Below are 57,671 nucleotides of genomic sequence, written 5' to 3' on the forward strand. Positions count from 1 at the left end.
ATTTCGAAGACGTCTAAACTCCTTCTTGGAAATCCCCCCTTTCCAGGCTGTAAAAGACAGGTTATCCTCTTCTTCTCCCTCATTTACCACATGTATAGTTACTTCGGCCGACAAACCGGAAACGGCAAGTAGATGCTCCGTATTATCCGATAAAATCCGTGCGTCTGTTATTCCGGTTTCGACAATCTCGGCTATATTAACACGAAATTCCCCGATTCCGTTTCCTTTGAAAACTTCCTCATTATTCATTCTGATGCTGTATGTTGCCATAGAACTGGATGATACAGACAGAAAAATAGGATTACGCGTAAAAGCATTTCCCGTAGGATATATGTTCACCTTTAAAGCTTCGTCGCTGGCACTCATTGTATTGCTATTTTGGTTACGATAAAACTGCCTGTTAACTCATGCTGCATCTCCAGAGAGGATATAAAGCGGTCCCTGGCAGCCGAAGGATTTACCATAAACTTATAAAAGTCCGTAAGCCGGCCCGTATGGTTCTCCTTCCAGAAATTATAAAGCTCCGTTACCTGGGTGGTGCACGGGGCAAGTACGATGTTATTCTGCTTTTCCATGGTGCAAAAGTTGGATTTATCAAAGGAAGAATAAAGGACGGGATTAACCGGAATAGACAATAGAAACAAAAGTATCTGTATATTCAAATTCGGATTCATACGTAACATCCCGATATGTACCGGGAGTAAAACTTCCAGGCTCGTAGTAGATACTTATTATTGCTGTCGCTTTACATTTATAGTTCCTTTGTAATGTAATTCCCGCTTCCTGGGGATAGTTTTCAACCAAGTATTTATCATCATTACGAGTTGTATATCCGTCAAGCGAGTAAGTTATTGATTTCATTTCGTTCACAGCGGTCGGCCTTTTGTTCCATTCATCCCTCGCCTGTTGTAAAATCCTGTTCCTTTCATTTTCTTTGGCAGTTTCTATATTTGAACTTATAAATTCCCACGTAAAAAGCCTGGAACCAAAAACGGGTGTTTCCTGTTCCTTATCCAAATCGTACGGACCAATCAACCGGAGTGTTCTTAATGTCAGATCAACGGGTACAATCTTATTTGCCGGAAGAGAATAAGAAAGCCCGTCAAAAAGTAAATATTGTCCTCGAAGTATTACCGGTGTTAAGATATCCATACCCGTAAGCCGGTGAACCGGTAACAAAACGTTTGCCTCTATCTTATTGAATGAATGTCTTAATATAGCGTCGTATTTCTTCCAGAAGTTAAAAAACAGGCCATTATCATATTGAAAAAATAGCGACATTGTATGCTTGCTTCCGTCTCTTAATATAACCTCTTCGGCGTCAGAGGTGTAAGGTAACACAGAACCGAAAGGATATTTACTATTTTGGGAAGACGTAAACGCAAACACGAAGGATAACGGTGTTTCCACCTTCTCCGAGTCTTCATCGTTATTATTAGAGGAAGTTTTAAGATACGTGTAACGGTGCACGTAATCAGCAAGATATTGAGGGGAAAGAATATCATTCGGGGCAAAATCCATTGGAACGCATTCGTCGTCGCTGGTTAATTCGTTATCTTCGATATTGTCGGTTTTCCGATCCCAGGAAAAGAAACTCGATGAAGAATAAGTAAGGCGGTTATTATCTTCATCCCATTTAAACCACCGTCCTGTTGTTTCCTCATAATTTAGATGTATCACCCTTTTAGATACATCAACTTTAGTTAACCTTGCGACTTTCTGATCTTTCAAGTAATCTTCAAGTCTTTCAACAGAGGGGGCCGCACCGGTAAAGGAAGTTCTGGCCGATAACTTCATTTGCCGGGCCGTTTCGTAAGTTATTAAAGGTTCGTCCGTCAGGCTACGGGACAAATCAATGTCCGGAACATCATCCACAATATCCCGGATCAGTCTTAACGTGGCTGTTTTCGTATCGGAAGAAACATTATAAACCAGTCCGAAACGCACATGCAAGGCGTTTAAAAAGTCCTCTACTGTGCAATCCGGCATCAAATCAGCGTAAGAAAGCTTTCCTTTAACACAACAGTCGGCCGCATTATTCAATATTACCAGGTTAGAAAGTTCCTTGTTCGTCTTAAAAGGATTTTCGGTTATAGTATATCCAAATTCGGAAAAAACAAGTTCCAGCACACGCCATACATATAAAAAGGCCGTTACGCCGTAACCTTCCGGAAGTGTTACGGCAGTCGGAGTACCATTTACTAAAAAAGTTTCTGTTCTTGCTTGATAACGTAAACGATAAACTTTACTTCCTTCTGATACAGGTGTGATATAGTTCAAGTATTTAGGGTAAAACTGATTATCTTTCGAATCGTTACCGGTCATAATCTGAAATACGGCATAATCAGTCTGATAACCTCCTAAAACCTGTTGCAAATGTGCGCAAAGAGAATTAACGCTGCTATACTCCTTCACCGGTAATGTAATAGCATTTAATTTTTTTGCTTTCCATGCGCTGTAGGCTTCCGAATTGTCAAAGCCGATGTTAAGGGTAATACCTTCTTTTTTACCGGCGGAAACAATATTTATCTTTCCAGTACGTTTATATGCTCCGTCCAATATCGTACATGCCTGATCTTCATTCATCGGCTTTATACCCATGTCGAGACGGTGAGCAAAACCGGTTATTTTAGCATTGTTGCCGGTACATGGAACCGTAACCGGTACGGTTTGCGATCCCCGGTCGTTCATGACAGGGGATTTTTCATCAATCTGTACGGTAAAGTCACCCCCTAAATCCAGATAACCTTTGTTCGTCTTTATCTTTAGCATAATGATTACTTATTTTCCGCGTGTAAAGGTGTCGCGGGCGTTATCTATAGTTTCTTTGGCCTTCTCCAAATCCTGGTAAACGATATAGGCCTTTATCAATTTGATAGCCTCACAGGAGGCGCGAAGCTCCTTTGCCGCTTCCAGGAACTCCCGGTAGGAAGAATCCCCTGCATAAGAGGTAACGTAACCGCCTTCCGCATATTCACCCGGATTCTGTGGCAACGGGTTCGCATTGGTACGCTGCCGCCTGATCGCTTCGATAGTGCTAACAGCGTCGATTACTTTAGGATTATTCATTTCCGGCTGTGGTACCACATATTCTCCCTTATGAACAACGCCGGCCACTTCATAACGCCCACCGGGACCAGTGTAACCACCTTCCGAATATCCACCACCGGAAGAACCGGAAACAACACGTTCAGCCGTGGCGGTCTTGCTGCCGGTAGTGTTTTTCAGGGACATGTTTTTAATTCTGTCCCGTTCTGCTTTGGCCGATGCAAGCTGGGCCACACCGGTAGCCGCAAGCATTGCTGCAGCAACGGTTCCGGCGATCGGTCCTAAGTCCGCGTACGCCTTCATAATCGAAACGGCTGTATCTGCTATGATCTGGGAACACTTGATAGCAAAATTTACATCCGCATACTTCTTTTGAATCTCCAGTTTCTTATTTTCCTTCTCTTCTTCCAGGGCGGCAGTATCTTCACCGTTGTTCTCGGCTTCCTGTATGAGAACATCGTATTTTGCTTCCACCTGGTCGATTTCGGCTTGTTGAATGGCTTCCACCATGGAAGAGGAAAGACCGGAATAATAGTCAAAGTATTTTTTAGCGTTATTCATCTGCATTTGCAGCTTTTTACGCTGGTATGTCTTTTCATCTATTAATTCCTGATCGTGCAGATTCTTTAACAGGGCCAGTTCATTCTGGTATTCCTGTGCCCATGATACGCCGATCTGGGATTGAATCTGGTATAAACTATTCTGGTACTCAAATTCAAGCTGGCTAATTTCCTGTTGTTTCTGCTTCTCCAAACCAACGGTAGAAATCCCCGCCTGTCTCGCTATCTCAATTATGGCATTATAAGTCGTTTCTACATCCTGAACCTGTTTCCGGTGTGCTTCCTGCATACCGGTTATTCCTACCGGAACGGAAGTTATTTCACGTACTTTTTGAGCAATGGCCGCCCGATCACGCAATAACTTCATTTCAGACTCACGCACGGCGTCGGCCGCTTCCGTCGCTGTTTCTATACGTTTCTGTTTACCGGTAATTTCCAAAGCGGCAATATCATTCTGGTAAGTACGGTTTATCTCCAGAAGTTCTGCGGCGTGCTCCGCTTCAACTTCCAGCATATAGGCGTCGGCGGCTTCCTGCGTGATACTTTGGTTTAATACCGCTTTTTCCATGGTGTCCTTCTGGACATTGTAATAGGCGGTTTCAATCTTTAACCGTTCGTCCCGTTTCTCCTGTACCAGTTTTATACGGGCGTCCTCCTGCTTGCCGGTTTCCGTAAAAATGGCCGTCTGTGCTTCTGTTTCGAGCTTGTGGATTTCATCGAGTAATTTCTTTTTATTAGCCGGCGTTTTTGCTTCCAGCTTCTGGAGTGCGTCGATACGTTCCCGGTAATAGCGAAGGTTTTCCGCCGTCCCTTCGAGAATATACTGGGCTTCCGTCTTATTTTCCTTCTCCCGGTTCTGTTTGATTAGAAGCATACGTTTTTCGTGCTCGATCTCCAGAGGTTTTAACGTGGCGTCCGTTTCCGTATTTTTATACTCCCCGGCTTCCGCCTTCTTTTTGACCTTCCCCAGTTCGTTTAAACGTTTTATTTCGGTGTCGATACGTTCTATTTCCTTGTTTTTCTTGGCGATATTCGCTTCGCTATCTTCCGCCCACTGTTCCTGAACCTTTTTCTTTTCGGCCTCCAGTTTCTTTATGAGGGATGTTTCAGTATTTATATTTTCTTTATTGGTTCCGGTTAATGAAGTGGCCGTCGCCTCTGTTTTTAAGATATCATTATTGATCTGGGCGATTGCTGATTCTATACCGGCCAAATCCTTCTGTGTTGTCTGTAGGGCTTTCAACTGGTTAGCCTCTTTTTCCGTACCAAATAAACGGCTTATTTTAGCGGTAAGACTGTTCCGGTTATATCCTGACAATGTATTTTGCTGGCGGGTGTCCCAGTAAGCGTCGCTTTGCTCTGATTCCTGGCTTTCAAGATTCCTTTTTTTCTTGTACAATTCTTCCAGTTCCTCCTGGTAAGCTTTCAACTTGATTTGTTTTTCCAAGGAAACTAAATATTGATCTATAGCCTCCTTGTTGTTGTTTATGAGCCTGCCTTCTTCATTCAATTCCGCATTATAATCCGGTATCAGTTCTTTTAATTCAGCGAGCCTTTGTTTACGGGTGTAGTTGGAAAGGTTCTCGTCATTAATAGCAGCTACAAGAGTTTTTATTTTTGCTTCCTGGCTGGCATATTCTTCATTCACTTTCTTTACGACTTCCTGGTGGGCCTTCATCGCCGCCGAAGCCTGTTCCGTCTTCTTTGCAAGCTGGTAGATAGCAACACCGGCTGCCACGAGTAACGCGAGCAGGGCCGTATATGGATTCTTCAAAAGTTCGATCCTCATTAACCGAAGGGCGGCGGTACATCTTTTAATATTCAGGTGCAGCAATGCCTGGGCCGCCGCATAAGCCAGAGTAGCCGCCCGGCTGATATAAAGCTGTACGGCGTGCGCTTTCTCTGCAACGACCGAAGCAAGGGTCGCCGTTTTAAAACGGGCGTGCCACATGGTAGCGATTTTCAGTCCTCCATAGTAAGAAACCAAATAAGCGGTAACGGTATAAGTGACAACACCCCATTTATTAAACATGTCGATCATACCACCCACACCTTCCACCATAAGCGTAACAAGGTCTATTAAATCCCGGAGAATACCCTTTGATTCATAGAAACGTAAAACTACCCCTTCAATAGTTGAACTTAGCCGGTTTAATGCACCCTGAACGTTATCACCCATTTCTTCGGACATAGCATTAAAGGCGTCTTCCGCACCTGTTACCGCGTCGCAAAGTGCCAGCACGGTATCGGTACCGTTAAGGAAAGTGTTAAACGCTGCAACGGAACGTTTATCGGTCAGTTCAAGGGCCTTGTTCAAGTCTATTCCTTCGCTGTTTAGTTTTTTAAGTCCCTTTACCAGATCATCCAGGTTATTAACCGGACCACCGAGAGCAAGCGCGAGTTTGCCGCTACTGTCAGCCAGATTAAGCAAAATATTACGTGTTGCCGTCGCTGCCGATGAAGCGTCGAAACCGCTGTTTGCCAAAGCTCCCAAAAGGGCGGTCGTTTCCTCGATCGTGAATCCGAAAGAATTAGCTACCGGACCGACGGTAGACATTGCACTATTCAGGTATTCAAAACTTAAGGCCGAGGACGTTGTACCTATTGCCATGGTAGAAAGTGCCCGTTCCGTATCTTCCGCATCAAGATTGAAAATACGCAATGTTGCACCGGCAAGCGTAGCAGCCGAGGCAAGATCCGTGTCCACCGCCTTAGCGAATTTCAGTACGGAAGGCGTCATCGCTTTAATATCCTCTTTGAAAAATCCCAGCTTGGCAAGCTCTATCTGAAGTTCCGTTACCTGTGCGGCCGTATAAGAAGTAGTAGCACCCAGCCGGCGCGCTTCATCCGTTAAATCTTTAATACTCTTTTTCGTAGTTCCCAGGATAGCGGCCAAAGTACTGTTTTTCTTCTCAAACTCTATAATAGTACTGATCGCATCCCTTAGCCCGCCGACAATCTGCCCGGTTATCATTGCGCCGATAGTGACAAACACACCGGCCAGAACCGTTTTTATCTTATTCAGGGAAAGAAGGGAACTTCCGAAACCTTCCGCCTTTTTCGTGGCCTGCCCGTATGCTTTTTCAACTTCTTTCAGTTCCTTCTCCAGGGCGGCATATTTTTCCGGCTGCAAAGACTTCACCGTATCGCGAAGCTCTTTCCGCAAGGCGTTTGCCTTCCTTGCCAGCTGGTTGGCACTCATGGTGGTTTTATCCAGCCGTTTCTCACATTCGGCAATCTTCTTGTTATTCTCGCCGAGCGTCTTATTATTTTCTTTCAGTTGTTCATTCAGCTTTTTCCACTGTTTACCACCAGCTTTCCCTGTGGCGATTAAATCGGTCATAGCCTTTTTTATTTCCTTATTGCTATCCCGGAGCTCTTTGTTCTTTTCTGAAAGATTATGTATTTCCTTCTGCGCATCGGAGGCGTTCAGGGTTAACACCCATTCGATATAGTCAGGTTTTAATTTTGCCATAAGAGTAAATTTTATAAGGCAAAATTATCCTGGTGCAAAATGGCGGAAAAGGACATAAAAAAAGCCCGTAGAACCATTCTACAGGCTTATTATACTAAGAAGAACGTATTTTATCTCTTAAATGTAAAATCCGAAGGATCAAAATATCCTTTATCCTTAATTGTTGCCCGATCAATCATCCGGCAAACGTACCAGGTTAGAGGAACCGATATAAAAGGTGTCACGGTAAAGGATAGAAAGGTAAAAGCAAGCCACCCGGATAAAGTAGCCGGTTTATGCTTACATCCTACGAAAAAAGCTATTACCAGGAAAAAGCCGATGAGAAATAAAATATCTTCGTATGTCATACAATCATCGTTAGTTCTTTACCGATATCTTTAATAGTATTTACTATTAGGGCCTCCCGTTCTTGTGAGGGCTTTTTTATTCCACTTATATATTGAGACATAAGGCTTTGACTTATTCCCATACGTCGAGCCACCGCAGAAGCATTTAGTTCCGGGTGAGAAATAAAAATCCGATATAAGAAAGTTTCTTCTTTCTTATCTTGAATAGCTAAACAATCATTCATAGGGTCTAAAATTATGCAGCTATACCAATTTCATATAAAAACTCCGGTGCAAGGTCGGCACCGTTGGCCCATTCAATAGTAGCACGGGTTAAACCATATTGAACAAATTTTTCCTTATCCAATAACTCCCCGAAAACCTCACCTGTAAGATAAGGTTCCAAATTTACGATCTTTTTACTCCCGTCGCTGAAAGTAACAAGAAGCTCGTAATTCCTAATATAATCCACATCTATAACTCGTAACATAAGCGTTTATTTTAATGGTTCAATTTTATCTATTTTTTCCCCTTTTTGGGCCTTTTCCCAAAGAGAAAGTATTTCTGCTTCGTGCAAGTTAATCCACTCATTTACTTTTGCGATAACTTTAGCTGGAGCCTGACCGTCTACAATCCGATCCAATACGCTAATAGAACATTCATAATCACCATAAGTAAAATGAATATGTGGCGGATTATGATCTTTCCAATAGAGGAATATAATAATACCGAAGAATCTACAAATTTCAGGCATAAACTTTGTTTTATTGGTTACTGAAACAAAGATAGGTAATAAAATCATTACCTACAAATATTTAGGTATTAATTTTATTACCTATTTTAGCGAACTGGCAAACATTTCTTTTACCCTTTCCCTTACATAATCCTGATATTCATATTTAATCTTCCCGAGTGTGTCATGATACAGAATCCCGTATATCTGCCGGTTATAAATCTGGTAATTACCGTGTTTCTTCATATCCAGGAAGCGGGTATATAATGGAAGGTTAGAACGTGCGATTACTCCTTCGCCGTCTGGAACGACCGAATAATTCGGGTTCTGTAGTGCGGCCATTAATGCACCGGATCGCCCTTGTATGATCTCTCCGGTTCCCTGTACTTTCTTACGTTCACTGCCTTTCTGGTATATCCGCTTGGTAGCGATATCCAGTTGGGCTTGAAATATGTCCTGTATTCCACGCCCGATCCGGTCGGTAAAAAAATCCGTTTTAAAATTCTCGGCCATTCAGTTATTCATTTTTTGAGAATCCGGAAATAATGTGCCTTTTCCCGGATTCATCCTTAACAGTTTCATTTTTCTTGTTTGAGGCATATTTATATTTCCAATAGGTACACAACGCATCATTTACACCTATTGTAATAATACCTACTATGACAGTTAACCAGAACCACGCAAAAGCATCCATTAGAATCTTGTTTTAAATGAGAAAGCCAGGCTCCACCCCGCAAACGTCCGGTAAAAGCCGGATTCCGGAAGAGTGGAAAGGCTGGTTAAATCCAGTTCCTTAGTGACAGGGCAACCGGTGGCAGAATCTTCTATCAGCATTTGTTTGATACGCTCCATAACCGGCTGCACCTCTTCGATAGTCTCATAAGCCCCTTTTCGTTGGGGATCGTACTTGCTCATAAGGAAAATAACACATAAATTATTTTCCCTCACATTGTCAGCCGAAAGGCTGGCACCCGTTCCCGACGGAATCAGAATAAAGAGCACCGGACATTCTTCTTTTGATAGTCCTTGTATCGTCTTACTCATTTCCTCGTCAATGGTAACGGGTAGCACCTTCTTTATTTCAGGAACACGTTTTTGCACGCCTTCCCAGTATTCACGGTAAACCTTTATATCTATCATATCGTCAATCCCTGATAACGTTTCGCCTCCCATTCACGGCGGGTAACAAGCCCCGGAAGAATCTTACCGCCCCCGTATATCCACTTTTTGAACTCTGCCGGTATGGATGAATCATACGCATCCGCTCTGATCTTCTTATAAAGCGTTGAATTCTTGAATTTTCCGATACCTACATTAAAGCAAAAACTTACTACCGCGTCAAACTGGTACTGTCCCAAATGAAGGGGAAGCGCGTTCACCTGGTTTTCTACTGCTCTGATATCCGATTCAAAGAAAGCGTCGGCTTGGGGCTCGGTAATAACATCACCCGGTTTTACGCCAGCCGTGTGACCGTAACCGATCGTACATACTCCCGCGGCACATACATATGCTTTCAGGCGCAACCCCTCGAATTTCTTGATCTTGTTTTTTGTTCCTGTTGTCGTTCTCATTTCTTGTTACGTTTTTGGTGTAAATACTCAAACTTACATTTATACAGATAAAGCAATACATCCCAAAAGGGTGTATCGTCCACCTCCTTCTTATTGCCGAACACGCCGGAAGCCGCTACCTCAAAGACTATCCCGGTCCATCCGGTTTTATCGTCTGCCTTCCGGTCCTCGGATGCCAGCTTCTGAAACAATATCCGAAAGTCGATAGCTTCACCACCGATATAAACCGGTCCGGAAAGAACCATTTCCCAAACAGCGGAAAAGAAGTTTACCGCATGAATGGCAAGCAAGGAAGGAACGGCCGGCATCTTCTCCGGGTCCTTGTACCGGTAAAGCTTTAATGTGATATCCTGGAAGATTTCATTTATAGCCGGTTCGTCTTTTTCTGCCGCCTGCTTGCTTTGCTGCAACAAATCCAGGCAATCACAAAAGTTACCGAAAGTAAGACCGTTCAGCATGTCACCGACACCATGCCAGCCCCCGAAATCCTGCATCAGGTTACGCCCAGTTTTCAGAATGGGCGTAACGATCCGCTCGCCCTCCTTACCGGTTGTATAAGAGAAAAAGCCGTCCAGCTTTTCCAGTTGACCGTCCAGCTCTCGGATGATCTCACGCCGGTACATGGTGTAATCCGCTTTCATGCCCAGAAGGAAAGAAAGCCATTTTACGCGGAACTGTCCGGGGCTGATCGTACCGCGGTTCATCAGTACCGACAATATAAGAAACTGCCGGTACTGCTCACTGCTGACTTCATCCAGGCAGGAAGGAACCTCCGCCGTCTTACTATTATATGTAAACTTCTCCATATCCGGACATTAAAAGGTTATTCCTTTGGATTGTACGGTAACACCCGGTATATAGTAATCCACCGTTTCCGACTGCGCATCCAGTTCCCTGATGATATCCTGCAATACATCCAGGTAAGCCGCCGCGTCCTGCTCCAGACTGTTAGCAACCGATTGCCGGGCCTCTTTTTCCGCCCGCAATTTATCTCGTACGGTTGTGCTCTGCTGTACCTGTACGATTCCACTTGGCAGAACTTCCACCGGTAAACGTTCAACGGCCTTTTTTATGGTGAGAAGTGCAAGCGGGCGGCGTACATACTCCAGCAATTTCTCCGTTAAAACGGTATCGCCTTCAATCAGTTTATTATAACGGTTCCGGGTGATAACAGGTATTATCTGCCCGTCCTGGACTTCCCGGATCATAGGAATAAGTACCAGGAAAAGCCGGTGACTGCCGATATTGTAATATTCATCGAACGTTTCCTTATTCTGGATTAGAAGCCGGTTTATAGCCTTTTTCTTAATGCCGTTCATCCAGAAATCAAACTTTTCTCGGTCCATTAGCTCCACCAACGCGTCTACGGCTTCATAAGCCAGGTTCCGGATATTCTCTTCATCCTTGAACTCCTGTAAGGCAGTCATACCCGTTTCATTCTCTCCAAGGTGTTTGCCACGTCCGGCCGTTCCGTGTTGTGCGTCCAAAGTGGGAATGACCTTTAACCAGGTAAACATCGCCACCGCCTGCTGCATCAGCCGCAAAGTTTCCGCCATGCCGTCCGATTCCGTGCCGTCCGCATGATCTTCACGGTAATACTTATCTACCGCGTCTATGGGTTCCGTTCCGATGATAGCCTGTAAATCCCGAATACCCAGCGGTAAGATAGGTTCCCACTTGGTAAAATCAAGATCATTATCGATCAATCCCAGAACACGGACTATTTCACCGGCACCGTCACCGCCTTTATTAAATAACTTCGTCATTTGCTCGGTCTCTTTTTAGTGTATATGGTTTCCAATTATCAAAATCCTTTGTGAAATTGTTTATTTCATCGTAGAACTCCTTATAAAAGCGGGCCAGCCCGGTGTCTATCGTTATACAGGTCTGTTCCGTACGCGGATTGGTGTTCACATTGGCCGAGCTTTCTATTACAAAATCAAAAGCGTTACCAAAACCGGCCATTACTTTAGCATGGTTACGGAAAATACAGACACGTGATCCGAAACGTTCCGCCACCTTCTTTAGGTATAAATAAACATCCGCGTAGGAACCTTGAAAGATTTCACCTACATAAAAATCCGCGTGCCCTATGTCTTTTCTCTCCAGCCATTTCTCCACCTCCTTAACATCGGTAATTGCCATACACCAGGTAGAAATCAGAACATATTCCACCGGTTGTTGCTTCACGATCACACGAAGATAAGTAAGGCTATCAACGTCCCCATGACTGATACAGTGATAAGACGCCCCTTTCTCAAAATGCCAGGGCAAACACTCTTCCAGGTGCAGCTCCGATTTTATCCGCCGATCAAAATGAACGTTTTTCGTCCGGCGGGCCTTTATATGCTTGTCCGGGGTGTTATCGGCCCGGTTCTCTTCCGGTTGCCGGTCGCTTACCGGTTCTTCCGGCACATCTTCCGGTTTCGGTGTAAAAAACAGACTACGCATTTTCTTTCATACGGTTAGAGGGTGAAACGTTCTGTTCCGCTTCCACTATGGTACGATAAAGCCCTACTTTCGTTGCGGTACCCGGAAAGTTGGCATTAATATACTGCTGTAACGGCTTACAAAGGATCATGTCCGGAATAGCCGTTTCAGAAGCGTTATACACTTTCAGGCTGTATAATTTCTCCGATCCGGAAGAAAGTTTGTTTTCTATAATCAGATTTGAAAGTACCGGATCAAGACCGAAGCCGGAAGTGGCGGCAGCGTCCGCCTTATTGGATATCTTAATCTGGGCGTCCACATAATCCTTTATCTTCTTATCCAGTGGTTCCACCGTCCAGCCCTCAAAGTTATTCGCTTCCGGATTCCAGAATTTGGTCGTGTGCATGTATTTTCCGGCGTTCTGCCTTCCGGTAATGTTGGAGGCGAATTTCTCCATAGCTTCGTCCTTGAAATCTTCCAGCATCTGGGCCGTATATTTCTCGCCTGTACGCTCGCAAACCTGTTTTATACGTGCTTCCGCGCGGTCCCAGTAAGACTGCGGCGATTCGATATGCAGGGAAATGGCCGAAGCGTTTTCGTTATAGGCGATCAGGATAGCGGCCAGACCGCCGGCAAGCTCCAGCCAGTCAAGCGCACCCAGAAAACGCGGCGTACTCATAAAGTCCTTACAAAAGGAATAGATATTATAATACTTCACGGAAACCGGATATTTGAACGGGTGGGCCGGATCAAAGATCGGGTAACGGTAAGTATAAGCCGGATCAGGATAAGGAAAGTCGCCCACAAGCACTTCCTGCGGTTCATCCTCACCGTCGGGAGGATATACCAGACGGGCCTTCTGGTAGGGAATATGTTCCAGCCGTACCAAACGCCCGGGATTGCCCACACGTGGCGCACGGTTCCGGACAAACTTTATAAAAAAGCCCTGCATGTGTGTTAAGTCTACGAGTGAGCGATGAAGAACCGTCGTGTAATCCCACGACTCCAGGTCGGCGGTTATTTCCGGATCGAGTTTCCAACGCCGGTAAAAACGGTTATTGTCTTCGTCGATTGCATCCTCATACAGCCGTGGACCTTCTCCCCACTGCAAACCGGCTATTTTACCCATAATACCTTCACCGGCGTAGAATTTATCCAGTAAACGCATGACATCGCCCGGCATGTCGTTATTATCCCCCATGGGAACAATAAAAGTACCGTTTACGCTGATCTTACGCGAAAAGAAAGCCCCCCGCCGGTTTAACTGGATGCTGGAAGGTTCCCAACCTTTACCGCGGCCACCGATAGAAAAGGAGATCAAACCCTTGTCAGTGCCGGTATCTATAATTCCAAAGTTGCCACTTCGTCTTATTTCCATACTCTTAAATCGTTATTCTTTTCCCGTTGAACTCCATTACCAGGCATTCCCAGCAATTCAGCGGCCGACCCGTTGTGGTGTCCGTCAGGAATAGTTTATAGCTTGAATTTTCGATGCTTTCATCCGTCGCCTTCTTCCTCAAACGGGCGGCCGTGAGTATCACCATGTCACCGCCGTCCCGTGTCTGCCGGTTCCATTTCCGGAACTTGATAGAAAAGGTTCCCCCTGAAATGGTAATCCGCTTCATCTGTTCTACCGCTACATAAAGGTTTATTTTTTCCATAGTCGGCGGATAAAACTTTTAATCCCGCCCCAGTTATCATGGACCAGGCAAAAGGATAGAAAGAAAAACATGAATTTTAGGAACGTCCATAAGCTACACCCGTTTGTAACCTTTTCTTTTTCCTGGCTTTGTTGCTTAACGTCGGATTTACGGGTAACGACTGTTTCCGCTTGACTGGTAGTTTCCTTATGATCCTGGAAGGAACTGCTTTGATTCTTTCCAGTTCTTTTTTCAGTTTTTCGGTTGCTGAAATCAATTTCTTTAATTCTTCCGAGGCTGTCGTAGTCGATACGGATATGCGTACTATCTTCCCGGTAAACGTCAAGTACGTGCTCCTCATTGCTTGAATCTCTCCGCGCAAGTTCAATAACTCCGTCAGTAGTTGTTTGTTTTTCTTCTCCAGTTGCTTCTGTAACCGTTTTTCGTGTAACAGAGCGAGAAGAACGACAACCGTAAAAACAAGCTGCAAAACAAATAAAAATAAGTAGGTGTACGATTCCATGTCTCATGTTTATTAAGTCGTTAATTATTATTAGTGTCAAAAGTGATAGATTTACGGTTCGGGCAATTTTTCACACCGCAAAGAAACGGCTTCATAGTGTCCATTACACGGGCGTTCTGCTTGATTGCCTTTTCCATTTCGTTACATTTCTGCAGGACTTCCTTGTACTTGTTATCCACTTCGTCAAACCGTTTTTTCTGTTCCTGGTACGCGTTCTTTAGCTCCTTACGGTCATTCTTCATATCCTCGATTAGTTCCTGGTAAACCTCTTGTACTGACTTCATGGCATCAGCTTCCGCCTGTTTACGGGTATATCGGAGAGTGAATAACCAGGTCAGTCCACCCGTGCAAAGAGCCGTAATAATCGCTGTAATTATCGTTTCCGTCATATTGATAGAGTTGAAAATTTTACATTATGGTCCAGACGGTACATACATGCGTCAAATAGCCCGCCACGATCCCGGCCAGGTCTGCCAGAATATCCTTCCAGTCCCATTTATTACCGGGTGACATTTTATCCCCGTATTCCTTACCCAATGAAGCACCCAGGGCAAAGGGAACACCATAATTACCCAACAGGGCACATATAGCGTAATTAATCCCGAAATGCTTCCATTTGTCCGTTCCTATTTTCATAATTTGAATGATTGGTTACTGCAAAGGTGGGAAGAACGGACACGGACAAAAAGGACATAAAAAAGAGTGCCGGGAACCACCCCGGCACAAACAAACCCTAACCTGGGACTTAAACCCAACGGCTGCCTTTTCAGCCGGTATGCTAAATTATTAATATTAAGGATTAGACAGCTTTTCGATGTCTTTTTTCATCATACGTAAAGTTCTGATTCTTTCTACTATTTTTTCAGCGGAAAGAGGTTCGCCCCCTTCATCGGTCAAATCGTCGATAGTTTCCTCTATTACTCGTATGTAACAAGCGGAAACCGGCTCCGTCTTAACTTGCCACTGCTTCAATATTCCGGCACTTTCATCTGTTATATGTGCGCCGTTTACTTCTATATCTTTCATAACAAATCTTTCATTAAACGTTTTTAATCGGTGTAGTCTCTAAGGTAGTGAAATCAATTATTCCGGCCTGCCGGTATATCCCGAGGGCGACTTTCCTAAACCGTTCGTAATTACGTCTGTCAATGGGCGATAACTGCCACCTCTTCATGTCTTTCATCAAATCCGGTATATTATTAGCACTATTATACATACAGTTGTTTTTACCGTACTCGTGATGAAGTGATACAGACTGAAAATTACCAGAGAAAACAACCAACCGTAAACGTTCAAGTTCAAGGAAAGCAAACTCATTGTTAACCTTCTCCACTTTATATGCTCTTAATTCAATGGAAGGCGTACCGTATTCACGTTTAACGAAAAATAGGATATCAGGATTATTTGTATTCATCTGGCACCTCCTTTTAAGTCTTCTAATTTAATATGTGAAATACTTGTTATACTTTCCAGTACCCCGTCGCATACACTTTTAACCCTTAATCCGCGGGAACCGTCTTTCTTGGGTAAATTCAGGTGATAATACGGGCGATTCCTCCAGAATGTAATCCGGAAAATCCAGCCACGAACTTTAAAAGTAGCATTGCTTATTTTATAATCAATCTGTATCAGATCACCCGGTTTAAATTTACTTTCTTGTAGAAACATTTCCTGTATTTCTTCCTTTTCCTTCTTTATTTCCTCAATCCTTTTATCATTGTTTTGTAATTGAGTAAGTAACACTTGCTGATATTCAGTATATATCATTCGGCACCTCCTTTCTTTTCTATCTGGGGACGCTCTGAAAACCTATATATTCTTTTAACCCGGTAAATGAAAAAATAGGCTACAGGCTTGTCACAGCCGTTATTATGTGTTTTAGTGTCCTGATCTATATGAATAAACCCGCTACCGGAAGATATTTTCAGCGGCATTGTTTTAGGGTATTTCTCGTTCAGCTCCTTTACCTTTGCTTCCAGTTCAGTTTTAAAAGCATCAAAGGAAATTTTATCAGGGCAAAGCGTATTACCAAACTGGTTTGCAAACTCTGCCATTTCAGCACATTTTCGATTCTGTGGTTTATATTCGTTAAGCTCTATAAAATAAGATATCATTTTCGGCCTCCTTTCCTCGCTTTCTTGGCACGACACACACATATAACTGCACCAATGACAGCCGGTGGATAGATAAAAGTAAGACAGAAACAAGCGATAGCAGATAAGTAATAAGCCCCAGAAGTTGAACAAACAGTACATTCATGTTTCGGTTCCTGAAAATAACGATGTTGGATCGTGTTTACGTCCGTGCTACCAGTACGGAACGAAGGCACGTAGCTTGTGCCGGATTGAAGTTCTTTTTTCATAACGGTGTAATTTTGACTATTTTACATGGGAAAGGCGGTTACCATTTCCCCTAATTCGTCAAAATTACACCGCAAACCGTCCGAAGATCGGGTTATAAGTTAGGGAAAGGCAACCGCCTTATATATCCAAAATAGATAAATACCGAGCATAAAAAAAGCCCGTTGTTTATTCGAGCCAATAACCGAGACTCACCGGACCGCACCAGCGGTGTAATTTTGACAGGGGCAAATGTCGGTATTAAAATCTGAACAAAAAAAAAAAAACGTTAATAAAAGTTTACCATAAAAGAAAATTTATCGACTCTACGATTCGTTACTTCGTAACAAAAACGCCCGCCAAAATTGGCGAGCGTTAATCTATTCTTATGGTTCATATCTCTTTTGAGCTTCATCCTCTTCATCACTTTCCTTTTTCATATTTCGCATAAATAAAGGAACTTTCTTTTCAACCTCTTCATTTTTATTCTCTTTATCTTCCATGGCCGCTTTCTCCATGTCTTCAAAATCTTTTTGTGTTATAATTCCTTCTCGTATTTCATCATCAGAAACTATATCTTTACTTAATAACCAATGATATACATTTTGATTCGTGCTCTCATTTGTAACAACATACGCCTGCTCAAATTTCCACCGAAATTTTGCTAAATAATTCATGGCGTCTACCATAGAATTAAATTCAATTTTCTTCCCGGATTCATCTACCATAAACGTTTTGTATTTTCCGAAATAAGATGTTTTTTGCCCGAAGTCTATTTGTATTTTGACTTTAGAACTTAAGACTTTCCCTGTACCAACAATTTCACAAAACGTTTTTCGAGTTTCTTGTGCTGTCGCTGCTACTACTAAAATAGCCAACACGGTAATTAATAATAATTTCTTCATATCAGTAACTTAAAATTAGTGTATACTTTCATCTGTACCACCCGTAAGTTCTGACGGTTATATGCAGTGTAATTTTGACGGCTGCAAAAATACTTAAATATGTACATTTATAAAGAATATAATCCCCAAAAATGAAAGGCAACCGCCCAAAAATACACGGTAATTCACCCAGAAACGGGCAAAAAACGAGTAAAAACACATAAAAAACGCACTTTTTCGCGTAAAATTTTGGTCTAAATGCAGATAAACGACTGAAAAACAGTCAAAAGCCGAAAAAAAATTCAAAAACTAAAAAAATGACACCTTCCGAAGACCGAGCCGCTCAGAAGTCGGAAAGCAGTTGCCCTCCCCCTAAAAGGTGAAATATGACCTCTCCCGGAGGGGTACCCGTAACCTGGTAACACAAAAAACGCCGGAAAACCAATTTTCCAGCGTTACAAGGCAATTACCTTTTATGCCTGTTCTCTATCCATTGATCCACAAACGAGTCGGCCTGTAGCGTCCGCTTGCCCCGTACTAAAGCTATCCAGCCGGGGCGCATCAATAAGTATTTGAAAGCGTCGGAGAAATTGGTGGATAACATCGGTAGTTTTTTCGGTGCAAGCTTTTCGGACTTCTTCACTTTGAACACTACCTTAGAATTACCCCGGTATTTGATTTCAGCCTTTGCCTTTTCTACGGAACTAACCATTTCTTTACAGTTCACCGCATCAACCAGCAAGATAGGCAGGTTCTTGTTGGTACCGCCCATAATCTCCTGCATAAAGTCGTATTCTGCATCCTGTCGGATAACTGCCTGTTTACGGCTCTTTAGGTTTACGATCCAGCCGGTACGGTTCCCGCTGCCGTCTTTTTCTATGGCGTCTTTGATCTTACCCGCGTAATCCTCCTTCTGTTTCTCAAAGTTATTACCTGCACGGTCATAGTACAAATCCAGTTCTTTGTATTCGTGGTTCTGGAAGAAGGTGAGGAACTGGTCGGCGATCTCCCGGAACCAGCCCGGCGGTATCTCAAAAAAGTTCTTATGTACCCGGTAATAAGCACCGTCCGCCTGACCGATCACCAAAGAAAGCATATTACCGAAGTCCATACCGCCTTCAATCGTTTTATCATGGTGCAGGTACCGGAGTTCCCGCGAACTGTAAGCGGCTTCCCCGGAAGCGGTACCGTTATAATACTTATGTCCTTCACCAAACAACACATAGAAACGTAAATCCCTGCGAAGACCGGGACGCATACCCACCACCGACTTTTTAAATTCGTGAAGCTCCAGCGTACCATTATACAACCGCCTTAAATACTCTATCGTAAGTATCTCAACATTAGCGAATGAAGAAGCGTTAAGAAAGAACGTTTGTCCTTTTCTCAACTTCAATAAAGCCCGGTCGTAATATTCAATATCCCGTTTCAAACGTTTCAGCTTCAAGGGGGAAGGCTTATTTTTTCTTTCTTCTTTTAATAGAGAAATTACCAGATCATTACGCATACTTGCCGCCTGTACTATTTTAATGATCCGTTCCGGGTCCATTTGCTTGACATACCGGAAAAACCAGTCGTACTCGTTTTCGTCGATATCCGGCATATCGGTAGTAATGGTTATCCCCAGGAACAAATGGGAATGTCCGTAAGTGATCGCATCACCGCGAAGAATAGGCATAGCGCGGTTTACTTTCATTTCCTTGTCGTACTTCGCTTCATCATAAAACAGATGTATTACAGACTTTCCGGCAAGCAGTGAAGGGTTATCCAGTGATCCCATAAAAATAACGCATCCGTTCCAGAAGCTGTAAACATGCTTGTAATCATCTACAATAACCGAACATTTACGCCGCCAGGATTCAGGCGGGCGGGTATCTTTTACATAGTGTACCCCTTCGATCAGGCCCATAAGCTGCCAGCCCTTCTGAACGGCCGGCATTATATTATCTTCCAGGTTACTGTAGGTATTGGCAACAAAAGCGAACGCACCGCCGGGCATTTCTTCCACGCAACGGGCGGAACGCCTGGCTTGTATAACGGTCGATTTGGCCATACCGCGCCCGTCAACAGATACAAGGATAGTAGTATCGATCCAGTCCGTCAGAACCTGGATTATATGGCCGTATTTGATTTCCACATCATCGGCGTTACTCACCTTCGTTATCTTCCCCGAACTCTTTGATATCATACAACATACGTTTTTTCAGGTCAAAAGCTTTAATACGCGCGTCCTCTTTTATATTATCACGTACAATAACAGGAATTTCCGGGATCGCGTCGATAAACTCTTCCAGTTCCTTACGGTCGATTTCAGGAACACCCAGATCCTTACGGCTGGTAGTATAAATAACCGTGCTTTTCTGTGAAAGCAGTTCCTCCGGTATTTCGGCCTGTTGATCCTTATAACATCCGCGAAGTTCCGCCGCCAGTTTCAGCAGGTTCTTAGCCTCCTTCACATTTCCCATAAGAAAGACGGTATTCGCCCAGTTTTCGGCCTTTTCCGCATACAAGTTAGCGAAAGCCTGCGGGCGTACGTTATCCTGCGTATAAAAGAAATTGAGACTGTCAGCGTACACCTGGCGGGCCATCCAGTCCGAAAGGCCGTAAGGTTCCGACTTCAAAAGGCGGATGATGCCGGCCTTTGTCACCAGCTTACCATTTATACGCATACGGGCACGAAGGCCCCGTACCATTTCCATAAGGCTGTAATATTCCCTTTCATCGGGCGCGAGGGCTTCCAGCGTACCGGTAGAAAGAATCCTTTGAATCTGGTTGATATCCACCTTGTCAAAGTCTATTCGTGAGGGCTTAATTAAATTCGTCGTCATCCATTTGTTCGATTAAACGTTCAAAAGTATGTCTTTTCCGTACGGCCTCCAGCTGTTTTATAGCTTCCACGTTTCCGCCTTCCGCCGCTTCATGGAGTTTTATTTCAGGGGCGGCACGTGCTACCAGAATCCCTTCCCGGATCAGGAAGTTAACGGAAGTTCCTACCGTTTCCGCATCCCGGACAAAAAGCCTGGCATCCTCCAGAGAAAGCCCCAGGGAAACGGCTATGTCTTTCGGCGAATACCCTAAAGAAGACAAACGCCGTACATCCTCTTTTTGCTGCGCATCCAGGTAAATACTATCCACCACCGTTAAATCGTTCATACGCATCTTTTATTCGTTTCTGTGCCGTGAAATAATAAATTTCGTCCTGTTCCATTAATACAAAGTTCCGGCCGCTTTCAATGGCTGCCACGGCTGTAGTACCGGAACCGCCGAAAGTGTCCAGGATCAGATCGCCGGGCTTTGTACTGTCTTCAATCAGTTTACGGATCAACGCCACCGGTTTCTGTGTGGGATGAACCTTTTCACCTTCTACCAGTTTCGCACCGGACGCAAAAGACCGGATATTATCTATTATGTTTGTGGCACCGATAGAAACACCCTTCCCGCAATGAAACAAAATAAGCTCATGTATAAAGGCGTAATGATTACCCGGGCCCGACTGTTTGTTCCAGACGATCATGTTTGACGCGCCTATATACAAGTCAAACAACGGATAATAGAAAGCATACCCGCGCCAGTCCGTAAAAAAGTACACACAAGCACCGGGTTTCTTCACCCGGTTAAATTCCAGGAACAAATCCCGGTAAAAGGGTTTACAGATAGACAAATCTTTAAAGCTGCCTTTCTGCCCGTTGTGTGTCATTCCCAGGAAATAAGGCGGATCGGTTATTATACAATCTACGGAATTGTCCGGAACACGTTTCAACGCCTCCAGGCAGTCCTCGTTATAAATTTTGTTTGTAATCATTGGAAAGTTGTTTAAGCCGGCTTTCTTCTTTTTCTATCCGGAGGGTTAATGTTTTGAGCTGGTGTCCCAGCTCCGAGCGGTCGCAAGGATGAGAGAAACGGCCCAGGTTCTTTGTGATCCGTTGCCGTTTCCCTGTCAGACTGGCAATAAGTTCGACTACTTTTTTTTTCGCGCCTCGATTTCTTCCTCTATGGCCTTCTGTGTAGTTTCCCACTTCTGGATCAATGCAAGGGCACTCGTTTTCTTCTTCTCATCATCCCCGGCCTGTTCCAGTTTCGCCTTATTCTTTGAAAGGTTGGCGCGGGCGTTATTCAGTGCCTTTTGTATGTCGATATCCGAAAGGTTCTCGACGCCCTTACGGACGGACAAACTTTTTACCTTCTCACATTTACCCAGAATCTTTCCGTTCTCCCGGTAATATTCCAGTTCGTCCCACATATCGCGGTTAGCGATGAAGTTTTCCACAACCGCCTGCGCTTCCTGTGCTGTAGAAAGTGAACTGACATCATCCGGCGTGGCTTCCAGGCGGGCAAAAGCTTCCTTATACTTCCCGTATGCGGTGAACATGTCGGAAACAAGTATTTTCAGAATGTCGGGACAATCCGGAGAGTTCAGAAAGGTAAATTTCTCGCGGAAACGTATCATTTTGGTTACGGTTTCCGGAGCTGCCTTGTATCGTTTCTCCGCCTCTTCCAGTTCCTCTTCCAGCTCTTCCACACGGTCGGCATTTTCATCCATGGAAAGAACCTTATCCCGGAAATCGGACGAAACGAGTTCTTCCACGCTGACACCGAAAGATTCGGCAAGTTCCAGCAACAAATCATCGCTGTATTTTACCGGCGTTTTGGGTGTTTCCTCCCGGACGGGTTCCATTTTTACCGCGGCCGGCTGTTTGGAGTTGCGCCGGATCGTCTTAAACTCACGTTCGGAAAGCCCGGCCAACTTCCGTAGTTCCTCTAAAAGAATGGCCTTCATCGTTTCCGTTTCTCCCTGCCGGCGGAATGACTTCTTTAACATACGGTTGATACCGTATTTCTCGTACAGTTCCACGCCCTGAATGAAGTTACGCGGACCGGCCAGATAGGTAATAATTTCCTGTTTCATACTATATAAAAATTTGATGATACAAAGGAAAAAAGGGGCAATTACCCTAAAAAGGACAAAGGGTGGCCGGGCATGTGCTGCCGGTCACCCTTTGAATTATATGAAAGCCGTTTACTTACGCCTCATAACGGCTTTGTTCAATCCATTTCATAGCCTCCGAACCGTCGTTAAACGCCCGCAACGTCAGTTGGGAACCTTCGGAAGCGGTAAACGTCTTACCACCTTTCAGAAGGAAATTACCGCCCGTCTCCACTGTGGGCGCAACGCCCGAACATCCCATAAGGGTAATTACCGATCCATGACTTCCACCGGTAACACCGGCTATCTTAGCCGCACCTGCGGAAAGCTGGTACTGCCCGTCCGTCTGGTAATCTATATCCGTGGCACCGGCTTCCACTACGGCCACCGGTTCTTCCAGGGTGTCGGTACCCCGGTAAATGGCGATATCATCCCCCTTGCTGATCTGGGTGAAAGTAAGCTCGTTCGTATTCGATTCATTGGAACCGGTATAAGAAACGGATAATTTACACGGGTTACAGGGTGTTCCGATCAGATCGGCAGGCTTTCCGCTACAATAACGGAGCACAACGATACATTTCTTGGACAGCCAGTTTGTCTTAAACTCGCGAATTTCCTGTTCATTACCGGGATGATTGAACTTAACGGAAGGCGTATAACCTTCGGCGTCCGTTTCCCCGTCACTGTTGGAACTGATTTCAGCGGTACCGGGTGTCAGGTAAATACCGATCGCGTAACGTCCCGCCTTCATTACGATATCATCCTCGATAACCACGCCGGCATCGTTTCTCTGCGGAAAGGAAAGAATATCGTCAACGTCGTAAATTACGAGCTGATCCTTGGGCTGAATACCGTTACCTGGATTGCCGGCCGGCCTTCTTACGCTTGCTTTTACGTATGTCATAACTTAATGATTTATAATGTTATAAAATGGAAGGGATAAAGTATCCCTTCCGCAAAAAATTAGCCTCTTGCCACTTCGTAGAATTTACCGTCGGCGGCTTTCGCCAGCTTGATAAACTTGCCTTCGGAAAGTGTCATAGCTTCGGTTAAAACAAAGTTTCCGCCGGCCGCAATGGTGGAAGCATATTCAGAACCGTTTCCGTAGATCGTGTAAACAACACCGGCTTCCGCATCGGTAAAGTTAGTGATTGCCGTCGCCTTTGTATTCTCACCGGTTACGAATACTTCACCGTCAAGCAAGGAAGGTTCCGTTTCATCCGGCGCAAACTGTAACGCATCGGAAGAAGCGTTTTCGCGGCCGATCTCGATAAATTTACCGTCGGCACGTTTCATCAGTTTGATAACATCCCCCTTGCCGGGCTGCCAGGCCTCGGAAATAAGTTCAAAGTTTCCGCTCTTTTCAATCTTAACACCTTTATCCACGCTTCCGCATTTCAGGGAAATAACCGTACCTACCGGCGCGTCTTCAATATCGGTAATCGTAAATTCGGCTGTGTTGGCTACGGTAACAATGGAGGTATGAAGCTTGGCCGACGGGTTCTTGTCCTTGTCAGCGTCCACAAAGTAAGACGCCGGGCGGTCATACTCATTACAGAAGATCATCTGGCGCGTATAGTCCATATCTTCTTTCTTGGTGTACTTGAAGCCCACGGCAATAGCCCAGATACTTTCACGCCAGTTACTCCAGACTTTCAGGCTCCAGTCTTCCTGCTCCAGGTTGAAAGCCGTCATTTCACCCGGTTTGTCCTCGTAGGTTTTAATGTTGCCTTCAAACGTCCAGAAAATACGGTGGTGGTTGTCAGCATTGGGAACCGGGATAATCTTTACCGCCGGATATTCCTTCACATACATGATATTAGCCTTGTAATCCTGGTTCTGTCCGTAATGCAGTTCATTGTATTTATGATACAATACAATAAAGTGCGAAGGCATATAAAGTGCCAGGTTACCGCTGTCACGAAGAACCGCCGGGATCATGGAAGTACCCTTGTACACCTTTTCACCGATGTTTGCTTCGGTAAGTTCTCCCAGCTCGAACGGCTTGATCTGGTAAACGAACTTTCCGTTATTGATATCGGTATGTCCGTTCACTTTCTTGTTCAGGAACTCATACAGACCGTCAGCTGCAGCAAGTGCTTTGCCCGGTTCGTTCAGATTCGGGTCCTTACGGATTCCGTTAATACGGCGTTGTTCGCGCTCGTTATGCAACTTCTTGGCAGTTTCGGCCAGGATGTACTCGATAAAAGACCACTTGATAGGGTTTGAACCTTCCTTGTTCAAAGTGCCGATCCAGGTTTTCTCCAGGGCTTTTAAATTTTTGAAACGGTGTGCAAACATCACGTTGAACATGCGCAGGGTTTCATCGTCGAACTCGTAGGAACCTTTAGTCACCTTGTCGAAGTCGGATTCCTCATTACCGGCCTGTGAGAACTCACCCAGCCAAATGTTTACCAGCGTAGCCAAATCCTGATAACCGGATTCAAGCGGGAAAATACTTTCAATGGAAGGAAGTTCCATTAAAAACGACTGCAAACGCTGTTGCCAGGGAATACGGTAAAAGGCCCCGAGGTCCTCCTTCAAACGGCTGTAGTCAATGGAACTTGCTTTCGGAAGAGCAATCATTTCAAAACCGGCAGCCTCCATTAACGCAGCTTTGGCGCGAAGGTTATACGGGCGGTCCAGTGAGAACATTTCACCCTGCAAGCCTCCCAGCTGCTTTTCATCCTGGAGATTGAAAGCCCCTTTACCGTCCGCCTGGGCGTTGTGTTGCTTCCCTTTGCCCGGATCATCTTCCGCAGCGGCCGAAAGTTGGGCGATAATGCCGGAAAGCTTCGTTATTTCGGCATCCTTCTTGGCAATCAGCGCGGTGTTGTTCCGGTTTTCGTCACGCTGTTGCGTCTGCAAGGCTTCAAGCTGTTCCTGCGCCTGTGTCAGACGGGCAGCAGTATCACCCAACAAACCGCGAAGGAAAGCGGTAGTTCTGGGTTCCTCGGTTTCCTCTCCCTGGTTTCCGTCTTCGGCTTCGTCCTGGAAGTCGTTCTCGAGGGACGCTTTAAAGTCCGTGAGGAATTTTTCGGTAAAACCGTAGTTTTTCAGTTTTGCCACTTCCTCGGCCGTGATAGAGTTTTTATCCTCTATCTTGCTCCATTCCGACAGGCCCAACAGGGCCAGAATGTGAGCGGAAAAGCTCTTAAATTTCATATATACAAAATTTTGAAGTTAATACTATATGTTATACATCTCGTTTACTTTTCTGACGGTGGCCTGTGCCAGTACCCACTTTACCGCGTCTTCCAACGTACCGAACTGATCGATATAGCCGTTTGCCACGGCCACGTCGCCGGTGAATATCTGTCCCCGGAAAAGGGGAAGTTCCGGATCGTAGGCAATACCCAGGTTCCGACTGATCGCATCGCAGAAAATACGGTGCATGACGACCAAACGCTGCTTTATAGGCTCTTCGTTGTTATCCTTTTCAATCGCGCGGGTTTCATAGTTTTTCAGATCGGCACTATCCGGATAGATTTCCCGGTAATCAATGCCCTGTTTCCTGAAATATTCCTTAAAAGATTGGTAAGTAAGCATGATCCCGACGGAACCGACTTCACACATAGGGGAAGCGATAAAGGTTCTACCGGCGGCGGTTCCCAGCCAGAAATGGGCACTCCCCATGGTACCGGCCACGTAAGTAGCTATAGGTTTGGAAGATTCGGCAATCATTTTAGCCGCCAGGTCCACATGTGCGACCATACCGCCCGGACCGTTTATCCAGAGTACCGCGCCGCAAATCTTCGGATTACCGGAAATATCCCGGAGTTGCTGTTCCAGGCGGTAAGTCTCCCAAGAATACAAGGTACCTTCCAGGATAATGACGGCCACGCTGTCAGCCGGCAGGGTGTCATCATCCAGTTCCCACCGGTTGGCAAGGTAAGGAGTAGTAGCGTAAGCGGTTATTTTATTATTGTTAAGCCGTTTTTCGATCGCATCCAGGTTGCCGGCTGCAACACACGGCACAAGTAAAGAAAGCAACCGGTAATAATCATTATCAGCGATTGCCCAAGGTGCTGTAAAAATCTCCTGTATTTTGTCCACGTTCTCTTTTTTACGACAAAGAAAACGCCTATATTATAGGTAGAGAAGGACTGAAAGAAGCCTACAGAAACGCATCAACGCCCGGACCCGTGCCGGACAGGGTACAATTATACAGCCCCCCGCCGATCTCAAAAGAAAAGGTAAGCGGATAATCGGGAGAACCGGAAACACGGGTATTACCCGTTTCATCAATATAGAGAGCGACAAAGGGCGTCGCTTTCAGGTTTTCCAGATAAAGCGTCTTATTTCGCGACACGTCGGCAAGTTTGAAGGTATGTTTTTTAGTATAGACGTCTTCATTTTTGCTGTCACCTGGTTTTAAGGTTCCCGGTACGATCGTAAGAATATCAGGTTTTCCGATTGAGCGAATAACGACTTTCGAACGCACGACGCCAAAATGAATAATGTTGTAAACGGGAACCAGTTGCAGGCTATGGGCGGAGGATATTAACTTCCTTGACATAATTATAGATATAAAGTGTTGATAATCAAATATTCAGCATTTTTCGGACGTTTTTCAGCCAAAAACCGGACAAAAAAGGACAAACAGATACAGTTGGTAGGTAAAAAATAACTTGCTTTTTTACACTTTTTTTCGATTATAGGCCCTTTTCTTCTTACGCCTGAAACTATCCCGCCACCGCTGGTAGTTTTTCAGTAGTCCGTCTTCTTGAATGGAAGAGATATTATACTTTTTCAGGAAGGTAAAAACGGTTTCCTTAAATTCGATACCGTGCAGGTGCTTGTTTTCGTCCATGAGTTCGTGCAGCTCGGCCCACATCAGGGCACGCAAACGCTTTTCAAGAATGGCGGTACCACGTACGGAAATGTAATTGAACTGTTCCGGAGACTTGCCGCCGGCAAAATTGGCCTCCCGGCGGTCAGGCAGCATAAACTCCAGGTTGCCGCGGTCAGCCGAACAATTAACTGGCCGTTTCTCCATGAGATCGTAAATAGTCACATAGATATCGGACGAAGAAGGAAAACGGACGGTACCGACCGTTTCGTCGTAATATTTGCCCCGGACATACTCGGCCAGGTAGGATTCAATCTGTATTCGGGTGGTAATCATAACAATAACATTCCTTTTTAAGGGCAAAGATATTTCTTTATGGGCTGTTGTTCTGCCATTTACGAGAAAATGTAGGCTTTCAGCCGCCATTTTAATAAATATACTCTGGGAGAATAATTATAACGTGCCTTTTCCTGCTGCCACACGGCCGGTATTTTCTCTGCCAAGCTGTTCTAATATAATCCGGTACTAAATTTTTGTAATTTCGTAACCGGGCAACCGGTAAAGATAATATGCTGTATTTTAGCAACTTAGTAGCGTTACTAATTCCCGTTACAAAAAAATGGCAGGAAAACAGTTTGTAACCGGGCTTACCGGTAGAAGATAAAAAGGCCAGTGTTACAAACCGGAAAAGTTAGTAACCGTTTTGTAACTGCAACTTCGTAACCTTTATTTCCTATTTATTTATTTGATTTTCAGACTTTTTTCTTTCAAGCAAACAAAGGTTACAAGGTTACTAAAATTTTGTATGAAATAGAGGTGGGGTATGGGGAGGGAAGCCGGGCGGGACGCATCTGTTTCCATACGAAAAGAGGGACCGACACATTCGTATCTGGTCCCTCTTTTCGTATCTTATACCGGCTCCGATCCGTCTTATACGCGATGTTTGCACCTGCTTAAAATCCATTTCTTTACGTCCGGGGGTACATAGCGGTGCACGACGGCCGTATAGTCCTCATTAAATTCATACTCCAGGGAGTTGTCTCCTTCCAGGATAAAAACACAGGCCGTTTTGATGATCCATTCGAGCTGCTCGCCCGAATAGCGTTCCAGCATCAGGACGGTACCGGGTTTCATACGCTCCAGATAGCGGTAGACCTGTTCGGCGAATTTCCGGAACCTCTCGCCGCTGTTCCAGAGCGCGGTAAACTCGGACATGCTGTTTAATTTCAAATGCGCGTTATTCATTCATCCGGTCGTTCATCAGGTACAAACATGAGTGTCGGATCGGCCGGTTCCGTTCCACCACCGGCAGCCGTTTCCGCCGTGCCGCATGAACGTAGATAGATCATGTCAGCGGCCTTTCCGTCGTTATCCTTACGTACAATACGCCCCTGGGAGTTACAAAGGTCCTTCGGGTTGAGTTCCTCAATGTAGGGACAAAGGGCCACAAAACCTTTGAGGGCCTTTGTAAAACGCTGCATCGTGATTTTATTCACACCGGAAAAGCTTTTGTAATCAGCAAAAGCCTTTTCACGAACAATAAAGCTATCCAGGTGCTCGCTGTCCGGAGAGAAATAAGAGTTCGCCCAATCCTCAAAGTTATTTCCCATATCGGCCTTGTATTTACGCCTGATAATGTTTTCCATGGGCGGAAGCAATTTTATAGATTCCTCGCAAAGGGAAAGATAAAAACGGCAGCACTGCAAGAAGAAATTTATATCGGCGTTCCACTCGTTCTCGCTGTAAGTCTTGGAAAACAAATCCTTACCGAAGTCGTCCCGGATAGAACGCGTTTCCCGGTAGTCGTTATCTTCCGTACGCTGGTGGTAGTAGTCGGAGAATACCAGGTACAGCAAACGGGCTTCCGTAGACGGATCAAAATCAATAGGAACGTAATTAGTTGTAAATCCCAGCTTGGCCGATTCCTCGAAAGGTATAGTAAACGACTGGTTGTTCTTCGGGTTCACGGTCATATCTGACGTGATGATGTCGTAAAACAGGCCCGTATTAAGATACCGGTCGCAATCATCCACCAGAATAAAGTCGGTATGCTGGTTCACCTGGTCGAACACATGCGGGTTATCCATTAGTTTAGGATTACGGCCGGAAAGCTTGACGGTCTTCATAAAGTAGGAAAGGGCCTTGAACATGAATGATTTACCCGAACGCCCGTTACATTCCCCGTCTTCACCGATCTTGTTATCCATGGCCTGCGGTGCCCAGGCACGGGAAGGGGATTTATACCGGTGCAACATATAACCGATAGTAAATATCTTATTGATAAGGTTCTTTTTCTGTTCGGCCACTTCTTCCGCCATGAGGCCTTCCCCCTCGATATCGAATTTATGTTTCTCCCGGTAGGATTCTGCTTCCCCCACGCTCTTGTTATCGAAATTGTATTCCAGTTCCTTACGCCAGTAAACGCGGCTCGAATTGATTACATAGCCGAAAAAGTTAGACGGTACGGCATTTATCCGGATATCAAATACATCGTTGCCCTCTATGTCTTTTTTACGGGAAATGGTAAACATGTCTTCCATAAGACGGACTTTGTGTTTCAGTACATTTTCTTCCCAAACGTAGTGGGATAATGTGCTGCCGTTGGCCGGATGTTCCTTTATACCGATACCGCTTACCTCCATGCTGCAACCGGGAAAGAAGAACATCTGCGTATTATGGGTATAATTGGTAAAGTCCAGTTCTATTTCCTGCAAATTGTCCAGGGCCGTATCTGACAGTTTGGGGCTGTTCAGAATAAGGTTTCTTATATCGCGGGATAAAAAACTATCCTGGGCCCAACCGCGGATAAACTTCCGGATATCCTTTGCCTTTATCAGTTTTACAATATTGCCGGTAATACGGATGTATTTCGTTGAACTGGAATTTTCATCATGAAGCGAATAGAAACCGTTAAGACGTAAAAAGTAGTGAAGGCAGTCCGCGTCTATATTGTGATCCCATTGCCGGGATTTCTCGTTAAACTTGGAATACCAGAATTTGGCGGGCATGGCAAGCGTCATAAGGTTACGGAAATCCTCGTTCTTGCTTCGTAATTCCATAAAGTCCCGGAAGTCCTTACGGGGTTTGCCCCGCTGGTCCCGGTAAGTGGTAAGCCAGGCCGGTAGCCAGATCGTGTGGATATCGATAAAACGTAGTGCAAGTTCCGTACCCTTCACCCTGCCCGTCGTGTCGATATCGGGTATGTTATACAGGACTTCAACGTATTTCATGATCTCCTTGTAGTCCTGTTCGGAAAGTTTATATGTTTCCGAATTAAACCAGATCGGGGAAAAGCCCAGCGATTTAACGCACAGGGCGTCGCGCTCTCCGGAACATATAAACGCCTCCTGCAGCTTCTGTTCCTTATAAGGCTTTTCCGCATTGGCCGGATTCTTTTTAAAGGCGGCTTCTTCCCTGGAATTAAACTCCCGGTATAAGGCTTTCAGTTCGGAAAGACCGTTTATATAGTCCTTCGGCTTGACACCTTCCGGGGTGTAGGAAAAACGCCACTGCTTGTCCGGATTCAGGGGCTCGTATATTTTATAGAACTTCACTTCGGGCGTGTCGCCTTCGGCCGGTTTTACCAGACATTCGCGCATAAAGATAGGGTATGTCGCAGTCGCGTATTTATAGGTTACCTCGCGATTTTTTACATACCCTATATATTTGGCCGAATACCAGTGCAGGGCCTCGGCGTTCTCCTGGGTGACACGGGGGCCGAGTATGCGTAACTGATCCGGGGCGAGATGATCGGCAAGCTCGAAAATTTTAGTACCGTCTTTCTGATCTTGGGAGGCCGGAACTTTACGGATATCCGGTTTGTTTACGTTACGGTTGAGTTCATCGGTTACGTTGTACATGGATGCAAGTTTAAGGATAGCCTCGTTAAACCGGAGGCCTTCCTCATACATGCAGATATCGACGGGACTTTGAGCCGTTCCGGTATCGCCGAAATCCGTTACCTTATAAACCTGCTGGGAACCTTCCTTACCGAACAATTTGATACAGGCCGACGCGTCGTCTTCTGACGGCCGGCGTTTAAAATGGCGGTTGGTTCCGACACAATCCCGGGCTTGCGGATAATAATGTAGAATTATATCCAGCCCGTTGTTGGTTACTTTGTAGATGTCTTCTGCCTTTATCATCGTTATAAAGTTACATAGTTACTTATTTTTCGTTGTTTTCCTCCTGCTTTGTTTTCAAGTCTCCCCAAGGTTGATACAGGAAAACGAATAATAACAGCCAAAGAAAAGCGGTTTTACCCGTATAATAAATGACAAAGGCAATCAGTCCCATAAAGGCAACCACGATAATAGCGTGGGCGATGTATTTTAAATTTTTATCTTTCATTGTTCAAACATGTTATACTGAATTGAAAAACCGAATTTGCTTAATCTCCTTTCCTGGAGAAGGGAACGTTTGTCATGTGAAGGCATAATGGCCACCAGGTTCTTTGTATCGAACTGGTAACCTTTCTTCCGCATCTGATAACGTAGGTTTCTTAGGCGTCTGTCTTCTTTCATGGCATTTCGTTAAGATCGTCTTAGTTTATAGAAGACATGGCACACTATCGCAAAGGATAGCGTTTAAATCCTCCTGTATGGTTTCCTGCTGCTCTCTGTTCAAGTGTACCAGGAAATAACCTTTTCCGCCGGAAAGATTCTTAATCTCCGCCAGATTATACTTCCTGTCTACTGCATCCACGAACGCAGGGGATTCCATGGGGCGGAAGCTACTGAATATTTTATAGGTTCCACTACTGCCTTCTATTCGTAGCGTGGTTAATTCATCGGGGGTGGTAATTGTTGATTTCATTTCTTATTTATTTTTAATTATTCGACTTGTTCCTCACCTTCACGTATTAGGGTAAAAGGTAGTTTGGTACCACAATTCACACAATAAGCTGTTTTACTCTTGTTTAAGGAAACTCCATCGGAATATTCCCCACCGGAATATGTACCGTCAGAATTATGCACACTCGTGTAACTCATTCTAAACAGATCACTATACTGATAACCGTAAAAACCATTGCAATAAGGGCAAGGAAGCGGTTGTGCTTCAGTTACTTTTATGGAGATTTTTTTGCTCATTTCTGTTCTTGATTTGAATTATTTTTCACCACTTATTTTTAATTTTACCAATTCACCAATAGGATAGGTCGTATGTTTCGGTCTGTTTATTTTCACTTTATGAGAAGAAAGAAACAACGGAACAGATTCTATTCGATAGAAAGTGTAGTAAGCTTCTTTAGGAGCCGTTTTTACATATTTTTTTAAATATTCTTCTGCTTTATTTCTCGTATCAAATGCGGCAAGGATAGAAAACCAAACGCCGTCTTCTTCGTATATTCCGGATTCCCTTTTAGTTACTATGTAAATTTTGCTCATTGTTGTTTATAGCTGTGCCGGAGGATAGCATCGAACTACCAATAACACCCGCTTTCGCCCTTCGGGGTTATCTCCACACTCCGGCGGTTATTATATGGAGCGGCAAAAACCGCCCCGGGTATTTATTACCTGCTTCTAAAGTCAATCATCCATTTCACCGGAAACAAAAGGTAAATCCAACCGGCAATTATTAGCCCTCCAGTCATCAATCGTTATTTTCATTACCTGATTTAATTCCGTCTTAGCTTCGTTCATCAACTTTTGAGCCTCTTTAAAACGACACTGGCACTCCTGGCACTTCAGTACTTTCTGCTCGATAACGGTCTGCTTTTGTTTCAGGAAGGTTTGCGACTCCGTGAAATGTGTAAACAAAGCCTTGTAACATGCAAGTTTATATTCCAGAACCGATGCTTTTACATTTTCATTTATTCTTGAGATGTCAATAGAAAACAGCCAGCCGAAAACATAACAGTAAGGAATAGCATACATTTCATAACTCTTTCCGTCTTTTCCAATTGCCTTTATCAGGCAGGCAGCTGGACCGAGTATTTCATCCCGTTCTATCCGCTGCCTCTGTCCTTCCGGATCAATCCCCAATACTTCACAAATGGGTCTGATTGCCACAAATTGCTCGTCACCTGTAGACAAGATATCTACGTTGTTCACTCTCGCAATAATCTTTGTATTCATAACATTTAAGTTTTAAAAGGTTATTTAGTCCACATGGAAGATTTTCACGCCTGTTACTTCCTCGATCTTATCCTTGGCAAGTTCGGGAATACGACATAATCCGGCGCGCCAATTATGAACGGTATGTAGTGGTACTTTACATGCTTCCGCTAATTTTGTCACCATTTTAGAAGAATCTTTCAGCGGTAAACCAATTAGATACATTCTTAACTTCTCGCCGTCTTCATTTCTTTTTAAAGTTTTTTTTGCCATAACATCACATTAAATCTATTATTTATTTCTATATTTATATCACAAATATAGTTTTATTCTACTTATTCAGTAGAATAATTCATGTTAAATATTGTAAATATAATATCGAATTATGGCTAATTTATTGCTTATAAGGGATTTATGCGAAAAGAATAAAATCAAGATTAGGGAATTAGCTTCCCGAATTGGTAAGGATGAAAGTAGTATTCAATCCATGATAAGAACAGGATCAACCAATACTAAAACTCTTGAAGCCATAGCAGAGGTATTTAATGTTTCTCCCGGTATTTTCTTTGATAATCCTTTGGAAAGTAATACGGAAAATAGTCTTAATAAAGAGGCAGAAATCGCTTATTTAAAGAAGATTCTCGAAGAGAAGGAACGTCTAATACAAGTCTTATTAAGTAAGAAATAACCTGTAATAGATAAGAAATGTAGGCATATTGTAGGCTACGCAATTGTGTAAATAATTAATAATCAGGCGATTAAAGAACGTTACTTGAATCACTTAAATAAAACGCTGATTATCAACAGATAATTAGCGTTTTTCTTTTCTAAAAAAGTTCATTTCTGAATTAAAAAAACAATCTGCATAGACTCCCCATTCTAATCTGTATTTCACAAAAAAGATCGTTCTTACATCAAAACAGAACTATCTTATGACATAAGTATACTGCTGATTAATGTAAAATAGCCACTCAAAAAAAGAAGGGAGAGATTCTTTTTCACATAAAATTCATTTTAACTTGGTGCATTAAATTATAAAGTATATATGAAATATTCCTTTGATAATTTGGAGAAGGTTCTGAAAATGAAAAAGGAATAATTCCTGAAAATACAGTTCTAAGCTCAATTTGTTGGCGTAAAATTTGCTAATACGTGGTTTTGTGTGTTCCTTTGTACTATAATCAATAAATTAGACATGAAAAAACTTCTATTTTTAATTATGACTGCACTGATAGTAGTTGGATGTAGTAAAAGTGATGAAGAAAAAAGTGACATTCAGGAAATTTGGCTAAATGGATACAAAGCTCTTACTCCAGAGTCTGATTACGAAAATATTTCCACCACATTTTTATTATTTAAGGCTGACAACAATGAGGAATTTGATGTGAAAAAGCAAACTTTTTCAGGGAATATACTTGATTATCAAAAAATACAAGATGAAACTTGGAATTTGCTGTCAAAATCAAAAATTAAAAAGAAAGATGGTAGCATAGTTGATGCTACTTATTCTATATTTGCCTCGTCAATAAAAGAAACATATACTTCCGCTAAAGTAAAGATTGGTAAATATTTTATGGTAGCAATATATAGCGACTCTAAAACAGGATATCATTGGCTATATTCAAATAAATATGCTTGTCAATATGTTGACATACCATATCGATATAATCCATGGGACTATTCTGTAGTTTTCCCATGTGATTTGCATAATTATGGAAAGATAGAATGGGTTTCATGGAATCAAACTCCTTATCCATATGAGTTTGAATTTTCAAAATAGGTCCATCTGCCGAAAACATTTAAAATCAGCAATACTCATTTCAAATCGGACTCTCTATAAAATAGAGCAATTTCTCAAGCTCTGAAAATAAAATATAGATACCTCTAACACTTTACTGTATCTGTTTCAAATTGCTAATAATAAAGCGATGAATTCAAATTCATCGCTTTATTATTAGCCCTAGATGGAAATATTTCCTTTACTCTTTTGTATTCTCATCCCCCACTATACCTGATGAAGAATTATCAGGAGCCTGATCTATCAAATCCATAAACTGATCCAGTTTAGGAGTTATAATAATCTCGGTCCGGCGGTTACGAGCTTTTCCTTCTGCCGTATCATTACCGGCTACCGGATTAAATTCACCTCGACCGGCAGCAGTCAGGCGTTTGGGATTTATACCATAAATATTCTGTAATGCCTGAACAACAGATGAAGCACGCAACGCACTCAAATCCCAATTATTACGTATATTCGTACGAGATATCGGATCGGTATCTGTATTTCCTTCTACCAAAACATCATAATCTTTGTAGTCCTGAATGATTTTGGCTATTTTACTAAGCACAGCCTCTGCTTTATTGCTAATTTCATAACTTCCTGATTTATAAAGCATGTTATCTGCTAAGGAAATATATACAACACCTTTCAATACCTTAATATCCAAGTCACGCATCTCTTCACGGGTAAGCGAACGGGTAAGTTTATTGACCATTACGAGATTCAAAGAGTCTGATCTATTCTTTTCTTTAACCAAATGCTGGATGAAACGGTTTGAAGCATTGATCTCATCTATCAACTTACCCATATTCATATTCCCTTGAGAGCTCTGTGTAAGACTCTTATTCAAGATGCTTTGCATATCGGACAAGCTCTTGCGTAACTCACTATTATTCCGCTGCGCTTCGGCAAGTCTCTCCTCAAGACTTGTTGAACGTGCCTGATTTTCTCTTAGCTGCAATTGACTTTCCTGATATTCTGTTTGCAACTTTGTATAATCAGTTTTTAAACCTTTAAATTGCTTCTGACTTACACAACTCGCCAATACTATACATCCTGTCAGTACTAACAACGGTCGAAAAAGATTCTTCATAACTCTATTATTTTAATTACTAACTTTTTAAGTGACCAACTGCAGCCGTTTCCACAACAATTGCGTAAATCGGTTGGTTATGAACACATTTATCGAGATAAAGCTCGAACGACCTTATAACATTTCAAAAGAACGAAAGGTTTATTCACCAAATAAAATCTGTTTTTATCAGAGTTTGATCCATCCTGCCAAGTTATCCAACTTAATTTTATAAATTTGCACCATACTAAAACATTACTGCGTGAAAAACAAACGTTGGATTTATTTTGCAATTACTTTCGCAATTATAGTGTTAGGATTGGCTTCCCGAAAACATGGTGATATATTGCCCGAATTTATTGCAGAGTATTCAGGCGATACGCTTTGGGCAGCCATGGTATATTGTGGAATACGCTTTCTTTTCCCGTCATTATCTATACTCAAGACCATTGTTATTTCCTTATTATTTTCTTATTGTATAGAAATTAGCCAACTATACCAAGCAGACTGGGCAAATACTGTACGAAACACCACACTTGGAGCATTAATCTTTGGACATGGTTTTCTATGGTCAGATATGATCTGTTATACTGTTGGAGTATCATTATCCGCTGTTATAGATTCAGGAAGGATTATTATCTCCCAAAAGAGAAACCCCTAGAAAAAAAGCACTGCAAACCTACTTTGTTTACAGTGCTCTTTCCGATTATCATTTAAACTACCTATCACAATCTACAATGAAAACTATCGCTCAAAGGTAACTTCTTATTAGTGGAAACAACCTTTATTTCATTTTCACCAGGTTCTAGTTCCACATTTTTCCATTCCAGAATAGCATACGAATCCGGTATTGCTTTACCATAACTCTTACCGTTTACAAACAATTCGGCTCCTGACAGATTCGTGAAAGCAGTAATTGTTTGCAAACGTTGTGTACGTACTGTGTTACGTTTGCCTGTTAAATAAAGCATTGGTTCTTCCCTATTCCAGTTGGCCTTATAGAAGTAGAAAGCATCTTTACGAACTTTCCGGTCGAAGGTAACCAAACCTTTATCATTAATTCCGGGACGGTCTCCTTCAGTGCGATGTGCAGCGCCAAAATCAAACATATTCCAGACAAAGCTCCCCCATACATAAGGACGGGAAGAGATTGTTTTCCAGTTTTCAATGTGATAATACGTCTGCCAGTTTTCAGGATGCCACCAACTGGTTGGTACAGTTTTAACCAACGAATCTTGTTGATGGTAAATACTTGCACCGGCACCATATTCACTGATAGCGATACATATTTCCGGATGATCCTTATGCATTCGATCCAACCATTTCCCCAAATCAGCGGGAGTGCCACCATACCATCCATCATAACGGTTCCAAGCAATAGCATCCGTTATGAAATTCAAATCTCCCATTTGATTACTTGCGGAGGTCGTAGGCCGGGTAGGATCTTCCTGATGTGCCAGCACATTTAATTCTTTGATATACTCAACCGGATTATCTCCCAACTCTGTTAACTCATTAAACACTCCCCATACACAAATAGAAGGATGATTATTATGTTGACGAATCAGTTCTTTGAGCTGTTCCTTTCCGTTGGCACGGAAAGCAGGTAAATCCACAAAACCCTTATCATTATATCCACCAGGCCCCACAAAAGGTATTTCAGCCCATACAATAATACCATTCTTATCCATCAGATCATAAAAATAAGTAGCCTGCGGATAATGCGCCAGACGAACAGCATTCACTCCCATCTCCAACATCAATGCCGCATCTTCCTCATGGTGTTGCGGACGCAGCGCATTGCCCACCTCACTCCTATCCTGATGACGGCAAACGCCTTGAAGAGGCAAGTGTTTTCCATTCAAGAAAAAACCTTTATCAGGGTCAATCCGGTAAAAACGAAGTCCCAACGGTTGTATGACACGATCTACCATCTGACCATTCCGGGAAAGAATCACTTCCGCCTGATAAAGGAAAGGATCCTGGCGACCATTCCACAAATGAGGTTGATCGATTTCAAATGTAAATTCCTGCTGCATTGCTGCGTTTCCAGAAAGATTCACTTTCTTTGTTCCTTCTTTCACCACCCTTTGACCATCTAACAGGCGTACATTAAGCTCTACTTCCCGATTACTACTACCTCCGTTTGATAAATCAACAACAGCACGCACCTTAGCATACTTATGGCTCACACTATCCTGTATCAGACGTACTCCGGGAGAAGCATAATTCAAAGGAGAAATACACGTCTCATCAATAATCAGTAAATGTACATCCCGATAAATACCTCCATAAAAATTAAAGTCACCGACCAAAGGCATAATATCCAACTGTTCACCATTATTCACTCGTACCAATATAGAATTTTCTTTTCCATATTCCACCTTTCCAGTGATCTCAAAGATAAAAGCCCCATATCCCCCACGATGCTCACCTATATGACGACGATTGACAAACACATCCGCAATGTTATTCACTCCTTCGAAACGAATAAAAAGACGTTTTCCTTTCCATTCGGAACGAATAAATAAATTCTTCTCATAATTGCCAATTCCCCGTTTATAGTCTATCTTACCGGACAAAGCATCCTGCGCATTCCAAGTATGAGGCAAATCAACTCTTACCTCTGTTCCCTTTTGTACCTGATGCGAAAACCGGAAATTCCAATCATTATTTAGCAAGATATCCTGTCGCTGGGCAAACATCGACATACCGCAAAGCATGAATAAAACAACCGATACCAAACGGCTGGACTGTAAAAAAACTGTTCTCATATTATTTCTTTAATGATGACTTCTTTATTCTGATAAAAGAAGATAATGATTCGACCTTATTCTTATATTTTTTCTCATCTACCCGATTCTTGTTTTCCTTCTTATCAATCTGATGATCAAACAACATACTGGCTTTCTTCACGTCGCCTTTCATCCATTCCGCATAACTATAACGCCGGTCAACAGCATTATCTCCTCCTTCCCACTGAATATAGACTTCACCTTTCGTCTTAGCTTTCAAATTCTTGAAAACCCCGGCAAAGCTTTGCCCGCTTAACTGTTCAGCGGGAACAGGAAGTTTACAAAGTTCACATAAAGTCGGGTACAAATCAACAAATTCCACCATCGATTTTGTTTTTCCCTTTTTCATTCCCGGCACACGGACAATCAACGGTACATGAGTAGAAGTATCCATCAGATTATGTTTACCTATAAAATCATGTTCTCCCAGATTCCAGCCATGATCCCCCAACAAAACCACAATTGTATTATCCGATAATCCCAGTTCATCCAATGCATCCAATACCTTGCCGATCTGTGCATCCACATAACTCAAACAAGCATAATATCCATGTTTTACCTCTCGTTGGAAGTCAATATCACTCGTATCCGTAACCCGTGCATACGCATATATCTCGCTCGAATTACGAACCTGCTCCGGTAATCCTTCAGGCCGGAAACGATTGGTAGCCAAAGGTATTTCCTCTCGTTTATATAAATCCCAATATTTCTTTGGAGCATTGAACGGCAAATGAGGTTTCCAGAAACCACAAGCCAAGAAGAAAGGTTTGCCGGCCTCCTTCATCCTTTTCAAGTCACGAATAGCCCGGTTTGCAAGTTTTCCATCATCATAGGCAGTATCAGGAACATCAGCAGATTCACAGAAAGGTCCCCTCATCGTTTTCGGATTAATCGTTTTTCCCGATTCCGAATTCATCCAAAGTTCCCATTTATTATATTCCGCCCAATATACATCATATCCATCCGGATGATTCCGGTAAGGAGGCTCGCTCCACGAATCCGCATGATCGCTGATATGATGAAACACCTTGCCGTCCGAAATAGTATGATAACCATTCCGGGTAAACCATCCCGAAATAGGTATTGCTTCGGGGCAATCTTTGCTAGCATAGGCGGAAAAACTAATAAAGCGATCGGGGTAATGAGGATATACCCCCGTCAATAAACTAGCCCGGGATGCCCCACTCACAGGAATATTACAATACGCATTCTGAAACAAGACACCACTTGCCGCCAAACGGTCCATATTAGGAGTTTTCACTACATCCACCCCGTAACACCCCAGTTCGGGACGCATATCATCAGCCATTATAAAAAGGACATTCATTTGGGATGCATCCTGTTGTGCACGTAGTATAGATGAGATGCAGCAAGCTGTTCCACAAAAAAACGCATATTTTATTGATATTCTATTTTTCATTTTCTACCTTAAATTTTCAAGACCTGCAATATACTAAAATATTACAGGTCTTGTGCATCATTTCAATTTAAAATTACTTTGTCCATACCGGATTTTGTTCCAGATTCGTATTTAAAGCCAATTGCTTCAAAGGCAACGGATACAGATAATAATGTTCCTGCCATCCAAGCGGGGTATCAAAGAAATAAACATATCCTTCATCAGCACCTGCACCACCCGTTACTTTCAGATTCTTGGCCGAAGCCCCTGTCACATAAGCACCCAGCGGTTGTTTGTTAACATAGTCTCCTTTCTTCCATCTGCGCAAATCATCCAGACGGAAACCTTCACCCATCAACTCAACTCGTCTCTCCCTACGCACTTCCCACAAGAGAGCAGGAACGGAAGGATCACGCTTCGGATCAAAAGCATCATTAATATCATTCACCACCATTTTCGCCACATTAGCTCTTGCCCGAAGTTTGTTAATAGACTTATCCGCAGCAGCCTGGTCTAGCTTATTCAATTCGCACATCGCTTCGGCATAATTTACCATTACCTCACCTATACGGAACAGCGGGGCATCTGTTGTATTCACCCCATTCGCGTTGGTAGCTACAGTATGTGTATTATAATATTTCCATACCCAGAATCCCATTTGGGAAGCATTCCAGCCCTGTCCCCAGTTCATATTCTTAAAGTGAGGTTGTCCTTGCACAGTGAATCCTTTAAAGTTGGAAGACGGCAAACGATGATAAGTTTCACCGGAAATCGTAGCCATTAAATCTATAAATTCTCTGTCCTGCGCATTATCCGTATATTTCCAATCAGCCGTACTAGGTCCGTTTTCTTTCTTCACCATATATGGAGGACAGATCGTCAAATACAACCGGTAATCACGATCACGGAATTGTCCATACATATTCTTATCACCCCCATAATGACTAGTTGTCGTGCTAACCGGTCGTCCATCCGTACAAAGATAACTGTCTACCGCGTCTTTCGTTGCCTCAATATAAGATTCACCTGTACGCACCATACGAGTCAAACCATGCATTAACTGTCCGGTTTCATAAGCCTTATACAGAAGAATACCTGTCACCCCATCCTGTGTTTCCGAATTAAACAACTCATCATATTTAGGATGCACATTCGGATATTGCTTAATCACCTCTTCAGAAGCACGGGCACATTCTTCCAGATAAGTATCTGCCCCCGACAAACCATGATATTTTCTCCAAGTTCCTTCAAATAAAGCAAAACGGGAAATAAGAGCTTTCACCACATACATATTAATTGTATTTTTCCCATCCGCTTCGATATTACTGCCAATATGTGTTTCCGCATATTTCAAATTAGACAGAATATTGGAAGCCACCAAGTCACGACTATCACGTTTTCCATAAAGCTCGGGACTTTCCTCTGTCAAAGCATGTTCTACCCAGGGAATATCACCAAATTTGGAAAGCATCTGAAAGTATTTATAAGAACGGAAGAAATATCCCACACTTCTCCAATGCTCCCTCTCGGTCTCACTCATTTCCGAATGATCGATATTATCGAGCATCAGATTGACACGACGGATATAATCATAATCCCAATCTTTAGACTCATCTGTAGCCTTTGCTTTGCGATATGCCCACTGACCTTCATATCCATCCAATCCTTTTATCATGTTATCCGATTCAAAATCACCACGGAAAATCTCATCCGTTTGCCCTGTATCATACGTATATCCGAAGAACACATTATACAATCCCCATGTATACGTTTTAAAGTTATCATAGGTAGTAAAGACCGATGCTTCTGTTTGCTGTCCTTTGGGATAAACCTCCAGAAATTCGTCATTCAGACAAGACGACATCAACAAACAAAGACTAACGCTTACACATAGTATATATTTATTCATAATAATTACTCTTTAAGTTGTGAAACAATCAGAATGAAAGGTTTATACCGAACGAATACTGTCTCATATACGGATAGGTAAAACCACGTTGTCCTAAATCATCCGTGACAGAACGTTCCGGATCAAGTCCCTTCGGCAAGTGGTCGAACGTATAAAGATTCTCACCACTGAAGAACACAGCCAGATTATTAACTCCAATCTTACTCATCCACTTAGACGGGAAATTATAAGAAAGCGTTATATTACGAATACTTAAATACGATCCATCCTGTAGATAACGAGTTTGTACACGTGTATTGGCATCTGTATTTCCGGCCGCTTTCTCATAAATACGGGGGAAATAACTATTCGTATTTTCCGGAGTCCAGTAATTCAACTGTGAATCATAAACGGTAGTCCAAGCATCATAATGCGGATAAAACAGATCGTTCATCACCCACAAATCCCGTTTACCAACTCCTTGCAGTAAGAATGACAGAGAAAAACCGTTCCAACTTGCACTACCATGAATACCATACTGATAACGCCGGGTATTATTACCGATGATTTTACGGTCTCCCGGATCTTTCGTTGTACTGGTACCGCTGTTGATTATATTATTACCATCCAAATCCTTATATAATATATCTCCCGGATTCGGATTATATCCTTCCACTTTAGCAATACCCGGTTTCAATTTACCGTCCGCATCAAAATCATCCACTGTATACAAACGATCGGTTACATATCCCCAGATTTCACCCAGCTCCATTCCTACACGATATGTTTCATTATTATTCTTATCCTTACCAAATAATCCCGTTTCATTATTGTATTTGGTAATCTTAGTTTTTGCATCGTAAAGATTGAAACCTATACTATATTTCACTTTTCCGATCTGATCGTTCCAGTCAACCGAGATTTCCCAACCTTTAGAACGAAGGTCAGCCGTATTCTGTAAAGGAGCACTCGCACCTAATACACCCGGAAGTTCAGAGCCCGGAGCAAGCATGCCCTTGGTATCTCTGCGATACCAGTCGAACACCATATTCAATCTGTTATCCAATAGTCCAAGATCGAATCCGACATCAATTGTCGTTACTTTTTCCCAAGTAAAGCTATTGCTAACCAAAGCAGCTGGTTTCAAAGTAGTAACTTTAATACCTGAAACAGTCCAATAAGCTTGCTCTGCATCCATGCCAGGGATATATGCATAAGGACTAATACTCTGATTCCCGATATTACCCCAAGAACCACGCAATTTCAAGTTAGAAAGAACAGAATTCAAAGGTTTCATAAATGCTTCCTCGCTGATACGCCATCCGGCGGAAACCGAAGGGAAGAAACCGAAACGGCTATTCTTCGGGAATTTGGAAGAACCGTCATAACGTCCGTTCGTTTCAAGCAAATACTTGCCGGCAAACGAATAGTTAATGCGATAGAACAACCCTCTTACCGTATAACGTTCAAATTTGTCTTTAGCAAAATAATCACCTGTCGACTGCGAAATAGACGGCAGATCTTCATTAATCATATTCATACGCGACATCTCAGCATAACGATAATCACTACTCTCCTGATTGAAACCTCCCATCACCGTTACATCATGTTTGCCCCATGAGTTGTTATAGTTAGCATAGAAGTTCAATGCATTATAATCCGTAATACCATTGGAATATTCATACTTGGAATTGGCAGTGGAAACCTCTTTCACAAAGTTACCTCCATGTGCATAATAGAACTTCTTCTCAAATTTCGTTTTCTCGTTACTTAGATGATTGAATGTATACTCACCAATCAACTTCACATTCTTCAAAGGACTGATTGTAACCTTTCCGAAAATACGAAGATTATTCTTTTGAATAGTTGTCGGATATGCCAGGTCAATCAAGTTACGAGGAGTATTGATCGGTAATTCTTCACCATCGATATTCATTGTTCCAGTAGGGAAATAAGAAGGGAATGCGACTGCTGCTCCCCATATACCATATCCTCCGGAAGTTTCCGGCAGAGAAGAGTTAGAGTTCGTATATTTAATATCCAATTCCGGAGTAATCCATGAAAACACATCTGAACGGAGATAAGAAGACACATTGTAACGCTTGTACGTATCTTTATCCGAAGCCAGTACCCCATTTTCATTCACCATACCGAAGGAGAAACGATAAGAAATATCTTTCGTACCGCCACCTACCGAGATATTATGAGTTTGCTGGAAACCAGTCTCCATCATATCATCGAAAAGATCAGTTTCTGCCAAGCTATAACGCAGCCCGTCCACCATTGCATAACCATCCGGATATGCAGACGGATTAGCATTATATTCCTTCAAAAGTCCCAACCAGGTATCTACGTTCTGACCACTTTGATAATTGATTGTCCCCATGTCCTTATAAGCCTGTACCGTTTGGAGCGGAGTAGCCTTATGAGGCATATTGGCAGGTCTGCTAAAAGAAAAGTTATTTGAATAATTAATAGAGAGTTTAGTTGCATCCGAGCCTTTCTTTGTAGTAATCAAAATCACACCGAAAGCTGCCCGTGCTCCGTAAATAGCAGAAGATGCCGCATCCTTCAAAACAGTCACCGATTCAATATCGTTCGGATCGAGCATATTAATATCCATCTCCACGTTATCCACCAGCACCAGCGGTTTCCCATTCTTATCCAGGCTGTTGACACCACGAATGTTGAAACTCATTTCTTCACCGGGTCTTCCTGAATTACCTGTAATCTGCAAACCGGGCATTGCCCCTTTCAAAGCGTCACTCACAGACACCACCGGACGGTCGCCTAAAACATCATCCATCTTCACACTGCTCACCGCACCTGTCAGGTTCGCTTTCTTTTGTACGCCGTAACCAACAACTACTACTTCGTCTATTAACCGGGTATCTTCTTTCAAAGTTACATTGAGAGGACGTTGATCTTTCACCACCACTTCCTGTGTGGCATAGCCGATATACGATATGGATAAACGGGCATTCGGAGTAACCATCAAGGAAAAATTGCCATCCATATCCGTAATGGTACCTTCCGTAGAATCGACTACTTTCACATTTGCCCCAATCACCCCTTCACCTGTAGGATCAGTGATTCTGCCTTTTAAGACAAACGCTTTTTCCTGTTCTTTCTGCGGTGTCACTGCATGGAACATAATCACCCGGGTTCCGTTCACTTCATAACTGACGTCCGTACCGGCCAGCAATTGTCCCATCACATCATTAATAGTACCGTTATTTATATTCACAGAGACTTTCCTATTCAAATCAATGTCATTATTACGAATCAGGAAAGAGTAATTGCCTTGCTTCTTTATTACTTCAATGGCTTCTTTTAAAGTAATATTATCTACTTTCACACTGAATCGCTTACTTTGTTCCTGTGCCGATAGCTGGAAACCACCAGTCAAAACGTTTCCTACAGACAAAAGCAGAAGCATTAATAATATTCTTTTTACTATTAATCTCATATTTTTCACTATTAAAGGTTAACATAATATCTTTCTATACAACGCTGAACCGCCGATATATCTATCGACTAAGTTCCCAATCATACTTTACTTTTCCTTATTTTACCTCCTTTTTCTTGTCAGTTATAAAGATAGTGTCTCCACTAACTTTCCATGTATATTGCTTCTCAACGTTGATTTCTCCCAATATATCATTGATACTTTGATTACTATTGAAACATCCGGAAAAGCGTTCCGCCTTCAGACGTTCACTCTCTAAACTAATCTTCACCTGGAATTTGCGCTCCAGACGGTGTGCGATGTCGGCAAACGGAGCATCTTCAAATGTCAGGCCACCATCCAACCAGTCACAGGCAGAACTAGCATTTGATTTCATTTTCTCCATGCGGCCCGTATTCTTATCGTAAAAAGCCTGTTCGCTAGGGAATAGTTTCATTACCGAACCGGACAAAGTGGCTAAATTGACACGACCTTCCAACAAAGATACCATTACATAATTATCGTCATCATAAGCGCGTACATTAAAAACAGTCCCTACCACCTTTACCTGTACACCATTCGTATTCACAAAGAAAGGAATCTTCTCATTTTTCGCCACCTTGAAATATCCTTCGCCATCAAGCGTAACATCACGTTCACGAATACCGAACCCACGGCAATAACGTAACACAGAACCCGCATTCAATGAAACCTCTGTTCCATCCGGAAGCACAATATTCGTCCGCGAACCGGCCGGCACTTTAATTTCATAAGGAGAATCCGCATTCGTATATACTTCCGTAAGATTTTCAGTATAAGTGTACCAGAAGTAATTGCAACCCAACAACAAAATAATTGCAGCAGCTACCTTCAGCCACACAGGAACTATCTTCCGCGAACGGACAGGTTTCATCTCAGCAGCGGCTATTTTTTCTTTTATCTGTGATAAATTAGCATCCTCTACTTTGGCAAATGCAGGCACAGAAGAAACAGCCCATACTGCGGACATCTCCCGGAAAATTTTAGCAGCATCTTCATTAGAAGCCAGATAAGCGAGCAGAGCTTCTTTCTCTTCTTCGGTGCAGTTACCGGACAGATAGTTGCTTATCCGGATTTCCAATTCTTCTATATGATAAGAGTCATTCATAAACGTACTTTTTCTATGGGTGTATATAACTAGATACGCAATAAAAAAAGAAACGTTTAAAAGAAAAGCGATTTTTTTTAGAGAAACATCAAAATAGCTATCATATAAGGAGTACCCAGTGATTCGCGTAGCTTAGTCAATGCTATTTTCATCTGTACTCTTACAGTGGTCACATTAATATTCTGCTCCTCGGCAATTTCACTGTATGTCTTACCCTCATACAAACTTGCTTTAAATATGGCACGGCATTTGGTTGGCAATTCCTCCACCTTCTTCATGATGATGGTATTCATTTCGCTATGCTCCAATGCCTGCAAAGGATTATCGGAAGAAAGAATATGATTTTCGAGAAAAGCCCAGATTTCTTCCATCTGTTCCGTCATCTGTTTTTCGTTGAAATAAGAAGAGCGCAGATAACTGATACTTGCATTTTGAATGGCACGCCGCAAATACGGAAGAGCCGGATAAGTGATGTGATGACGGTTCTGCCAGAAAGCAACAAAGACATCATTCACAATCTCCCCTGCCACCCTCTTGTCATGCACATAATAAACAGCTATCGCGCACAAATAAAGGTAGTAGGTATGATAGATTTTATCAAATGCTTTTGTATTACCGTGATTTAACTGTTCAATTAGATTTTCAGAGATTTCTGGTAGATTCATTCGTTGTCTTTCTTTAAGGAACGGTGCAAATATAGCGATTAATTCAGAAAAACAAAATTCCAATCAGATAAACCGGAGCCCGGCAATCATTCCTTAGCCCTACAATCCCATCGGTATTTTCAACAAATACCAAACAATAAACAGCAATGTCCAGACAACCAGGATGCCTAATGAATATCTCCAAGTATATTTCAGCAATGAGCCATACGTAATCTGCTTATCATACTGCCGCATATAGGTAAGCACCAGAGGCATATAGAATAAGAAAGGAGTAATGGCATTCGTCGAGCTATCTCCGATACGAAAAGCACATTGTGCTATATCCGGAGCAATTCCCATCTGTGCAAACATAGGAATAAAGATAAAAGACATAAAAGCCCATTTGGAGGTAGCAGATACCATAATCAGATTTATCAATGCCGTAAACAGAATAAACAGAACAAGAGCAGACAAAGGAGCCGGTTCAAACGAAGAAAGCAAGTCAGCCCCCATAATCGCCAGACATTTATCCAGATGAGAATATTCAAAACAAGCAAACATCTGCGCAGCGAAGAAAGCGATAACGAAATACACCCCAAGAAGCTTCATTGGCTGCGTAAGTCCTTCAATCACATCATTGTCAGTGCGATACCGTCCGGAACTGAATCCATAAGCCATTCCCGTAATACCTGCTCCCAAAGAAAGCAAAAACAAAATACCGGCAATAAAAGGCGAATGCATCAAACCACCATTCACACCCCGCAAAATTCCATAAGAAGAAAAAGTAAGCCACAAGATAAGAGCCACATAGATAGCTGCCACAACAATGGAAATCATAATGGCACGCCGTTCTTTACGAGACAGAGGATGGTAAGCCACCACTTTCATACTGCCTTCATACTTACCTAACGTAGGAAGAAGCCATTTTTGAGTAATCCAATACACAATAGCCGTAATGGCCACCGTTGAAGCACTCATAAAAAAGTAATTGCAAAGAGGTTCCGTATTCCCCTGATAACCCGTTTGTGCCAATGCAGCCTCTTGCGTGGTATGCGCCAACAACGGGTCCATCGTACTCAATACAATATTAGCACTATAACCGCACGCAACGGAAACATAAGCCGTAACAATCCCTGCAATCGGATGAAGCCCCACCCATTGAAACAGCATAGCAGCAATAGGTAATAAAATAATATATCCACCATCACCAATGGCATTCGACAACAAGCCAAGTACAATCACCCACAAGACGATTTTCCTCTTTTCCTGTCGGTTTCCCACCCCCATGCGGATACATGCATCAATAAAACCGGAATGTTGTGCCACTCCCAATCCGAACATAGCAATTATCACCATGCCTAACGGAGCAAAGCCCGTGAAATTCTTAATAGCGTTCCGCAACCACCAACGGATTCCTTCGGGACTCAACAGGCTTTGTACACGGATGTCCTCACCTGTTTGTGGCAATGTCACTTTCAACCCATAGATATCGCATATCCATGAAAGAAAGACCACTGCCATTGTCAGCAGAAGGAACATCGTAGCGGGATGGGGCATGCGCCATTTATTCTTCATCATTTTCCGACTAAGCAAGAAGCTACCGTTAATACTTAATTTACTCTTCGTCAGGCTCCAGATTATCCAGATCAATAATACGCAATTCCAATGCACGTACTGCCAACCGGGTAGCATTCACTCCCACCCGTTCACCATTCGGAAAAAGACGTCCGATAAGATCATTCTGCCGTTTCTCCAATGATTTCACACCAAAAGGCATTCCTTTCAGATTGGCAATCATCTCTTTCGTATAACCCAAAGCCAGATGACGGAGAAAACGTTCATCGTATTCATCAATATCATAACTGATGACAGCCTCCTGACGCTTGGCATCATTGGCTACCGATTTCTTGAAACGATCTACAATCTTTTCCAGAATCGGATAGTTAAATACCAATTTCTTTCCATCCATCACAGCCTGTACATCTGTTTTCGTCAGTAGCTCACCCGTTTTGAGGATAATTCCATCGGCACCGGCATTCAATACGTCCACCCACAACTTTTCGTTCAGAATCTCACCCGTGAAGATCAATACCCGAACTCCTTTGTAACGTTTGAATATATTCTTGCAAATATCAACGCCAATGGTCGTAGAACCTCCTAGTCCTAAGTCCAACAATACCAGATCGGGAAGCTGGGCCTCCATCAACGGCCAAAACTCACTTTCCGTCATTGCCGTGCCGATTACTTCTGCATTCGGTATTTCATGACGGAATATTTCTTCTGTCCCTTTCAACTCCAGTTTTACATCCTCTACAATAATAACTTTAAACTTCTGTTCTTCCATGTTCCTTATCTAATAACTTTTATGTGTTTTCCTTTTATCGGCGCGGAATAGTGAAATAAACCGTAAACCCGCCGCCTTCAGCCGGCTCGGCATTGATACGGCATCCCCTACGTCCCGCAAATTCGTCGTGGTCGCGAATAATTTGTTTGCATACCAGATATTCCGTTCCCCTCAACTCCCCTTTTTCACCGGAAGTCATACGTGCCAAATTCGGATAAAATAGTTGATTCAACTCTTCCACACTCTTCTCACGTCTCGTATCCGTAAAGAGGAAACGAATATATTCATTATCCTTGCGCGCTTGCAGACGTATCACTCCATCTTCACGTACAGTCAATGCTTCATCAATCAAATTTTCCAATAGAAAACGCAACTGATTCACGTCTCCTATCACCTTCGCCTCCATCGGCTCTATTTCCAATTCTATCCTCTCCGGCCGATTCTTCATCAACTTCTTGAAATATTTTCCAGCAGCATCCAAAAGTTCCTGTACCGGAATCACCGTACGCCGGAAAGTGACCTCCTCCAATTGACGGGAAGCACACGAACTCAAAATCGTAAAGATTCCCTTATAGTATTCAATCAATTCCGTCATAGTCTCCACCGCTTCACGCTCCTCCGTTTCCGAAAGATTCTGCGCATTCAACCGCCCTACAATCTGTTTGATCTTATTCGGATAATAAATCGTCTCATGTTTAATCGTCGACAGACAGTTGTCAAGCACCATATTCTGGACATGCAACATGCTGTCTTCCCAGGAAGCCCGGCGTGTTTCTTCGTGTGCCGACTCGATATCCCGGTATTTTGTAGCCAATTTCACCACTGCGTTAAACACAACAATAGCCACATAACGAGCCACCAGTTCAAAAAGCAGTCGATCCGTCTCCTGTTCCGTTCCTTCTCTGCGCTCCAGATAAAGCACACCGACACATTGATGCTCGCCCCCTGCTTCCACCATCAGCGGAATTGCCTGAAGATGCTGTTCGGAAAGATATTTCCCGGAACTAAAACACTGCTCTACCATTTCCGGCATTTCCTGTCCGGGACGAGAAGCATATTCCAGCCGGTGTGTCGTTTCATTATAAACGGCAATTCCCATCCGGTCAATTGTCAGTAATTCATTTACCGCCCCGAATGCTTCATCCACAATCCGCTGCGGAATTTCTTTAAGCGTACTCTCTTCCCGTTGAAGTGCCTCTGCATTTTCCTGTTCCTGCGGTCTCACCAAAGATGCAGCAAACACCTTCTGGTTAATCTCAAGTACCTGTTCGAGATTCAAACGATTCTGCAAACGTTTTCTCATGTACAGAAAATAATATCCGACCAACGAAATAATCAATAAAACAAAGCATAAAATAATTCCTACCGTCTTATTGGTATTCGAACGCTCCAACTGCCGGCAATATGCTTCGAGAGTTTGATCCTCTCCCTGCAACTTATACAAATCCGTAAATGCCGAATTATTATAACTATATGCATCCAACTGTTTCAAAGCCAAAAAAGCAACTGACGCCTCATTCCTTATATCCAAAATTACATGATAATCCGAATCAAACAGTTCGTTCCACCAACTGATTTCAGCAGGCGTTCCCTCACCTACCAGCTTCATATACCGATGTGGGCGATCCGGACGCGCATATTTTTCATAATGCTCATTCAGAAAAAGCATCGCAGAATCTATATATTGCAAAGCCAACTCATAATTTTCATCCACATTAGCAAAATAGGCAGCATTTGCATAATCCGACGCTACATCCAGCAAATCCTCATACGCAGAATCCGTAACTACTACAATCGAATCTCCATCCTGCAACATGGGAGGAATCGGATCATGCAGACAAGAAACCATCCCCAACGGAAGCAACAAGCAAAGCAACAATACCCCCATCGCTTTACGCACTCCCGAAGGCAAACGAAAATAGAAACGGCTTCCCTTCCCTAGTTCACTCTCCACATCAAAGACACATCCCCGGAATAAATCATTCGTCTTCTTATACTTCTCAATGATTCCCTTACAATTCATCAATCCGAAACCACTACCTTTGTTTTCTTTCAACACTTCCGGATCGGCTGCATTCTTCATTCCGATCACACGGGAATCATACACCTTCTCACCAATGATATGCGCCACATCCTCTTCGGAAATACCTCTTCCGTTATCCTCCACAGAGATCTCGACATAGGCATCCTCCGTAGTACGGGCATACACTTTAATTGTTCCTCCTTCCGGAGTATATTTACGGGCATTTTCCGCCAGCGTATTAATCATAAACAAAGTTAGTGCCCGGTCGGCCTTCACCATAACCGTAGTCGGTTCAATTTCCAACTTCTGATTTTTCATTTCAAAAGCGCGTCTTCCCTTGCCTAGCAGCTCAAACAGTTCATTGAGACTGAAAGTTTCAATATTCAGGCTAAGCGTTCCTTGCTTCATCTTAATCCAAAGAGCCAGAATATCGTTGTACTCATTAATCGTAGTTACCAGCTCATCAATGTATTGATACTTCTCTTTCTTAATCTTCGCATTATCAATATACCCCCGCTCCGTCAACTTATGCACCTCGTTCAATATACGGTCGATATAAGGATTAATACCATTGACAATGGCCAGACAAGCCTTCTTTATAAGATTCTGACGTTTATTTCCCGCAATATGTTGTTCGTAAACATACCGTTGCTTTTCCAACTGCATCCGCTCGTCACTCAACGCTTCCACCATCTGCTCATTGTCCGCAGCCCAAACAATATACGGTTCAAGCACATGCACCAATGCTTTTTCATCACGGTTCAACCGATGCAGAGGAACCAGTGCCGCTTTTCCTTCCTCCGGAATTTCCAGTTGAAGACGTCCTTTCCCAAATAATTGATCGATACCTTGTTGAATTAATGGAACATTCATCGGAATGGACGAAGTTATATCCCGGCAAAGAGTCAGAATCCGTTGCAGACGCTCCACGTCTACCTGATTCCTTATTTTAGACCGTTTATTAAAAAACCACCAAAGAATAACCACCAATACAAGTCCGACAATAACCAAAGAAAGTACAAGCGTCATTTGTCGTGAATCGGCTTCCAATGAAAGATAGCGGCTCTCCAACTCCTTATCCTGACGGGTATAATTCAAAATATCCAAATATATATTCCGGTTGTAATCAGAAGCATACTTCATCCCGAGCCCCGCATACGACACACTCAATTGCTCCCGAATCCTTGAGATCCATTCAGGTACCGTTCTCACATCTTCCTGCATGATCCATGGAACCCCGGTATAAGTCGTATCTCCCTCCACAAAAACATGTAGTTTATCCAATGTATCCGCCGCATGGTGATAATAGAGCATGTGATGTTGATTCACACAATCCAACGCTTTTGCAAGCGTATCCAATGCCTCCGTATAACGTCCGTGCTCATTCATATATTTACCGATAGACACATACGCACCGGCAATCTGATACAAATCATTGTACTCACGAAATTTTTCAAGCGCACGCTGTGCCATTCGCAAAGGCAAAAGCGAATCTACAGGAAACCCAAACTGATCCAGCGCATATCCCCTTCTCGTCCGGAAAAGTTCGAAATTATTGGGTGAAACCATCAGATTAGCCAATCCTTGCAGACCATTTCCTTCGAAATAAGGATGATTAGTCTGAACAGCCGTCCGCCAGGTAATATAGAGTTGGTCGAACTCACGCATTTTCCGGTCTTCCGGCTTGGTTGCTTCCACCAACGAAGCCGAACCTTTAATATAATGATAATAAAGCAACTGATTAGTATCTGTCAAAGCTTCATCTTCCGGAATCCGGTTGAGAGATGTGATGGCCTCCTGCCGTTGCTGCAGATAGTAGTAATAAATAGAAGAAACGATGAAAAATTCGGTGAATGCATAATCCAGCCGTAGCGCCTCGTGACGGTCGGCAAACAAATCACTCTCTTCACGAATACGTTTCATGCGCTTGAGCGCACTATTACGATAATCATAAAATTCTTTGTTCATAGCCGTTCGCTGACAGATTTTCATCAGTCCGATGTCGGCAATCAACAGTTCGAGTTCATTTTTAGTCAGTTTATATACTTCCTTATGCAACGCTTCCGCCTGGTCAAAGTCCATAGCCATAAAAGCACAGAACCCCAGGTTGTTGGATGCTTCCGCTTTCCCCGACTTGTAGAAATTCACCTGCCGATAGGCTTCATTGGCATATTTATAAGAAGAATCCAGGCTTCGATAACGATAAGCATACGCTTTCCCGTTTAATGAATCAATCAGGCGCACCTCTTTAGTCGGCACCATATCAGTGCACGAAAAAAAAGAGGCAAACAACACTATACCTATTATATATAAAGGAAAGCGTGAACTCATTTTTGACTATTAACTGTTTTCAGAAAGCAAATCTACAAATATTTCCGATAAGTTGGAGAGAAAAATATTTTTTATACAATAAGTCCTTCTAAATAATAAGAGAAATTCCTACCTTTGCAGGCAAATTAACAAATAGGTAACATCTATTACAAAATGAGCGAAAAAGCACCCTTTATGGTATTCTCGGGAACGAACTCGAGATATCTTGCAGAAAAAATCTGCGCAAGCCTGGATTGTCCTCTGGGAAATATGAACATTACCCATTTTGCCGATGGCGAATTTGCTGTTTCATATGAGGAGTCAATTCGTGGCGCACACGTATTCCTGGTTCAATCCACTTTCCCTAACTCAGACAACTTAATGGAACTTCTCCTGATGATCGATGCTGCAAAACGCGCGTCTGCAAAGAGCGTTGTAGCTGTAGTCCCCTATTTCGGATGGGCACGTCAGGATAGAAAAGACAAACCCCGTGTATCTATCGGCGCTAAGTTGGTAGCCGACCTGCTGTCTGTTGCAGGTATCGACCGCCTGATTACGATGGACTTGCATGCAGACCAGATTCAGGGATTCTTCAATATCCCGGTAGATCACCTGTACGCATCAGCTGTATTCCTCCCTTACATCCAGTCATTGCAACTGGAAAATCTGGTTATTGCTACACCGGACGTAGGAGGTTCAAAACGTGCCAGCACTTTCTCCAAATACCTCGGTGTACCATTGGTACTCTGTAACAAATCACGTGAAAAAGCCAATGAAGTAGCATCTATGCAAATCATCGGTGACGTAGAAGGTAAAAACGTCGTATTGATCGACGATATCGTTGACACAGCAGGAACAATCACCAAAGCAGCCAACATCATGCTGGATGCCGGTGCCAAATCTGTACGGGCCATCGCCAGCCACTGCGTAATGTCTGATCCGGCTTCTTTCCGTGTACAAGAGTCTGCCCTAACCGAAATGGTATTTACCGACAGCATCCCTTACGCAAAGAAATGCCCGAAAGTAAAACAGTTAAGCATTGCTGATATGTTTGCAGAAACAATCAAACGAGTAATGAATAACGAATCTATCAGTTCACAATACATCATTTAATAGATGATAGGTGATAGTTGAAGTTACTTTCAACAGGAAATTATAAAATGGATAATGACCGCTTTTGGTTATTATCCATTTTTCTTTGTACCATAAAAAAGAGGCCACGCAATGCGCAGCCCACTATCATTTATCATCTATCATCTATTGAAGTCTTCCGAATTTATAGGTTCCTTTTTTAATCACCTTTCCATCTTTATCTGTTTCTACAAAAGGACCATTTTTCTTTCCTTGTTTGAAAAATCCGTCAAAGCGATTACCATCTTTATCAATTTGTACGCCCTGTCCATCTTCCAATCCGTCAACAAAGCCACCTTTATATTGCATCCCAGCAACGGTTTTCAGAGTACCCTGTCCATTGGGACGGTTGTCTTTCCAATCACCGTCATAAACATCGCCATTGCTCCATTTATAGACTCCTCTGCCATCACGTTTATTGTTTTTCCAGCTTCCTTCGTACACAGCACCATTCGCCCAGGTAAAAGTACCCTTTCCGTCTTGCATGCCATTTTTGAAATTACCTACATACTTGTCGCCGTTAGCATGATAATAAACTCCTTCACCGGTGCGTTCACCTAAGAGATAAGAACCTTCATAACGATCGCCCGTGTGAAAGTAGTAAGTACCTCTTCCGTGTTGAATATCATCCGCCCAGTCACCATCGTATTTATCTCCATTGGTATATTCAAATACCCCTTTTCCGTGACGGACATCATCTTTCCAGTCTCCTTCATACTTACAGCCATCGTCCCAGTTCATGATACCTTTGCCGTTCTTCTTATCATTTTTCCAGTGACCGGTATATTTGGCTCCATTCGCCCAAGTGTATGTACCTTCGCCTTCACGCTTATCATTCACCCATTTACCTACATACAAATCACCGTTATGATAATACATTGTTCCTTCACCATGCTGATAATCCTGATACCACATACCGTCGTAACGGTTATTATTCATAAAATAATAGATACCTTTTCCGTGCTGCTGGTCCTGAAACCACTGTCCTTCGTATTTTTCTCCATCGGGAAACATATAAATTCCATATCCTTCACGTTTCCCCTTCACATATTCTCCTTCAAAGACATCACCGTTTTTAAAGACTGTTTTTCCTTTTCCATTCGGTTTTCGTCCTTTCATTTCTCCCGTATAGACACTGCCATCCTTAAAAGTATAGTTGCCAATCTTTATTTCAGTGGAGAATGTATCTTTAATTTTTCCGAAAAATCCGCCTTTTTTTCCTTCATTTTCTTGTGCCATCACTCCCTCTTGTGCAAGAAGAGCCAGCAAAAGTGTAGTATATAGATATTTCCTCATTGGTTTTAGTCGTTACTCATTTTAGAATTACAATTTGGACAAAGATACAATTTCTATCCCAAACAGCCCACTCTCGGAAAGCAAATTATGACAACTTTTTACCTGCAATGACCTCTTTTAATGTCTCTTTGCACAAATAGCGCTGTGCCAAATCTTGTATTTCCATCGGAGTAACCTCATTCACAGCCAGCAGAGAACGTGAAAAGTAGTCATCATCCAGACCGGAAGTAGCAATGAAGATCCACGCATCCGAAAGTGAGAAAGGCGACTCATAACTACGGCACATTTCTCCCAACATATAGTTGCGTACAATAGTCAATTCTTCGGCTGACACAGGTTCCTGATGCAGGCGGTCTATTTCATGATACACTTCCTGTATCAACGGTTCCACATATTCATTATCCGTCTCTGTCGAGATAGCCAATAGTCCGCTATCCGGATAAAACATGATTCCTGCCGAAATACCATAAGTATATCCCTTCTCTTCACGAATATTAGACATCAGCCGACTGCCGAAATAACCTCCGAATAAAGTCATCAATACCCGAAGTTTCAAATAATCAGGATGATTACGAGTAATGGTCGTATATCCCATCTTCACAGCACTCTGCATGGCATCTTCACGCTCTGTAAAAATTCTCTTTCCGGGAACAGCAGTAAAAGGAAAACTTAATCTCGACACCTGCTGCTGATGCTGGCCAAAAGAAGTGCCGAATGTATCTGTCACCCGGCTGATAATATCCTCCGTCACCTTACCGGACAAAAAGATAGAGCAATTACCCGAATGATAATACCGTTCATAAAATTCACGGAGCACTTCCGGAGTGATGGCATGATAATCTTCCTCCACCACTATTTTACCACATGGATGCTGTTCGCCGTAAAGCGACTGCAACAGACTGCGGTGTGCCAGAAAATCAACTTTGGAAGTATTGACCTGGTATTGTTGGATATTGGTATCGAGAATAGTATTCAATTCCTTCTCCGGGAAAAGCGGTTCTTTAATCATGGATTCCACCACCTCCAATGTTTTCGCCAAATACTTATTCAACGAATAAACAGTGATATATGCATATTCCGACGAACTGGACAA

Annotated in this window: 58 protein-coding genes (2 of these 58 only partly in view); 4 read left to right on the top strand and 54 right to left on the bottom strand. The window is 43.0% G+C overall.

All coding sequences use genetic code 11. The features are described 5' to 3' along the window. From NQ505_RS19555 to NQ505_RS19760, 42 genes are all read right to left on the bottom strand, one after another. Positions 1 to 366, bottom strand: the beginning of a protein-coding gene (locus tag NQ505_RS19555; protein WP_008998347.1) for a hypothetical protein. Its footprint begins 792 nt before the window's first position; 366 of the gene's 1,158 nt are visible here — the first part of the coding sequence; its start codon is at positions 364 to 366; its stop codon lies off the left edge, out of view. Continuing rightward, positions 363 to 575, bottom strand: a complete 213-nt coding sequence (locus NQ505_RS19560; RefSeq protein ID WP_008998348.1) for a hypothetical protein — start codon at positions 573 to 575, stop codon at positions 363 to 365. The genes NQ505_RS19555 and NQ505_RS19560 overlap by 4 nt, the downstream gene beginning before the upstream one ends. 43 nt (positions 576 to 618) lie before the next feature. Continuing rightward, positions 619 to 2,772: a hypothetical protein gene (locus NQ505_RS19565; RefSeq protein WP_008998349.1), complete on the bottom strand. Its 2,154-nt coding sequence runs from the start codon at positions 2,770 to 2,772 to the stop codon at positions 619 to 621. Between the two features lie 9 nt (positions 2,773 to 2,781). Further along, entirely contained in the window at positions 2,782 to 7,083 is a 4,302-nt protein-coding gene (locus tag NQ505_RS19570; protein WP_008998350.1) for a phage tail tape measure protein, read from the bottom strand. 343 nt (positions 7,084 to 7,426) lie between these two features. After that, positions 7,427 to 7,654 carry a helix-turn-helix domain-containing protein gene (locus NQ505_RS19575; RefSeq protein ID WP_004303369.1) on the bottom strand — a complete coding sequence of 76 codons (228 nt, stop codon included), beginning with the start codon at positions 7,652 to 7,654 and terminating at the stop codon, positions 7,427 to 7,429. 11 nt (positions 7,655 to 7,665) lie between these two features. Then, complete coding sequence (locus NQ505_RS19580) at positions 7,666 to 7,899, bottom strand: DUF2442 domain-containing protein (protein ID WP_008998352.1); 234 nt, start codon at positions 7,897 to 7,899, stop codon at positions 7,666 to 7,668. A 6-nt stretch (positions 7,900 to 7,905) separates the two neighbouring features. After that, positions 7,906 to 8,211: a DUF4160 domain-containing protein gene (locus NQ505_RS19585; protein WP_004303371.1), complete on the bottom strand. Its 306-nt coding sequence runs from the start codon at positions 8,209 to 8,211 to the stop codon at positions 7,906 to 7,908. A gap of 33 nt (positions 8,212 to 8,244) precedes the next feature. After that, positions 8,245 to 8,655, bottom strand: coding sequence for a hypothetical protein (locus tag NQ505_RS19590; RefSeq protein ID WP_008998353.1), 411 nt, complete (start codon positions 8,653 to 8,655; stop codon positions 8,245 to 8,247). Positions 8,656 to 8,835: 180 nt separating this feature from the next. Then, entirely contained in the window at positions 8,836 to 9,282 is a 447-nt protein-coding gene (locus NQ505_RS19595; RefSeq protein ID WP_151850236.1) for a hypothetical protein, read from the bottom strand. After that, positions 9,279 to 9,713, bottom strand: a complete 435-nt coding sequence (locus NQ505_RS19600) for a lysozyme (RefSeq protein ID WP_008998356.1) — start codon at positions 9,711 to 9,713, stop codon at positions 9,279 to 9,281. The genes NQ505_RS19595 and NQ505_RS19600 overlap by 4 nt, the downstream gene beginning before the upstream one ends. After that, positions 9,710 to 10,519 (bottom strand): hypothetical protein, encoded by an 810-nt coding sequence (locus NQ505_RS19605; protein ID WP_008998357.1) that lies wholly within the window; start codon positions 10,517 to 10,519, stop codon positions 9,710 to 9,712. Before NQ505_RS19605 ends, NQ505_RS19600 begins: the two co-directional genes overlap by 4 nt. Before the next feature lie 9 nt (positions 10,520 to 10,528). Next, positions 10,529 to 11,479 carry a DUF6712 family protein gene (locus tag NQ505_RS19610; RefSeq protein ID WP_008998358.1) on the bottom strand — a complete coding sequence of 317 codons (951 nt, stop codon included), beginning with the start codon at positions 11,477 to 11,479 and terminating at the stop codon, positions 10,529 to 10,531. Continuing rightward, complete coding sequence (locus tag NQ505_RS19615) at positions 11,463 to 12,164, bottom strand: hypothetical protein (protein ID WP_004318193.1); 702 nt, start codon at positions 12,162 to 12,164, stop codon at positions 11,463 to 11,465. The genes NQ505_RS19610 and NQ505_RS19615 overlap by 17 nt, the downstream gene beginning before the upstream one ends. Continuing rightward, a complete protein-coding gene (locus NQ505_RS19620) occupies positions 12,157 to 13,521 on the bottom strand; it encodes a hypothetical protein (protein ID WP_008998359.1) in 1,365 nt (454 codons plus the stop codon). The genes NQ505_RS19615 and NQ505_RS19620 overlap by 8 nt, the downstream gene beginning before the upstream one ends. A 4-nt stretch (positions 13,522 to 13,525) precedes the next feature. Further along, a complete protein-coding gene (locus tag NQ505_RS19625; RefSeq protein ID WP_004318191.1) occupies positions 13,526 to 13,804 on the bottom strand; it encodes a hypothetical protein in 279 nt (92 codons plus the stop codon). Continuing rightward, positions 13,792 to 14,313 (bottom strand): hypothetical protein, encoded by a 522-nt coding sequence (locus NQ505_RS19630; RefSeq protein ID WP_032853407.1) that lies wholly within the window; start codon positions 14,311 to 14,313, stop codon positions 13,792 to 13,794. Before NQ505_RS19630 ends, NQ505_RS19625 begins: the two co-directional genes overlap by 13 nt. Positions 14,314 to 14,326: 13 nt before the next feature. Next, entirely contained in the window at positions 14,327 to 14,695 is a 369-nt protein-coding gene (locus NQ505_RS19635) for a hypothetical protein (RefSeq protein WP_007478410.1), read from the bottom strand. Between the two features lie 19 nt (positions 14,696 to 14,714). After that, entirely contained in the window at positions 14,715 to 14,942 is a 228-nt protein-coding gene (locus NQ505_RS19640; protein ID WP_008998361.1) for a hypothetical protein, read from the bottom strand. A gap of 156 nt (positions 14,943 to 15,098) precedes the next feature. Further along, on the bottom strand, positions 15,099 to 15,332 hold the full coding sequence (locus NQ505_RS19645; RefSeq protein ID WP_008998362.1) for a hypothetical protein: 234 nt from the start codon (positions 15,330 to 15,332) through the stop codon (positions 15,099 to 15,101). A gap of 13 nt (positions 15,333 to 15,345) precedes the next feature. Further along, on the bottom strand, positions 15,346 to 15,720 hold the full coding sequence (locus NQ505_RS19650; RefSeq protein WP_008998363.1) for a hypothetical protein: 375 nt from the start codon (positions 15,718 to 15,720) through the stop codon (positions 15,346 to 15,348). Continuing rightward, a complete protein-coding gene (locus NQ505_RS19655) occupies positions 15,717 to 16,073 on the bottom strand; it encodes a hypothetical protein (RefSeq protein WP_008998364.1) in 357 nt (118 codons plus the stop codon). The genes NQ505_RS19650 and NQ505_RS19655 overlap by 4 nt, the downstream gene beginning before the upstream one ends. Next, the gene (locus tag NQ505_RS19660; protein WP_004318184.1) at positions 16,070 to 16,420 is read right to left on the bottom strand and encodes a hypothetical protein; all 351 of its coding nucleotides are present in this window, start codon (positions 16,418 to 16,420) and stop codon (positions 16,070 to 16,072) included. The genes NQ505_RS19655 and NQ505_RS19660 overlap by 4 nt, the downstream gene beginning before the upstream one ends. Then, positions 16,417 to 16,668 carry a hypothetical protein gene (locus NQ505_RS19665; protein ID WP_032853358.1) on the bottom strand — a complete coding sequence of 84 codons (252 nt, stop codon included), beginning with the start codon at positions 16,666 to 16,668 and terminating at the stop codon, positions 16,417 to 16,419. The genes NQ505_RS19660 and NQ505_RS19665 overlap by 4 nt, the downstream gene beginning before the upstream one ends. A gap of 363 nt (positions 16,669 to 17,031) precedes the next feature. Next, on the bottom strand, positions 17,032 to 17,550 hold the full coding sequence (locus NQ505_RS19670) for a hypothetical protein (RefSeq protein ID WP_008998365.1): 519 nt from the start codon (positions 17,548 to 17,550) through the stop codon (positions 17,032 to 17,034). A gap of 445 nt (positions 17,551 to 17,995) precedes the next feature. Beyond that, the gene (locus tag NQ505_RS19675; protein ID WP_008998366.1) at positions 17,996 to 19,717 is read right to left on the bottom strand and encodes a hypothetical protein; all 1,722 of its coding nucleotides are present in this window, start codon (positions 19,715 to 19,717) and stop codon (positions 17,996 to 17,998) included. Further along, positions 19,677 to 20,357 (bottom strand): hypothetical protein, encoded by a 681-nt coding sequence (locus tag NQ505_RS19680; protein WP_004318181.1) that lies wholly within the window; start codon positions 20,355 to 20,357, stop codon positions 19,677 to 19,679. The genes NQ505_RS19675 and NQ505_RS19680 overlap by 41 nt, the downstream gene beginning before the upstream one ends. After that, on the bottom strand, positions 20,338 to 20,682 hold the full coding sequence (locus NQ505_RS19685; protein WP_008998367.1) for a hypothetical protein: 345 nt from the start codon (positions 20,680 to 20,682) through the stop codon (positions 20,338 to 20,340). The genes NQ505_RS19680 and NQ505_RS19685 overlap by 20 nt, the downstream gene beginning before the upstream one ends. Continuing rightward, the gene (locus NQ505_RS19690; RefSeq protein WP_008998368.1) at positions 20,657 to 21,331 is read right to left on the bottom strand and encodes a DNA-methyltransferase; all 675 of its coding nucleotides are present in this window, start codon (positions 21,329 to 21,331) and stop codon (positions 20,657 to 20,659) included. The genes NQ505_RS19685 and NQ505_RS19690 overlap by 26 nt, the downstream gene beginning before the upstream one ends. A gap of 156 nt (positions 21,332 to 21,487) precedes the next feature. Continuing rightward, a complete protein-coding gene (locus tag NQ505_RS19695) occupies positions 21,488 to 22,435 on the bottom strand; it encodes a hypothetical protein (RefSeq protein WP_008998369.1) in 948 nt (315 codons plus the stop codon). A gap of 115 nt (positions 22,436 to 22,550) precedes the next feature. Then, positions 22,551 to 23,357 carry a hypothetical protein gene (locus tag NQ505_RS19700; protein ID WP_008998370.1) on the bottom strand — a complete coding sequence of 269 codons (807 nt, stop codon included), beginning with the start codon at positions 23,355 to 23,357 and terminating at the stop codon, positions 22,551 to 22,553. A 59-nt stretch (positions 23,358 to 23,416) separates the two neighbouring features. Next, the gene (locus NQ505_RS19705) at positions 23,417 to 25,618 is read right to left on the bottom strand and encodes a hypothetical protein (protein ID WP_008998371.1); all 2,202 of its coding nucleotides are present in this window, start codon (positions 25,616 to 25,618) and stop codon (positions 23,417 to 23,419) included. A 24-nt stretch (positions 25,619 to 25,642) separates the two neighbouring features. Beyond that, the gene (locus NQ505_RS19710; RefSeq protein WP_008640069.1) at positions 25,643 to 26,509 is read right to left on the bottom strand and encodes a S49 family peptidase; all 867 of its coding nucleotides are present in this window, start codon (positions 26,507 to 26,509) and stop codon (positions 25,643 to 25,645) included. A 61-nt stretch (positions 26,510 to 26,570) separates the two neighbouring features. Then, a complete protein-coding gene (locus tag NQ505_RS19715; protein WP_195483817.1) occupies positions 26,571 to 27,005 on the bottom strand; it encodes a hypothetical protein in 435 nt (144 codons plus the stop codon). Positions 27,006 to 27,092: 87 nt separating this feature from the next. Then, positions 27,093 to 27,581 (bottom strand): hypothetical protein, encoded by a 489-nt coding sequence (locus tag NQ505_RS19720; RefSeq protein ID WP_008998373.1) that lies wholly within the window; start codon positions 27,579 to 27,581, stop codon positions 27,093 to 27,095. A gap of 594 nt (positions 27,582 to 28,175) precedes the next feature. Then, positions 28,176 to 28,490, bottom strand: a complete 315-nt coding sequence (locus tag NQ505_RS19725) for a hypothetical protein (protein WP_008998374.1) — start codon at positions 28,488 to 28,490, stop codon at positions 28,176 to 28,178. Continuing rightward, a complete protein-coding gene (locus NQ505_RS19730) occupies positions 28,487 to 31,390 on the bottom strand; it encodes a hypothetical protein (protein ID WP_008998375.1) in 2,904 nt (967 codons plus the stop codon). The genes NQ505_RS19725 and NQ505_RS19730 overlap by 4 nt, the downstream gene beginning before the upstream one ends. A gap of 22 nt (positions 31,391 to 31,412) precedes the next feature. Further along, a complete protein-coding gene (locus NQ505_RS19735) occupies positions 31,413 to 31,595 on the bottom strand; it encodes a hypothetical protein (RefSeq protein ID WP_004318165.1) in 183 nt (60 codons plus the stop codon). A gap of 198 nt (positions 31,596 to 31,793) precedes the next feature. Next, positions 31,794 to 32,060 carry a hypothetical protein gene (locus NQ505_RS19740; protein ID WP_007478431.1) on the bottom strand — a complete coding sequence of 89 codons (267 nt, stop codon included), beginning with the start codon at positions 32,058 to 32,060 and terminating at the stop codon, positions 31,794 to 31,796. Between the two features lie 17 nt (positions 32,061 to 32,077). After that, positions 32,078 to 32,335, bottom strand: coding sequence for a hypothetical protein (locus tag NQ505_RS19745; RefSeq protein WP_004303404.1), 258 nt, complete (start codon positions 32,333 to 32,335; stop codon positions 32,078 to 32,080). Positions 32,336 to 32,353: 18 nt separating this feature from the next. After that, the gene (locus tag NQ505_RS19750; protein WP_007478432.1) at positions 32,354 to 32,632 is read right to left on the bottom strand and encodes a hypothetical protein; all 279 of its coding nucleotides are present in this window, start codon (positions 32,630 to 32,632) and stop codon (positions 32,354 to 32,356) included. Between the two features lie 141 nt (positions 32,633 to 32,773). Continuing rightward, positions 32,774 to 33,322 carry a phage antirepressor N-terminal domain-containing protein gene (locus NQ505_RS19755; RefSeq protein ID WP_008998376.1) on the bottom strand — a complete coding sequence of 183 codons (549 nt, stop codon included), beginning with the start codon at positions 33,320 to 33,322 and terminating at the stop codon, positions 32,774 to 32,776. 24 nt (positions 33,323 to 33,346) lie between these two features. After that, on the bottom strand, positions 33,347 to 33,574 hold the full coding sequence (locus NQ505_RS19760) for a hypothetical protein (protein ID WP_008998377.1): 228 nt from the start codon (positions 33,572 to 33,574) through the stop codon (positions 33,347 to 33,349). A gap of 112 nt (positions 33,575 to 33,686) precedes the next feature. On the opposite strand from NQ505_RS19760, the gene NQ505_RS19765 reads away from it, so the two are divergent. Together NQ505_RS19765 and NQ505_RS19770 are read left to right on the top strand one after the other, a co-directional pair. Then, a complete protein-coding gene (locus tag NQ505_RS19765) occupies positions 33,687 to 33,989 on the top strand; it encodes a helix-turn-helix domain-containing protein (RefSeq protein ID WP_008998378.1) in 303 nt (100 codons plus the stop codon). 507 nt (positions 33,990 to 34,496) lie between these two features. After that, positions 34,497 to 35,081, top strand: coding sequence for a hypothetical protein (locus NQ505_RS19770; RefSeq protein WP_008998379.1), 585 nt, complete (start codon positions 34,497 to 34,499; stop codon positions 35,079 to 35,081). Positions 35,082 to 35,280: 199 nt separating this feature from the next. On the opposite strand, the gene NQ505_RS19775 is transcribed toward NQ505_RS19770, so the two are convergent. After that, entirely contained in the window at positions 35,281 to 36,174 is an 894-nt protein-coding gene (locus NQ505_RS19775; RefSeq protein WP_004325852.1) for a flagellar motor protein MotB, read from the bottom strand. Positions 36,175 to 36,415: 241 nt separating this feature from the next. Between NQ505_RS19775 and NQ505_RS19780 the strand changes: the two genes are divergently transcribed. Beyond that, positions 36,416 to 36,814, top strand: coding sequence for a DUF2809 domain-containing protein (locus NQ505_RS19780; RefSeq protein WP_032853359.1), 399 nt, complete (start codon positions 36,416 to 36,418; stop codon positions 36,812 to 36,814). Positions 36,815 to 36,878: 64 nt separating this feature from the next. Here the strand turns inward: NQ505_RS19780 and NQ505_RS19785 are convergent, their stop codons facing one another. From NQ505_RS19785 to NQ505_RS19825, 9 genes are all read right to left on the bottom strand, one after another. Beyond that, complete coding sequence (locus NQ505_RS19785; RefSeq protein ID WP_008998381.1) at positions 36,879 to 38,927, bottom strand: glycoside hydrolase family 2 protein; 2,049 nt, start codon at positions 38,925 to 38,927, stop codon at positions 36,879 to 36,881. A 1-nt stretch (position 38,928) separates the two neighbouring features. Further along, a complete protein-coding gene (locus NQ505_RS19790) occupies positions 38,929 to 40,368 on the bottom strand; it encodes a sulfatase (RefSeq protein WP_008998382.1) in 1,440 nt (479 codons plus the stop codon). 73 nt (positions 40,369 to 40,441) lie between these two features. After that, positions 40,442 to 42,256 carry a RagB/SusD family nutrient uptake outer membrane protein gene (locus NQ505_RS19795; RefSeq protein WP_008998383.1) on the bottom strand — a complete coding sequence of 605 codons (1,815 nt, stop codon included), beginning with the start codon at positions 42,254 to 42,256 and terminating at the stop codon, positions 40,442 to 40,444. Positions 42,257 to 42,284: 28 nt separating this feature from the next. Continuing rightward, entirely contained in the window at positions 42,285 to 45,674 is a 3,390-nt protein-coding gene (locus NQ505_RS19800; protein WP_008998384.1) for a TonB-dependent receptor, read from the bottom strand. A 127-nt stretch (positions 45,675 to 45,801) separates the two neighbouring features. After that, entirely contained in the window at positions 45,802 to 46,830 is a 1,029-nt protein-coding gene (locus NQ505_RS19805; RefSeq protein ID WP_008998385.1) for a FecR domain-containing protein, read from the bottom strand. Positions 46,831 to 46,907: 77 nt separating this feature from the next. After that, positions 46,908 to 47,495, bottom strand: a complete 588-nt coding sequence (locus NQ505_RS19810; protein WP_008998386.1) for an RNA polymerase sigma-70 factor — start codon at positions 47,493 to 47,495, stop codon at positions 46,908 to 46,910. A 99-nt stretch (positions 47,496 to 47,594) separates the two neighbouring features. Then, positions 47,595 to 49,049, bottom strand: coding sequence for an AbgT family transporter (locus tag NQ505_RS19815; RefSeq protein ID WP_004325842.1), 1,455 nt, complete (start codon positions 49,047 to 49,049; stop codon positions 47,595 to 47,597). Between the two features lie 40 nt (positions 49,050 to 49,089). Further along, the gene (locus NQ505_RS19820) at positions 49,090 to 49,818 is read right to left on the bottom strand and encodes a DUF5932 domain-containing protein (protein ID WP_004295828.1); all 729 of its coding nucleotides are present in this window, start codon (positions 49,816 to 49,818) and stop codon (positions 49,090 to 49,092) included. A gap of 34 nt (positions 49,819 to 49,852) precedes the next feature. Next, on the bottom strand, positions 49,853 to 54,172 hold the full coding sequence (locus tag NQ505_RS19825; protein WP_008998387.1) for a DUF5113 domain-containing protein: 4,320 nt from the start codon (positions 54,170 to 54,172) through the stop codon (positions 49,853 to 49,855). Positions 54,173 to 54,325: 153 nt separating this feature from the next. On the opposite strand from NQ505_RS19825, the gene NQ505_RS19830 reads away from it, so the two are divergent. Continuing rightward, positions 54,326 to 55,264, top strand: a complete 939-nt coding sequence (locus NQ505_RS19830; protein ID WP_004295826.1) for a ribose-phosphate pyrophosphokinase — start codon at positions 54,326 to 54,328, stop codon at positions 55,262 to 55,264. A gap of 144 nt (positions 55,265 to 55,408) precedes the next feature. Here NQ505_RS19830 and NQ505_RS19835 read toward each other — a convergent pair whose 3' ends face one another. Both NQ505_RS19835 and NQ505_RS19840 read right to left on the bottom strand, forming a co-directional pair. After that, complete coding sequence (locus NQ505_RS19835; protein ID WP_004308900.1) at positions 55,409 to 56,578, bottom strand: phosphatidylinositol-4-phosphate 5-kinase; 1,170 nt, start codon at positions 56,576 to 56,578, stop codon at positions 55,409 to 55,411. An 85-nt stretch (positions 56,579 to 56,663) separates the two neighbouring features. Then, on the bottom strand, positions 56,664 to 57,671 hold the 3' portion of the coding sequence (locus tag NQ505_RS19840; RefSeq protein ID WP_008998388.1) for a M16 family metallopeptidase. 276 nt of this gene lie beyond the right edge of the window; only the last 1,008 of its 1,284 coding nucleotides appear in the window; its start codon lies beyond the right edge, outside the window; the stop codon is at positions 56,664 to 56,666.

It is taken from the genome of Bacteroides sp. D2, assembly GCF_025147085.1.
Classification (GTDB): Bacteria; Bacteroidota; Bacteroidia; order Bacteroidales; family Bacteroidaceae; genus Bacteroides.

Coding starts and splice junctions, on each gene's coding strand:
- NQ505_RS19565 (WP_008998349.1), bottom strand. CDS start 2,772: ATGCTAAAGATAAAGACGAACAAAGGTTATCTGGATTTAGGGGGTGAC.
- NQ505_RS19600 (WP_008998356.1), bottom strand. CDS start 9,713: ATGAGAACGACAACAGGAACAAAAAACAAGATCAAGAAATTCGAGGGG.
- NQ505_RS19760 (WP_008998377.1), bottom strand. CDS start 33,574: ATGGCAAAAAAAACTTTAAAAAGAAATGAAGACGGCGAGAAGTTAAGA.
- NQ505_RS19820 (WP_004295828.1), bottom strand. CDS start 49,818: ATGGAAGAACAGAAGTTTAAAGTTATTATTGTAGAGGATGTAAAACTG.
- NQ505_RS19675 (WP_008998366.1), bottom strand. CDS start 19,717: ATGATATCAAAGAGTTCGGGGAAGATAACGAAGGTGAGTAACGCCGAT.
- NQ505_RS19580 (WP_008998352.1), bottom strand. CDS start 7,899: ATGTTACGAGTTATAGATGTGGATTATATTAGGAATTACGAGCTTCTT.
- NQ505_RS19655 (WP_008998364.1), bottom strand. CDS start 16,073: ATGATATATACTGAATATCAGCAAGTGTTACTTACTCAATTACAAAAC.
- NQ505_RS19645 (WP_008998362.1), bottom strand. CDS start 15,332: ATGAAAGATATAGAAGTAAACGGCGCACATATAACAGATGAAAGTGCC.
- NQ505_RS19660 (WP_004318184.1), bottom strand. CDS start 16,420: ATGATATCTTATTTTATAGAGCTTAACGAATATAAACCACAGAATCGA.
- NQ505_RS19775 (WP_004325852.1), bottom strand. CDS start 36,174: ATGAAGAATCTTTTTCGACCGTTGTTAGTACTGACAGGATGTATAGTA.
- NQ505_RS19705 (WP_008998371.1), bottom strand. CDS start 25,618: ATGAAATTTAAGAGCTTTTCCGCTCACATTCTGGCCCTGTTGGGCCTG.
- NQ505_RS19790 (WP_008998382.1), bottom strand. CDS start 40,368: ATGAAAAATAGAATATCAATAAAATATGCGTTTTTTTGTGGAACAGCT.
- NQ505_RS19590 (WP_008998353.1), bottom strand. CDS start 8,655: ATGGCCGAGAATTTTAAAACGGATTTTTTTACCGACCGGATCGGGCGT.
- NQ505_RS19685 (WP_008998367.1), bottom strand. CDS start 20,682: ATGAACGATTTAACGGTGGTGGATAGTATTTACCTGGATGCGCAGCAA.
- NQ505_RS19610 (WP_008998358.1), bottom strand. CDS start 11,479: ATGACGAAGTTATTTAATAAAGGCGGTGACGGTGCCGGTGAAATAGTC.
- NQ505_RS19730 (WP_008998375.1), bottom strand. CDS start 31,390: ATGATAAAGGCAGAAGACATCTACAAAGTAACCAACAACGGGCTGGAT.
- NQ505_RS19615 (WP_004318193.1), bottom strand. CDS start 12,164: ATGCGTAGTCTGTTTTTTACACCGAAACCGGAAGATGTGCCGGAAGAA.
- NQ505_RS19825 (WP_008998387.1), bottom strand. CDS start 54,172: ATGAGTTCACGCTTTCCTTTATATATAATAGGTATAGTGTTGTTTGCC.
- NQ505_RS19560 (WP_008998348.1), bottom strand. CDS start 575: ATGGAAAAGCAGAATAACATCGTACTTGCCCCGTGCACCACCCAGGTA.
- NQ505_RS19835 (WP_004308900.1), bottom strand. CDS start 56,578: ATGAGGAAATATCTATATACTACACTTTTGCTGGCTCTTCTTGCACAA.
- NQ505_RS19765 (WP_008998378.1), top strand. CDS start 33,687: ATGGCTAATTTATTGCTTATAAGGGATTTATGCGAAAAGAATAAAATC.
- NQ505_RS19800 (WP_008998384.1), bottom strand. CDS start 45,674: ATGCTTCTGCTTTTGTCTGTAGGAAACGTTTTGACTGGTGGTTTCCAG.
- NQ505_RS19725 (WP_008998374.1), bottom strand. CDS start 28,490: ATGAATAACGCGCATTTGAAATTAAACAGCATGTCCGAGTTTACCGCG.
- NQ505_RS19735 (WP_004318165.1), bottom strand. CDS start 31,595: ATGAAAGATAAAAATTTAAAATACATCGCCCACGCTATTATCGTGGTT.
- NQ505_RS19640 (WP_008998361.1), bottom strand. CDS start 14,942: ATGAAAATAGGAACGGACAAATGGAAGCATTTCGGGATTAATTACGCT.
- NQ505_RS19585 (WP_004303371.1), bottom strand. CDS start 8,211: ATGATTTTATTACCTATCTTTGTTTCAGTAACCAATAAAACAAAGTTT.
- NQ505_RS19755 (WP_008998376.1), bottom strand. CDS start 33,322: ATGAATACAAAGATTATTGCGAGAGTGAACAACGTAGATATCTTGTCT.
- NQ505_RS19625 (WP_004318191.1), bottom strand. CDS start 13,804: ATGGAAAAAATAAACCTTTATGTAGCGGTAGAACAGATGAAGCGGATT.
- NQ505_RS19770 (WP_008998379.1), top strand. CDS start 34,497: ATGAAAAAACTTCTATTTTTAATTATGACTGCACTGATAGTAGTTGGA.
- NQ505_RS19620 (WP_008998359.1), bottom strand. CDS start 13,521: ATGGAAATAAGACGAAGTGGCAACTTTGGAATTATAGATACCGGCACT.
- NQ505_RS19750 (WP_007478432.1), bottom strand. CDS start 32,632: ATGAGCAAAATTTACATAGTAACTAAAAGGGAATCCGGAATATACGAA.
- NQ505_RS19690 (WP_008998368.1), bottom strand. CDS start 21,331: ATGATTACAAACAAAATTTATAACGAGGACTGCCTGGAGGCGTTGAAA.
- NQ505_RS19680 (WP_004318181.1), bottom strand. CDS start 20,357: ATGACGACGAATTTAATTAAGCCCTCACGAATAGACTTTGACAAGGTG.
- NQ505_RS19665 (WP_032853358.1), bottom strand. CDS start 16,668: ATGAAAAAAGAACTTCAATCCGGCACAAGCTACGTGCCTTCGTTCCGT.
- NQ505_RS19605 (WP_008998357.1), bottom strand. CDS start 10,519: ATGGAGAAGTTTACATATAATAGTAAGACGGCGGAGGTTCCTTCCTGC.
- NQ505_RS19720 (WP_008998373.1), bottom strand. CDS start 27,581: ATGATTACCACCCGAATACAGATTGAATCCTACCTGGCCGAGTATGTC.
- NQ505_RS19785 (WP_008998381.1), bottom strand. CDS start 38,927: ATGAGAACAGTTTTTTTACAGTCCAGCCGTTTGGTATCGGTTGTTTTA.
- NQ505_RS19695 (WP_008998369.1), bottom strand. CDS start 22,435: ATGAAACAGGAAATTATTACCTATCTGGCCGGTCCGCGTAACTTCATT.
- NQ505_RS19635 (WP_007478410.1), bottom strand. CDS start 14,695: ATGACGGAAACGATAATTACAGCGATTATTACGGCTCTTTGCACGGGT.
- NQ505_RS19810 (WP_008998386.1), bottom strand. CDS start 47,495: ATGAATCTACCAGAAATCTCTGAAAATCTAATTGAACAGTTAAATCAC.
- NQ505_RS19815 (WP_004325842.1), bottom strand. CDS start 49,049: ATGAAGAATAAATGGCGCATGCCCCATCCCGCTACGATGTTCCTTCTG.
- NQ505_RS19630 (WP_032853407.1), bottom strand. CDS start 14,313: ATGAGACATGGAATCGTACACCTACTTATTTTTATTTGTTTTGCAGCT.
- NQ505_RS19805 (WP_008998385.1), bottom strand. CDS start 46,830: ATGAATGACTCTTATCATATAGAAGAATTGGAAATCCGGATAAGCAAC.
- NQ505_RS19740 (WP_007478431.1), bottom strand. CDS start 32,060: ATGAAATCAACAATTACCACCCCCGATGAATTAACCACGCTACGAATA.
- NQ505_RS19795 (WP_008998383.1), bottom strand. CDS start 42,256: ATGAATAAATATATACTATGTGTAAGCGTTAGTCTTTGTTTGTTGATG.
- NQ505_RS19830 (WP_004295826.1), top strand. CDS start 54,326: ATGAGCGAAAAAGCACCCTTTATGGTATTCTCGGGAACGAACTCGAGA.
- NQ505_RS19700 (WP_008998370.1), bottom strand. CDS start 23,357: ATGACATACGTAAAAGCAAGCGTAAGAAGGCCGGCCGGCAATCCAGGT.
- NQ505_RS19745 (WP_004303404.1), bottom strand. CDS start 32,335: ATGAGCAAAAAAATCTCCATAAAAGTAACTGAAGCACAACCGCTTCCT.
- NQ505_RS19670 (WP_008998365.1), bottom strand. CDS start 17,550: ATGAAGAAATTATTATTAATTACCGTGTTGGCTATTTTAGTAGTAGCA.
- NQ505_RS19650 (WP_008998363.1), bottom strand. CDS start 15,720: ATGAATACAAATAATCCTGATATCCTATTTTTCGTTAAACGTGAATAC.
- NQ505_RS19570 (WP_008998350.1), bottom strand. CDS start 7,083: ATGGCAAAATTAAAACCTGACTATATCGAATGGGTGTTAACCCTGAAC.
- NQ505_RS19575 (WP_004303369.1), bottom strand. CDS start 7,654: ATGAATGATTGTTTAGCTATTCAAGATAAGAAAGAAGAAACTTTCTTA.
- NQ505_RS19595 (WP_151850236.1), bottom strand. CDS start 9,282: ATGATAGATATAAAGGTTTACCGTGAATACTGGGAAGGCGTGCAAAAA.